This window comes from Ensifer sp. GW821-FHT05G01, from assembly GCF_059419585.1.
This window is the reverse complement of the sequence record NZ_JBWKSC010000016.1, coordinates 50562-105451: the sequence shown is the minus strand read 5'-3', so window position 1 is coordinate 105451 and position 54890 is coordinate 50562. Positions and strand designations below refer to the sequence as shown.

The 54890-nt window shown below is 60.3% G+C and carries 65 protein-coding genes (1 of these 65 only partly in view); 22 read left to right on the top strand and 43 right to left on the bottom strand.

From position 1 onward, the window contains the following. Positions 1 to 146 precede the first annotated feature (146 nt). The gene (locus tag AC07UR_RS30485; protein ID WP_209792843.1) at positions 147 to 563 is read left to right on the top strand and encodes a hypothetical protein; all 417 of its coding nucleotides are present in this window, start codon (positions 147 to 149) and stop codon (positions 561 to 563) included. A 93-nt stretch (positions 564 to 656) separates the two neighbouring features. Here the strand turns inward: AC07UR_RS30485 and AC07UR_RS30480 are convergent, their stop codons facing one another. Beyond that, positions 657 to 1796 carry a DUF2336 domain-containing protein gene (locus AC07UR_RS30480; RefSeq protein ID WP_209792842.1) on the bottom strand — a complete coding sequence of 380 codons (1140 nt, stop codon included), beginning with the start codon at positions 1794 to 1796 and terminating at the stop codon, positions 657 to 659. 73 nt (positions 1797 to 1869) lie between these two features. Here AC07UR_RS30480 and AC07UR_RS30475 point away from each other — a divergent pair, with 73 nt between their 5' ends. Beyond that, positions 1870 to 2574: an aldolase gene (locus tag AC07UR_RS30475; protein ID WP_209792841.1), complete on the top strand. Its 705-nt coding sequence runs from the start codon at positions 1870 to 1872 to the stop codon at positions 2572 to 2574. A 37-nt stretch (positions 2575 to 2611) separates the two neighbouring features. On the opposite strand, the gene AC07UR_RS30470 is transcribed toward AC07UR_RS30475, so the two are convergent. Together AC07UR_RS30470 and AC07UR_RS30465 are read right to left on the bottom strand one after the other, a co-directional pair. Continuing rightward, on the bottom strand, positions 2612 to 3214 hold the full coding sequence (locus tag AC07UR_RS30470; protein WP_209792840.1) for a flavin reductase family protein: 603 nt from the start codon (positions 3212 to 3214) through the stop codon (positions 2612 to 2614). Next, positions 3214 to 3798, bottom strand: a complete 585-nt coding sequence (locus AC07UR_RS30465) for a nitroreductase family protein (RefSeq protein WP_173419779.1) — start codon at positions 3796 to 3798, stop codon at positions 3214 to 3216. The genes AC07UR_RS30470 and AC07UR_RS30465 overlap by 1 nt, the downstream gene beginning before the upstream one ends. A 99-nt stretch (positions 3799 to 3897) precedes the next feature. Between AC07UR_RS30465 and AC07UR_RS30460 the strand changes: the two genes are divergently transcribed. Beyond that, a complete protein-coding gene (locus AC07UR_RS30460; protein ID WP_173419778.1) occupies positions 3898 to 4902 on the top strand; it encodes an RgsD C-terminal domain-containing protein in 1005 nt (334 codons plus the stop codon). A 45-nt stretch (positions 4903 to 4947) separates the two neighbouring features. Here the strand turns inward: AC07UR_RS30460 and AC07UR_RS30455 are convergent, their stop codons facing one another. The 6 genes from AC07UR_RS30455 to AC07UR_RS30430 all read right to left on the bottom strand — a co-directional run bounded on the left by AC07UR_RS30455 (position 4948) and on the right by AC07UR_RS30430 (position 9800). Then, positions 4948 to 5787 carry a lysophospholipid acyltransferase family protein gene (locus tag AC07UR_RS30455; protein ID WP_173419777.1) on the bottom strand — a complete coding sequence of 280 codons (840 nt, stop codon included), beginning with the start codon at positions 5785 to 5787 and terminating at the stop codon, positions 4948 to 4950. A 95-nt stretch (positions 5788 to 5882) separates the two neighbouring features. After that, on the bottom strand, positions 5883 to 7865 hold the full coding sequence (gene thrS, locus AC07UR_RS30450) for a threonine--tRNA ligase (RefSeq protein WP_209792837.1): 1983 nt from the start codon (positions 7863 to 7865) through the stop codon (positions 5883 to 5885). Positions 7866 to 7993: 128 nt separating this feature from the next. After that, a complete protein-coding gene (locus AC07UR_RS30445) occupies positions 7994 to 8533 on the bottom strand; it encodes a DUF1697 domain-containing protein (protein WP_209792835.1) in 540 nt (179 codons plus the stop codon). A 17-nt stretch (positions 8534 to 8550) separates the two neighbouring features. Beyond that, the gene (locus AC07UR_RS30440) at positions 8551 to 8979 is read right to left on the bottom strand and encodes a DUF2267 domain-containing protein (RefSeq protein WP_209792833.1); all 429 of its coding nucleotides are present in this window, start codon (positions 8977 to 8979) and stop codon (positions 8551 to 8553) included. Beyond that, positions 8976 to 9350: a membrane protein insertion efficiency factor YidD gene (gene yidD / locus AC07UR_RS30435; protein WP_209792831.1), complete on the bottom strand. Its 375-nt coding sequence runs from the start codon at positions 9348 to 9350 to the stop codon at positions 8976 to 8978. Before yidD ends, AC07UR_RS30440 begins: the two co-directional genes overlap by 4 nt. 3 nt (positions 9351 to 9353) lie before the next feature. Then, entirely contained in the window at positions 9354 to 9800 is a 447-nt protein-coding gene (locus tag AC07UR_RS30430; RefSeq protein ID WP_209792828.1) for an iron-sulfur cluster assembly scaffold protein, read from the bottom strand. A gap of 342 nt (positions 9801 to 10142) precedes the next feature. Between AC07UR_RS30430 and folE the strand changes: the two genes are divergently transcribed. The 4 genes from folE (at position 10143) to AC07UR_RS30410 (ending at position 12608) form a co-directional block, all read left to right on the top strand. Next, complete coding sequence (gene folE, locus AC07UR_RS30425; RefSeq protein ID WP_173419771.1) at positions 10143 to 10760, top strand: GTP cyclohydrolase I FolE; 618 nt, start codon at positions 10143 to 10145, stop codon at positions 10758 to 10760. Between the two features lie 23 nt (positions 10761 to 10783). After that, positions 10784 to 11236, top strand: a complete 453-nt coding sequence (hisI, locus tag AC07UR_RS30420) for a phosphoribosyl-AMP cyclohydrolase (RefSeq protein WP_209792826.1) — start codon at positions 10784 to 10786, stop codon at positions 11234 to 11236. 134 nt (positions 11237 to 11370) lie between these two features. Further along, entirely contained in the window at positions 11371 to 11649 is a 279-nt protein-coding gene (locus AC07UR_RS30415; RefSeq protein ID WP_209792824.1) for a hypothetical protein, read from the top strand. Then, on the top strand, positions 11643 to 12608 hold the full coding sequence (locus AC07UR_RS30410; protein WP_209792822.1) for a patatin-like phospholipase family protein: 966 nt from the start codon (positions 11643 to 11645) through the stop codon (positions 12606 to 12608). Before AC07UR_RS30415 ends, AC07UR_RS30410 begins: the two co-directional genes overlap by 7 nt. A 158-nt stretch (positions 12609 to 12766) precedes the next feature. On the opposite strand, the gene AC07UR_RS30405 is transcribed toward AC07UR_RS30410, so the two are convergent. Beyond that, a complete protein-coding gene (locus tag AC07UR_RS30405) occupies positions 12767 to 13195 on the bottom strand; it encodes a CBS domain-containing protein (protein WP_077498384.1) in 429 nt (142 codons plus the stop codon). A gap of 265 nt (positions 13196 to 13460) precedes the next feature. Beyond that, on the bottom strand, positions 13461 to 14192 hold the full coding sequence (locus AC07UR_RS30400) for a rhomboid family intramembrane serine protease (RefSeq protein ID WP_209792820.1): 732 nt from the start codon (positions 14190 to 14192) through the stop codon (positions 13461 to 13463). Positions 14193 to 14536: 344 nt separating this feature from the next. Between AC07UR_RS30400 and AC07UR_RS30395 the strand changes: the two genes are divergently transcribed. From AC07UR_RS30395 to AC07UR_RS30365, 7 genes are all read left to right on the top strand, one after another. Further along, positions 14537 to 15145 carry a PAS domain-containing protein gene (locus AC07UR_RS30395; RefSeq protein WP_209792819.1) on the top strand — a complete coding sequence of 203 codons (609 nt, stop codon included), beginning with the start codon at positions 14537 to 14539 and terminating at the stop codon, positions 15143 to 15145. Between the two features lie 111 nt (positions 15146 to 15256). Further along, positions 15257 to 15865 carry a PilZ domain-containing protein gene (locus AC07UR_RS30390; protein ID WP_173419766.1) on the top strand — a complete coding sequence of 203 codons (609 nt, stop codon included), beginning with the start codon at positions 15257 to 15259 and terminating at the stop codon, positions 15863 to 15865. A gap of 276 nt (positions 15866 to 16141) precedes the next feature. Next, positions 16142 to 16513, top strand: a complete 372-nt coding sequence (locus AC07UR_RS30385; protein ID WP_209792818.1) for a hypothetical protein — start codon at positions 16142 to 16144, stop codon at positions 16511 to 16513. 141 nt (positions 16514 to 16654) lie between these two features. Continuing rightward, on the top strand, positions 16655 to 17263 hold the full coding sequence (locus AC07UR_RS30380) for a transglutaminase-like cysteine peptidase (protein WP_173419765.1): 609 nt from the start codon (positions 16655 to 16657) through the stop codon (positions 17261 to 17263). A gap of 328 nt (positions 17264 to 17591) precedes the next feature. Next, positions 17592 to 18326 carry a hypothetical protein gene (locus AC07UR_RS30375; RefSeq protein WP_209792817.1) on the top strand — a complete coding sequence of 245 codons (735 nt, stop codon included), beginning with the start codon at positions 17592 to 17594 and terminating at the stop codon, positions 18324 to 18326. Positions 18327 to 18510: 184 nt separating this feature from the next. Further along, positions 18511 to 20028, top strand: coding sequence for an SPOR domain-containing protein (locus AC07UR_RS30370; protein WP_209792816.1), 1518 nt, complete (start codon positions 18511 to 18513; stop codon positions 20026 to 20028). Between the two features lie 78 nt (positions 20029 to 20106). After that, positions 20107 to 20376 (top strand): hypothetical protein, encoded by a 270-nt coding sequence (locus AC07UR_RS30365; RefSeq protein ID WP_077498392.1) that lies wholly within the window; start codon positions 20107 to 20109, stop codon positions 20374 to 20376. Positions 20377 to 20509: 133 nt separating this feature from the next. Here the strand turns inward: AC07UR_RS30365 and AC07UR_RS30360 are convergent, their stop codons facing one another. Both AC07UR_RS30360 and AC07UR_RS30355 read right to left on the bottom strand, forming a co-directional pair. Further along, positions 20510 to 20947, bottom strand: coding sequence for a DUF1489 family protein (locus AC07UR_RS30360; RefSeq protein WP_209792815.1), 438 nt, complete (start codon positions 20945 to 20947; stop codon positions 20510 to 20512). A gap of 77 nt (positions 20948 to 21024) precedes the next feature. Further along, positions 21025 to 22425, bottom strand: a complete 1401-nt coding sequence (locus AC07UR_RS30355) for an L-serine ammonia-lyase (RefSeq protein ID WP_209792813.1) — start codon at positions 22423 to 22425, stop codon at positions 21025 to 21027. 694 nt (positions 22426 to 23119) lie between these two features. Between AC07UR_RS30355 and AC07UR_RS30350 the strand changes: the two genes are divergently transcribed. The 3 genes from AC07UR_RS30350 (at position 23120) to AC07UR_RS30340 (ending at position 25429) form a co-directional block, all read left to right on the top strand. Next, positions 23120 to 23812 (top strand): DUF599 domain-containing protein, encoded by a 693-nt coding sequence (locus AC07UR_RS30350; protein ID WP_209792811.1) that lies wholly within the window; start codon positions 23120 to 23122, stop codon positions 23810 to 23812. Positions 23813 to 23944: 132 nt separating this feature from the next. Then, entirely contained in the window at positions 23945 to 24952 is a 1008-nt protein-coding gene (locus AC07UR_RS30345; RefSeq protein WP_173419759.1) for an acetyltransferase domain-containing protein, read from the top strand. Between the two features lie 3 nt (positions 24953 to 24955). Then, complete coding sequence (locus AC07UR_RS30340; RefSeq protein WP_173419758.1) at positions 24956 to 25429, top strand: methyltransferase family protein; 474 nt, start codon at positions 24956 to 24958, stop codon at positions 25427 to 25429. A 77-nt stretch (positions 25430 to 25506) separates the two neighbouring features. On the opposite strand, the gene AC07UR_RS30335 is transcribed toward AC07UR_RS30340, so the two are convergent. Both AC07UR_RS30335 and mgtE read right to left on the bottom strand, forming a co-directional pair. After that, positions 25507 to 25893, bottom strand: a complete 387-nt coding sequence (locus tag AC07UR_RS30335) for a MerR family transcriptional regulator (protein WP_025426710.1) — start codon at positions 25891 to 25893, stop codon at positions 25507 to 25509. A 70-nt stretch (positions 25894 to 25963) separates the two neighbouring features. Continuing rightward, complete coding sequence (gene mgtE, locus AC07UR_RS30330; RefSeq protein ID WP_173419756.1) at positions 25964 to 27385, bottom strand: magnesium transporter; 1422 nt, start codon at positions 27383 to 27385, stop codon at positions 25964 to 25966. Positions 27386 to 27671: 286 nt separating this feature from the next. Here mgtE and AC07UR_RS30325 point away from each other — a divergent pair, with 286 nt between their 5' ends. The 5 genes from AC07UR_RS30325 to AC07UR_RS30305 all read left to right on the top strand — a co-directional run bounded on the left by AC07UR_RS30325 (position 27672) and on the right by AC07UR_RS30305 (position 31581). Beyond that, complete coding sequence (locus tag AC07UR_RS30325; protein WP_209792809.1) at positions 27672 to 28181, top strand: peptide deformylase; 510 nt, start codon at positions 27672 to 27674, stop codon at positions 28179 to 28181. A 119-nt stretch (positions 28182 to 28300) separates the two neighbouring features. Further along, the gene (locus tag AC07UR_RS30320; protein ID WP_173419754.1) at positions 28301 to 28561 is read left to right on the top strand and encodes a hypothetical protein; all 261 of its coding nucleotides are present in this window, start codon (positions 28301 to 28303) and stop codon (positions 28559 to 28561) included. Between the two features lie 147 nt (positions 28562 to 28708). Further along, positions 28709 to 29053, top strand: coding sequence for a hypothetical protein (locus AC07UR_RS30315; RefSeq protein WP_209792807.1), 345 nt, complete (start codon positions 28709 to 28711; stop codon positions 29051 to 29053). A 435-nt stretch (positions 29054 to 29488) separates the two neighbouring features. Further along, entirely contained in the window at positions 29489 to 30259 is a 771-nt protein-coding gene (locus AC07UR_RS30310; RefSeq protein WP_209792806.1) for an adenylate/guanylate cyclase domain-containing protein, read from the top strand. Positions 30260 to 30672: 413 nt separating this feature from the next. Beyond that, positions 30673 to 31581 carry an AbiU2 domain-containing protein gene (locus AC07UR_RS30305; protein ID WP_494700291.1) on the top strand — a complete coding sequence of 303 codons (909 nt, stop codon included), beginning with the start codon at positions 30673 to 30675 and terminating at the stop codon, positions 31579 to 31581. 488 nt (positions 31582 to 32069) lie between these two features. On the opposite strand, the gene ligD is transcribed toward AC07UR_RS30305, so the two are convergent. From ligD to AC07UR_RS30165, 28 genes are all read right to left on the bottom strand, one after another. Further along, a complete protein-coding gene (ligD, locus tag AC07UR_RS30300) occupies positions 32070 to 33017 on the bottom strand; it encodes a non-homologous end-joining DNA ligase (RefSeq protein WP_494724411.1) in 948 nt (315 codons plus the stop codon). A 145-nt stretch (positions 33018 to 33162) separates the two neighbouring features. Next, entirely contained in the window at positions 33163 to 33570 is a 408-nt protein-coding gene (locus AC07UR_RS30295) for a hypothetical protein (protein ID WP_494700293.1), read from the bottom strand. A gap of 51 nt (positions 33571 to 33621) precedes the next feature. After that, a complete protein-coding gene (locus AC07UR_RS30290; RefSeq protein ID WP_494700294.1) occupies positions 33622 to 33867 on the bottom strand; it encodes a hypothetical protein in 246 nt (81 codons plus the stop codon). 117 nt (positions 33868 to 33984) lie between these two features. Continuing rightward, on the bottom strand, positions 33985 to 34638 hold the full coding sequence (locus AC07UR_RS30285; RefSeq protein ID WP_494700295.1) for a lysozyme: 654 nt from the start codon (positions 34636 to 34638) through the stop codon (positions 33985 to 33987). Between the two features lie 252 nt (positions 34639 to 34890). Then, positions 34891 to 35952: an alginate O-acetyltransferase AlgX-related protein gene (locus AC07UR_RS30280; protein WP_494700296.1), complete on the bottom strand. Its 1062-nt coding sequence runs from the start codon at positions 35950 to 35952 to the stop codon at positions 34891 to 34893. 279 nt (positions 35953 to 36231) lie between these two features. Then, entirely contained in the window at positions 36232 to 36546 is a 315-nt protein-coding gene (locus tag AC07UR_RS30275) for a hypothetical protein (RefSeq protein WP_494700297.1), read from the bottom strand. Positions 36547 to 36555: 9 nt separating this feature from the next. Then, positions 36556 to 36825, bottom strand: a complete 270-nt coding sequence (locus AC07UR_RS30270) for a hypothetical protein (protein WP_494700298.1) — start codon at positions 36823 to 36825, stop codon at positions 36556 to 36558. A gap of 226 nt (positions 36826 to 37051) precedes the next feature. Then, positions 37052 to 38374 carry a hypothetical protein gene (locus AC07UR_RS30265; RefSeq protein ID WP_494700299.1) on the bottom strand — a complete coding sequence of 441 codons (1323 nt, stop codon included), beginning with the start codon at positions 38372 to 38374 and terminating at the stop codon, positions 37052 to 37054. A 339-nt stretch (positions 38375 to 38713) separates the two neighbouring features. Further along, a complete protein-coding gene (locus tag AC07UR_RS30260; protein WP_494700300.1) occupies positions 38714 to 40069 on the bottom strand; it encodes a glycine-rich domain-containing protein in 1356 nt (451 codons plus the stop codon). A 16-nt stretch (positions 40070 to 40085) separates the two neighbouring features. Continuing rightward, positions 40086 to 40865 (bottom strand): hypothetical protein, encoded by a 780-nt coding sequence (locus AC07UR_RS30255; protein ID WP_494700301.1) that lies wholly within the window; start codon positions 40863 to 40865, stop codon positions 40086 to 40088. Further along, on the bottom strand, positions 40855 to 41937 hold the full coding sequence (locus AC07UR_RS30250) for a baseplate J/gp47 family protein (protein ID WP_494700302.1): 1083 nt from the start codon (positions 41935 to 41937) through the stop codon (positions 40855 to 40857). Before AC07UR_RS30250 ends, AC07UR_RS30255 begins: the two co-directional genes overlap by 11 nt. Positions 41938 to 41965: 28 nt before the next feature. Then, positions 41966 to 42502: a phage GP46 family protein gene (locus AC07UR_RS30245; RefSeq protein ID WP_494700303.1), complete on the bottom strand. Its 537-nt coding sequence runs from the start codon at positions 42500 to 42502 to the stop codon at positions 41966 to 41968. A 3-nt stretch (positions 42503 to 42505) separates the two neighbouring features. After that, positions 42506 to 42865 (bottom strand): hypothetical protein, encoded by a 360-nt coding sequence (locus AC07UR_RS30240; protein WP_494700304.1) that lies wholly within the window; start codon positions 42863 to 42865, stop codon positions 42506 to 42508. A 122-nt stretch (positions 42866 to 42987) separates the two neighbouring features. Further along, a complete protein-coding gene (locus AC07UR_RS30235) occupies positions 42988 to 44052 on the bottom strand; it encodes a phage baseplate assembly protein (RefSeq protein WP_494700305.1) in 1065 nt (354 codons plus the stop codon). A 1-nt stretch (position 44053) separates the two neighbouring features. After that, positions 44054 to 45136: a DNA circularization N-terminal domain-containing protein gene (locus tag AC07UR_RS30230; protein WP_494700306.1), complete on the bottom strand. Its 1083-nt coding sequence runs from the start codon at positions 45134 to 45136 to the stop codon at positions 44054 to 44056. 9 nt (positions 45137 to 45145) lie between these two features. Next, positions 45146 to 46921: a phage tail tape measure protein gene (locus AC07UR_RS30225; protein WP_494700307.1), complete on the bottom strand. Its 1776-nt coding sequence runs from the start codon at positions 46919 to 46921 to the stop codon at positions 45146 to 45148. Between the two features lie 58 nt (positions 46922 to 46979). Then, on the bottom strand, positions 46980 to 47354 hold the full coding sequence (locus tag AC07UR_RS30220) for a hypothetical protein (RefSeq protein WP_494700308.1): 375 nt from the start codon (positions 47352 to 47354) through the stop codon (positions 46980 to 46982). Positions 47355 to 47358: 4 nt separating this feature from the next. Continuing rightward, entirely contained in the window at positions 47359 to 47733 is a 375-nt protein-coding gene (locus AC07UR_RS30215; protein ID WP_494700309.1) for a phage tail tube protein, read from the bottom strand. A 27-nt stretch (positions 47734 to 47760) separates the two neighbouring features. Next, the gene (locus tag AC07UR_RS30210) at positions 47761 to 49239 is read right to left on the bottom strand and encodes a hypothetical protein (protein ID WP_494700310.1); all 1479 of its coding nucleotides are present in this window, start codon (positions 49237 to 49239) and stop codon (positions 47761 to 47763) included. Continuing rightward, entirely contained in the window at positions 49229 to 49396 is a 168-nt protein-coding gene (locus tag AC07UR_RS30205) for a hypothetical protein (protein ID WP_494700311.1), read from the bottom strand. Before AC07UR_RS30205 ends, AC07UR_RS30210 begins: the two co-directional genes overlap by 11 nt. Before the next feature lie 31 nt (positions 49397 to 49427). Continuing rightward, positions 49428 to 50153, bottom strand: coding sequence for a hypothetical protein (locus AC07UR_RS30200; RefSeq protein ID WP_494700312.1), 726 nt, complete (start codon positions 50151 to 50153; stop codon positions 49428 to 49430). A gap of 1 nt (position 50154) precedes the next feature. Further along, a complete protein-coding gene (locus AC07UR_RS30195) occupies positions 50155 to 50574 on the bottom strand; it encodes a hypothetical protein (protein ID WP_494700313.1) in 420 nt (139 codons plus the stop codon). A gap of 2 nt (positions 50575 to 50576) precedes the next feature. Then, on the bottom strand, positions 50577 to 50912 hold the full coding sequence (locus tag AC07UR_RS30190) for a DUF2190 family protein (protein WP_494700314.1): 336 nt from the start codon (positions 50910 to 50912) through the stop codon (positions 50577 to 50579). Between the two features lie 62 nt (positions 50913 to 50974). Then, complete coding sequence (locus AC07UR_RS30185; protein WP_494700315.1) at positions 50975 to 52480, bottom strand: phage major capsid protein; 1506 nt, start codon at positions 52478 to 52480, stop codon at positions 50975 to 50977. Between the two features lie 69 nt (positions 52481 to 52549). Next, positions 52550 to 53179, bottom strand: coding sequence for an HK97 family phage prohead protease (locus tag AC07UR_RS30180; RefSeq protein WP_494700316.1), 630 nt, complete (start codon positions 53177 to 53179; stop codon positions 52550 to 52552). A 10-nt stretch (positions 53180 to 53189) separates the two neighbouring features. Continuing rightward, positions 53190 to 54662, bottom strand: a complete 1473-nt coding sequence (locus AC07UR_RS30175) for a phage portal protein (RefSeq protein ID WP_494700317.1) — start codon at positions 54660 to 54662, stop codon at positions 53190 to 53192. After that, positions 54662 to 54871: a phage head-tail joining protein gene (locus AC07UR_RS30170; protein WP_494700318.1), complete on the bottom strand. Its 210-nt coding sequence runs from the start codon at positions 54869 to 54871 to the stop codon at positions 54662 to 54664. Before AC07UR_RS30170 ends, AC07UR_RS30175 begins: the two co-directional genes overlap by 1 nt. A gap of 9 nt (positions 54872 to 54880) precedes the next feature. Further along, on the bottom strand, positions 54881 to 54890 hold the 3' portion of the coding sequence (locus AC07UR_RS30165; RefSeq protein ID WP_494700319.1) for a phage terminase large subunit family protein. The gene runs 2024 nt beyond the window's last position; the window shows 10 of its 2034 coding nt (coding positions 2025-2034); the start codon falls outside the window, past its right edge — the gene reads right to left on this strand; the stop codon is at positions 54881 to 54883.

The following is a 54890-nucleotide window of genomic DNA, read 5'->3' as shown; positions in this document are numbered from 1 at the left end:
CGGACCTGCCCCATCAAACCGAATGACGCGACGAAACAAATTGTTTCTGCGCATTCAAGCCATCGCCCCATTTCAGGAAGAATCACACAGGCATAAGTTGACGTCGAAAAACGCACAATCATGCACCAGATGGACACAGCTAGACCATGAAAGCCGCCCTGATCGTCATGACCATTCTTGGCTGTGACCACGACGTGAACCAGTGCCAATATATTTCGACCGTGGATGGGGCATGGCCCTCAATCGCGCAGTGCGATACGGATTCGCAGAAGCAGCTGCCACGCTTCTCCAACGCCAACTATCCGGTGGTCGTTGCCGTCTGCGAGAGCTCCGGCCCCGGCCTTGCAACCAACGAACCGCAGCAGGAGGTGGCTGCTCCGCTACCACGGCCCGAGACGCCATCACCTCAGGTGACCGAGCCGCAACCGGGCCTGCCGAAACGGACGTTGGAATTTCTCTCCGGCGCCGTCCCCGACCGCGAGAAGCTGAAAAGCCTCGTCAGCAAGCCGGTTCACTACATCGAGGACGGTTACTCCTGGGTGGCGCGGCGGTTCACCGACTGACGCAGGAAGGCGAGATCAGCATCAACGCGTATGCCGGCGGCGTGACCCCAACGAAGCTGTAGCCCCTTCGGCGTCAACTTCGGTGAGGCAACGTCAGGCGGCTTGGCGCGCGGCCAATTGAGCATAGTCGCGAGCAGACTGCCGCTGCTCGGCAAAGGCCAGTCGCTCAAGAATTTCCGCCATTGCATTGCATGCCGGCGAAGACGCACCTTGGCCGCGCAGGCTTGTAAGCAGCGCCGAGCAGACGGAGGCGCGGCAATCGTCAGCACCCGTATTGCCATCCCTGCGCCAAAGAAGGACCGCTTCGGCAAACGCTTCGCTGACGTCGCGCCCGAGACCGGCGCTCTCGAACAACGCGCGGATCGAATGAATACGGCCGCTCGAAAGGATCGAGCGAACGCGCTTTTCCGCAACGCCGGAGAGGTCGACGATCGCGGCCGAGAAAAACTCCGCCCGGCCCGTGACAAGTGCGTGCAGCAGGAAGGCCGGCGTCAGACGGCCGGTTTCGCGCAGATGGGCGACGAGGTTCGGCAATTCGTTCACTGCCAGGGCACCAGCCATGCCGACCGCTGCGACATCACAGGCCTCGCGCGTGACGCGCTCTACCCGTGACGTGCCTATCGCCATCTGGACCAGGCCGAATGCGGCAAGGGCTGCCCCAACCTCTTCGACAAGCGCGTGCCGCGCGTCACCTGGAAGATCAGCACGATCAAGCAGAAGGTCGCGGACGGATGCGGAATGGCCGAGGCGGTCGGCGATCCGCTTCAACGACCGGCGCGACAGTTGCGCGCCGGCGTTTTCCAGCAGGATCAGCATTTCTTCTTCGCCGCCGATTTCGGCGATAGCGGCTGAGACCGAGCGGGAAACGAACGTACGCGCCGCAATCAGCGCCCGCGTTTCGACCGAGCCGCGGGCAGCAAGATCGACAAGATCATCGTCCGTCAGAACGGGCGAGCGTGAAATGACGATATAGGCGATCTCAGGCTGGTCTTCGGCAAGGCCGAGAACGATGGCGCGCGGAACATCGGACGATACGGCAAGCACGTCCGCCAGAGCGAAACGCACCTTTGGCGAGGGATCGTCGAGCAGAAAGGTCATGGCCATTTCGGCGGCCTGACGATCGATGCCGTTCATCTGCGCGTCGACATACGCCCGGCCGAGGGCTCGTGCAGCGCGAGCCCGATCGCCCGTTCTCGCCGTTTCCACCCAGCGAAGAAATGCTTGTATGATCACCGACGCCCCACTAGACACCCAAAGCCACCTGATGTTGGAAACCTAGCCGGCAAAGGTTTAAGATTGGTTCACCATGTCCGTTAACCGCTTCAAAACCATGAAGCCGCTGCTGTTTCAGGGCGCCGAAGCGCCTGTCCCCCCGTCCTCTATCCTCGGAAGTGTTGATGGCCTCATTGTCGAACTCAGGTTTGGTGGCGACACGCTTGCTCGACCAGCGGGCGTCGCGAGAAGCACCTGTCGCATCTTCGCACGGATCCCTCCGATCAACCGCGTGACGGAGGATGCGCTCTTCGCGCTGCTCCGCAACGATATTGACGGCGTCTTGCTCTCCGAATGCCGGAGCCGTGCGGACGTGCAGAAGCTCGACGTCATGTTGCGTGTCGCAGAGGCAAGCACCGGTTCTCGTCCGCAACAGATCGCTATCCTTGCCGAATATGGTGCCGTCCCGGAAAGCGTGCTTTCACCCTACTCCCTTCACGAAAGCTCACCACGTCTCGAAGGACTTGTGTTCGACGGCCAAAAGCTAGCGGCGGCGACAGGCTGCGAACCACTCCCGGTACGGCAGGACCAGGTCACGGCGGCACCTGTTGCCGCCGGGCGTGCCGCCACCGTTCTTCGCGCCCATGAAGCGGGTCTTGCCTGTTACGACGTGCTGCCGCAGACGGCCATCACTGAGCTTGCTGCCCGGCAGGCATTTGCTGCCAGCCGCGCGGATGGGTTTTCATCCGTGGTCTGCCGCTCCCCGGAGCAGGCGGCATGGCTGAATAGCGACGATTGACGCGATCGGCCGCAGGCATCAGCGAATCGAAAACGGTTCAGCGCGTCGGCCGCACCATCTGGAACACATCGCCACCGTCGCAATAATCCATGTAGCCGAGGCGCGCGAGCGGCCGCACCGTCGCCATATCGAAACGACCGTCGCGGATTGCCTCGTCGCGAATGTGGATGCCGACGACCTGGCCGATGACGACGTAATTGTCCGAGGGCTCGCCATCGAGCCCCTTGGGCTGGAACATTTCGGTCATCCGGCATTCGAGCGCCGCATAGGCCTCGCCGACGAACGGCGCATTGACCAAGGTGCCGTCAACCGGCGTCAATCCGGCAATCTCGAACTCGCTCTCTCCATGGGGGGCCGCGATCGAGGTCTTGTTGACGGCCTCGCTCAGGTTGCGGCTTGCGAAGCTGGCGGTGAATTCGCCCGTTGCCTCGATGTTGCGCACGGAATCCTTGTAGCCGCTGGACGAGAACATCACGAGTTTTGGCCGGTCGCTGATCGCATTGAAAAAAGAATAGGGCGCGACATTCAGCGACCCGTCCGCAGCGCGGGTGCCAATCCAACCGATCGGCCGCGGCGAGACGATGGCCTTGAACGGATCGTGCGGCAGGCCATGCCTGTTTGCGGCCGTATCGTAGAACATCAGGCTTCTTCTCCGACCCAGGTGACGATCTCGGCCAACTCCGGGCGCGGACGCTCGGTCGGCGGAACCATGGCGGTGCCGATGTGAATAAAGCCGGCGACCCTTTCGCCCGGCTCGACACCGAGCAGCGGATACGCCGCTTCGTCAAAAGCGTACCATTCGGTCAGCCAGTTGGAAGCGTAGCCCAGCGCGTTGGCCGCCATCAACAGGTTGAGGCAGACGGCACCGGCCGACATCTGCTGCTCCCATTCGGGGATCTTGAAATGCGGGGCCGCTTTGCTGACCACTGCGACGACCACGGGCGCACGCGACAACCGTGTCTCTTCCACCTTGATCATTTCTTCCGAAAGATCAGGTTTCTTGGCGAGTGCCATTGTCTTCAATTCGGCGCTGATGCGGGCTCTCTCTTCGCCACGGTAAACGATGAACCGCCATGGAGCGAGCTTGCCGTGATCCGGCACGCGCGAGGCGAGCGTCAGCATTTCCTCGACTTCGGCCTTGCCAGGTCCTGGCTCACCCATCTGAAAAGCGGGAATGGATCGCCGGGACGCGAGATAATCAACGAGCTTTATTTCGGTTTTCATATTGGGTGAATTCCACTATTTTGCCGCCGACCGGCAGCCACGAAAATGCCATACCGGCGTCTCAAGTGGAGTCACCCAGTCAGGAAGTCAACTGCTCTCATGCGCACCTGCCCTCGTATTTTCATTAGAACCGGTTTGGCGGTCGCACTCGCAAGCATCACCGCCGGCAGCGCCTTGGCGCAGGATGCGACCGAGGCTTTCGAGAGCTTTCCGTCGATTTCCGGAACGCGCAAGATGCCGAAGCTGACCGGCTTCAGCCCAATGACCACCGACCCGACACAGGAAGGCACGCTGAAGGACGTGAAGCTCGAGGCGCTTCTCACCGGCAAGGGCCACCCGGTCGAGGCGGGCCTGACCTGGCGGGTGTTCAGCCCCATCCCTGGAAGCGATGGCAAGCTGCCGCTGCTGGCAACGTCGGAAGGCGGATCAACGGCCTTCAGCCTGGTACCAGGCGAGTATTTCGTCAACGTCGCATTCGGACGTGCGGCCGCCACGCGCAAGATCCGCATCCCGGAAGACGGCGCACTCGACAAGCAGGTGCTGGTGCTCGATGCCGGCGGCATGACGCTGAACGCTGTCTCCGGCAGCGATGTGCGCATACCTCCGGGCGAACTCAGCTTCTCCATCTACTCCTCCGAAACGCAGGGCGATGGTGAACGGGCGCTGATTGCCGCCGACGTGAAACCCAGCACCGTCATCCGTCTTGGCGCCGGCACCTACCATGTCAGCTCCAACTACGGCACGACAAACGCGGTGATCACCGCCGACATCCAGGTGGAAGCCGGCAAGCTCACCGAGGCGACGATACAGCACAAGGCCGCAAAGCTGACGCTGAAGCTGGTTTCCGAAGCGGGTGGCGAAGCCATCGCCGATACCGGCTGGTCGATCCTCACTTCGGCCGGCGACATCGTCGACCAGGAGGAAGGCGCGTTCCCGACGCTCGTTCTTCTCGAGGGCAACTATACGGCCGTTGCGAGAAACAAGAACAAGATCTACCAGCGCGATTTCACGGTGAAGGCCGGCGTCAACACCGACATCGAAGTGCTGTTGACCAACGGCGGCGCCGCCGCAAGCCCGGAAGCGGCCGCGGAAGCGCAGGATTGATCTTACGGTGGAGGGCTGGCGTTAAGGCAAATGCCTCATGCCGCGTTAGCCGGCGCGCCTGAGAAAGCGACGACGCGGCGGAGCCATCGAAAACACCGCCTCATAGATCCGACCGAGCAGATCCTTGCGGTCGCCATGCGCGCAAAGCTCTTCCCATGTCAGGATATGCCCGATGCGGGCCGCGATCGTAGTACCCGACAATCTCCGGAATTCGCGGATCAGCAGCGAGATCCGGAGCGTGAGCGACACCTTGCTCGCGAGATGGAAGATGCGCCCGTTCTGCCCTTCGAAGTAGATCGGTATGACGCTGGCGCGCGCCGCCTGAATGAGCTTGGCGGGAAAGATCTTCCACGGCAGATCCTCGGCCCTACCCCAGCCCGAACGTGCCGTTGCCACCCCGCCGGCGGGAAAGATCACGATCGTCACGCCCTCTTTCAGCAGCCGCACGGCCTCATGGCGTGTAGCCATGTTCAGCGCCAGCGCTTCCTTCGTTTCCTCGAAAGACACCGGCAGCGAATAGGGCGCCATCTCCGGCACCTTCAATAGCTCGTTGTTGATCAGCACCCGGAACGGCCGGCCGAGTTGCTCGGCGAGTGCCAGAACAGCGATACCGTCGCCGATGCCGAACGGGTGATTTGCGACGATGACCAGCGGCGTGTCCGGCAAGTGGCGCGGAGGCCATTCGCCCTGAAGCCGCAGGCGCACATCGATCAGCTGCAGCATCTCGCCGAAGATACGGTCGCTCTTGCCGACAATGTCGGCCCGCCAGCGGGCATAGAGCTTGGCGTATCGGTTGCGACCCGCCAAGCCTTCCATCGAGCGGATGAACCAGCGCTTCAGGCGCCGGTCATTTTCGTTTGCGTAGGACAGCTCTTTGAACTGCACGGAAGTCTCCGATGGATGGCCCGGTACAAGGCGCTGCAGTATCCGGATATTCCGCTAATATGACAGTTTACTGACAGAGCGAAGGTCCCGGGGTGTTAACCCCGGGCTTTCTTTTCCGCCTTGCGCTTGAGATCGGGCGCCGTCGCTTCGGCAGAGAGCGAAGCGATCGCCTCGTCGAGCGACATCGCCGTCTGCGCCTGTGAGCCGAGACGGCGGATGTTGACCGACCGCTCTTCCGATTCGCGCTTGCCGCAAACGACGATGACCGGAACCTTGGTCACCGAATGCTCGCGGACCTTGTAATTGATCTTCTCATTGCGGAAGTCGGTCTCGACGGTCAGCCCGGCGTCGCGCAGAAGCTCGGCGACCTCGCGACCGTAGTCGTCGGCTTCCGAGGTAATCGTCGCGACGACGACCTGCAGCGGTGAAATCCACAGCGGCATGTGGCCGGCGAAGTTTTCGATCAGAATGCCGAGGAAGCGTTCCATCGAGCCGCAGATCGCGCGGTGGATCATCACCGGCTGACGCTTTTCCGAATCCTTGTCGATATAGAAGGCGCCAAAACGTTCCGGCAGGTTGAAGTCGACCTGCGTCGTGCCACACTGCCATTCGCGGCCGATGGCGTCCTTCAGCGTATATTCGAACTTCGGACCGTAGAACGCGCCCTCACCCGGCAGGATGCCTGTCTTGATCCGGCCCTCGGACTGCGCCTCAATCGTCTTCAGCACGTCGGTCATGACGCTTTCGGCGCGATCCCAGAGCTCGTCGGAACCAACGCGCTTTTCCGGACGGGTCGACAGCTTGACGACGACTTCCTTGAAGCCGAAATCCTCATAGACCGACAGGATGAGATCGTTGATGCGCAGGCACTCGGCCGCCATCTGCTCATCGGTGCAGAAGACGTGCGCATCGTCCTGGGTGAAGCCGCGCACGCGCATCAGCCCGTGCAGCGCGCCCGACGGCTCGTAGCGATGAACGTTCCCGAACTCGGCCAGCCGCACCGGCAGTTCGCGGTAGGACTTCAGGCCGTGCTTGAAGATCTGGATATGACCCGGGCAGTTCATCGGCTTCAACGCGAAGACGCGCTCATCGTCGGTGTCATCGCCGGCAACGGTCACCTTGAACATGTTGTCGCGGTACCAGCCCCAGTGGCCCGAGGTTTCCCACAGCGACTTGTCGAGCACCTGCGGTGCGTTGACTTCCTGGTAGGTATTGGCAAGCCGCCGGCGCATGTAGGCCGTCAGCGTCTGGAACAGACGCCAGCCCTTGCCATGCCAGAACACGACGCCGGGACCTTCTTCCTGGAAATGGAAGAGATCCATCTCGCGGCCGAGGCGACGGTGGTCGCGCTTTTCCGCTTCGGCCAGGATGTGCAGGTACTGGTCGAGCTCTTCCTGCGTATGCCAAGCCGTGCCGTAGATGCGGGTCAGCATCGGGTTGTTGCTGTCACCGCGCCAATAGGCGCCGGCAACCTTCATCAGCTTGAAGGCCGTGCCGATCTGGCCAGTGGACACCAGGTGCGGACCGCGGCAGAGGTCGAACCAATCGCCCTGGTAGTAGATCTTCAGATCCTGGCCTTCCGGGATCGCGTCGACGAGCTCGACCTTATAGGCCTCGCCCTTGTCGGCGAACACCTGGCGGGCCTTGTCGCGCGACCAGACTTCCCGGGTAAACGGCTTGTTGCGGGCGATGATTTCCTTCATCCGCTTCTCGATGACCGGCAGGTCGTCGGGCGTGAACGGCTCGTTCTTGGCAAAGTCGTAGTAGAAGCCGTTGTCGATCACCGGACCGATGGTCACCTGCGTACCGGGCCACAGTTCCTGCACGGCTTCCGCCATCACGTGTGCCGCATCGTGACGGATCAGCTCAAGCGAACGCTTGTCGTCGCGGGTGACGATTTCGATGCGGCCATCGGCGATGGTGTCGGACAGGTCGCGCAGCTCGCCGTCGAGCGCAATGGCGACAGCCTTCTTGGCCAGCGACTTCGAAATCGACTCGGCGACATCGCGCCCGGTCGTGCCCGGGGCGTATTCGCGGACGGAGCCATCAGGAAATGTAAGGGAAACGGGATTCGACATCATGATCTCCTATCCAGTCCCGCCAACGAATGCGGGTGGTATGGTGTGGTATGACTGACCGGCTTGGGCCGGCTATTTGACGCAGGCCTGATAGAGGTTTTTCGAGGCCGAGTAAAGGCAAGGCGAGCCTAGCTGCCGAGCAGCGCGGCCAGGCCCTTCACCGTGTTCCAGTTGCGAAACGTACCGACTCCAAGACGTTTTTTGGTCAAGGCGCCGAGCAGTTTCGATTCGCTCGCCTGGCCGGTGAAATGAACCCAGAGATCACCATCGACGACCGCCAGCCGCTCGCCCGCCGTGCAATAGCGTTCGAAATCAGCAGGCACCGTGCCGGACAATGGCTGGCGCATCACGCGAACATGAACGCGGGTACCGTCCTCCTCGCCTTCGGCATGAAACGGATTGGTCGCGGCGAGCCTCTTCCAATCGACGCCGGGGCGCACGATGATGTCGACATGACGGCCGAACGTTTCGGCAAATGCGTTCTCGAGCGCTGCCTCCAGATCGTTGACGTTGGCGTTATCAGCGTCGAAGAGCAGGTTGCCGGTGGCGACGAGCGTCCGCGGAGACCGGTGGCCAAGTCTCTCAGCCATGGCCCTCAGGTCCGCCATGACGACGCGGCGCCCTTCGCCAAGCACAATGCTGTAGAGCAACGCTATGTAACTGTTCACACGAGGTACTCCCTGGCTCATGCACGCCAGAAGTCGGCGGCGCCGGCCGGGAGACGCGCCAACACGCGATCGAGCTTCGCTTCGTCGATATTCTTCCTTAAGGCAGCCGCCACATCCGCAATCGCCGTATCCGGCGAAATGTTGTGATCGCCGTGGAACGCCTGCACTTCAAGCGTCATCGTCGTACGGCCTGAAAATGGGCTCCTTGGCGCCTCAAGATCCCACGCGGCAACGAAAATCGCTCTTAGAACCGGCGGCAGGACATCAGCAAACAGGATCGCATCCTCGACGTCCAGGCGGCAGCGAAAGGTCTGCAGCACGGCCTGAACCATCGTATAGGCCTGGTTCGTCGTCTGAAGCCCCGCGATGTCGCGGGCATCGACGATAAACCGGTCGAAATCGACCGACGCCTGCCGGTACTCCATCGGGATGGTCATCGCGTTCATCCGCCCTTCGGCCGCGGCTGCCAGTAGCGCCACGGTGCATACCAGAGATGCCTGGCTTTCAGGCGTTCCGACACCGGGTCGAAACCGTGAGTGCCGCCAGGGCCGCAACGCGTCACGCGGAAAAACGTCATCCAGCCGCCTGCCCACAAGCCATGGCGCGCGATTGCTTCATAACCATATTCCGAGCAGGTCGGCAGATGCCGGCAGGCATTGCCGATGAAACTGGAAAGGGTCAGCTGATAGGCACGAATGAGGGCCATGCCGATGAGACGCCCCGGCGTCTTGCGGAACGGACCGGCCCAATTGCGCCCCTTGTACGCAGACACGGGGCCCGCCGCTGTCGAATGTTCACAATGCGGATCCCGGCACATGGCTCAAACGGCCGTTGCCAGACGCCTGGCCTGGATCTGGCCGATCGCATCGACGACAGCATCGAAGGTGAGCATGGTCGATGCGTGGCGGGCCTTGTAGTCCTTCACAGGTCTGAGGAAGCGCATATCCTCGAAACGGCCCGTGGGGCCTTCGCCGTCGGCCTTCAGCATCGCCAGCATCTCGTCGCGCGCCTGGCGGATTTCGCTCGCCTGCGCGCCGACCACATGGCGCGCCATGATCGAAGACGATGCTTGACCGAGCGCGCATGCCTTCACGTCGTGGGCAAAATCGGTGACCACGTCGCCGTCCATCTTCAACCAGATCCGCACTTTCGAGCCACAGAGTTTCGAATGGGCCACCGCTTCGGCATCGGCATTTTCGAGGATCCCGATGCGCGGGATATTGCCGGCGAAGTCGAGAATACGATTGTTGTAGATGTCATCCATCATGTGACGCGTTCCGGCTGATTTTTCGCGGTTTTGGGTGATCGGCGCATGATTTTCTCCTGTAGGCAGGAAAAAAGCACGACGCAGTCCCCTCGGCCTCTTTCATCTCTATGGCACCATACTATATGCTATGTCGTGTTGGGGCGACAGTTCCGCAAGAGGACCAAATGTCGCCTGTTGTTTGGGAAACCGTGCCGGACGGTCCATTGCACTGCTAAGCAAGGACCAGAAAGCCCCGGAGCCCGCCGACGGAACCCAAGCCTGCAGGGTTAGGCGAATGGCCAGTGGCGAGTTGTCCGAAAGATAAAACGTCAAGCAATCCCCGTATTGCGCAAAGAGGCCATTATGGATGCCATAGTGAAGAATTTCCCCGTGCTCGACAATGCGAGCGACCGGCCGACGCAGAAGGAAGCCGAGGACGCCGTGCGCGTGCTGCTTCGCTGGGCCGGCGACGATCCGAGCCGCGAAGGCCTGCTGGATACGCCTGCACGCGTCGCCAAGTCCTACCGCGAGCTTTTCAGCGGCTATGATCTTGCAGCCGAAGACGTGCTCGGCCGGACCTTCGAGGAGGTTGCCGGCTATGACGACATGGTGCTGGTCAAAGACATCCCGTTCTACTCCCATTGCGAACACCATATGGTACCGATCATCGGCAAGGCGCACGTCGCCTATCTGCCCAACGGAAGAGTACTGGGTCTCTCCAAGATCGCCCGCGTGGTCGACATCTATGGACGTCGGCTGCAGACGCAGGAATCGATGACGGCGCAGATCGCCCGGGTGATCGATGAAACGCTGGCCCCACGTGGTGTCGCGGTGATGATCGAGGCCGAGCATATGTGCATGGCGATGCGCGGCGTTCAGAAGCAAGGCTCGACAACACTGACCACCACATTTACGGGTACGTTCCAGACCGAACCGGCCGAACAGGCCCGTTTCATGACGATGCTGCGGGGCTTCAAGTAAGGCTCCAATCAACGGAGCCTTCGATGACGCTGACCTTCGAGACCCCCTCTTCCAACAAGGCCGAACTGGAATCCGGTCCGGCCTTCACACCCCGCTTCGATGACAAGGGCCTGATCACGGCCGTCGTCACCGACGCGCGCGACGGTGAGTTGCTGATGGTCGCGCACATGAACGCCGAAGCGCTGGCGCTGACGATCGAGACCGGTGTCGCCCACTATTACAGTCGCTCCCGCAAGAGCCTGTGGAAGAAGGGCGAAAGCTCCGGCAATCTGCAGACGGTGAAGGAAATCCGCACCGATTGCGACCAGGACGCCATCTGGCTGAAGGTTTCGGTCGCCGGGCACGATGCAACCTGCCACACCGGCCGCCGCTCCTGCTTCTATCGCACGGTCGGCGTCGAGCAGGGTCGTGCGACCGTCACGATCACTGACGATCATCGGCATTTCGACCCGAGCAAGGTTTATGACAAAAATTAAGCATTGCGCACCTTTTTGGCGCGGGTGCATACTGCGTTTATATTTTGGTAACCCAGCGGGCGCCTAATCCTTTGGCAAGGATACAGTTTCGCCGGGAACGTCCGCAAGCCGGGCAGTATTGCAGACTGTAGCGAATGTTTATCGACCCCGCCGCACGCGGCGACAGGATCGATGGTAATCTGAGTAACGGTGCCAGTCTTTCAGCAATGATTAAGGACAAGGCCGGCACCAGCGCCGGCTTGGCAGGGTATCCTCCAGACAAGCGCGCTCAAAAATTATTGCGTGGTTCCAGGATCGAATCGGGTCTTCGGAAGTTTGAGTCAATGCATGGAGCGCCACAACGCCCTTCGCGCATTCTGAAGGACGTGTTGCGCTGCCAGGTGTTCGGCGGTGTTGGAGGTGCCGGATGTTGAACTGGACTTTTACGCGTAGCAGCCAGATTGCCGACCTGACCGACCCGGATGGGTCATCACTCTCGACAACACCATCAGAACCCGCCGTGCCGCCCAAACCGCCGAAGATCGCCATCGCCCTTGGTGGCGGCGCCGCCCGTGGCTGGGCGCATATCGGTGTGCTCCGGGCGCTTGACGAAGAAGGCATCGAAGTCGGCATGATCGCCGGAACTTCGATCGGAGCCCTTGTCGGCGGCTGTTATCTCGCCGGCAAACTTGATGAACTTGAAACGTTCGCCCGCTCCCTCACCGTCAGGCGCATTGCCGGCCTGCTCGATTTCGCAATCGGCGGCGGCGGCCTGTTCGGTGGGCTGCGCTTGACCAAGCGCATGCAGGAGCATCTGCAGGGCTTGAGCATTGAAGGCCTCGACCGACCGTTTATCGCAGTTGCGACCGAAGTGCATAGCGGCCATGAAGTCTGGTTGGAAAAAGGCTCGCTGATCACCGCGATCCGCGCCTCATACGCCCTGCCCGGCATCTTCGAGCCGATCAAGGCCAACGGCCGGATGTTGATGGACGGCGCGCTCGTCAATCCCGTCCCCGTTTCCGTCTGCCGCGCTCACGAACAACAGCTCGTCGTCGCGGTGAACCTCAACTACGACCTCTATGGGCGCTCTGCCGTCGTCAAGCACAACGCCGGCTCCGAGACCCACGATACGCTGCCCGCCAAGGAGCCGACGCACCATTCTGCGCGCATGGGCATGACCAGCGTCATGGTTCAGGCTTTCAACATCATCCAGGATCGGATCTCGCGCGCACGTCTTGCCGGCGACCCGCCGGATCTCGCGCTCCATCCGAAGCTCAACGATATCGGGCTTTCGGAATTCCACCGCGCCGGCGAGGCGATCGATCGCGGTTATCAGGAAGCAAAGGCCAAGCTCGCCGAAATCCGCCGCATGCAGGAAGTTCTGGTCCGCTGACGACAGGCACTACGCCAGGCTTTCGCTTTGCCCCAAGGGATCGCCGTACCGGTCGCATGTTTCGCGAAAGGCCATAACGCGAACAGGCGCTCCGCGCGAATGTTCGAGATCATGCCGCAGACGGGTGACGAAAGGGCGGCGGCAACCGCCCTTTACCACTATCCGGCGATGTAGGCCTTGATGTGCTCGGCCTCTTGCTCCATGGCGCGGATGTGATGCTTGATCACGTCGCCAATCGAAATGATGCCGGCCAGGTGCCCATTGGTTTCAACTGGGAGATGACGGGCCCGCAACTTGCTCATCATCTCCATCAGCGTATCGACTGACATGTCCTCGGTGCAGCAATAGACGTTCTGCCACATGACAGCCGAAACCGGCTTCTCCAGACAGGCTGCCCCGTGTTTGGCGATGGCGGCGACGATATCGCGCTCGGTCAGGATGCCGGCGATCTGATCATCCGCATCGATGATGATCACCGCGCCGATATGATTGTCACGTAGAAGGACTGCAGCCTGTTGAACCGTCATGCGAGGACCGACGGTCACGACGTTCCGGCCTTTTTCATTGAGTATCGCTTTTACTGACATGCGCACTTCTCCCCGTTGCGACGACGCCGGGTCGGCGAGGAAGGTTCCGGCCTGTCGTGTGCGGCACAATCGGGCAATGGAACCTATACCCTTTCCGATGCTGTCAAGGTCAACGCGACGCTCCTCAGGGACGCAATCGACCTGCCGGCACCCGGCCTTCACGGACCGCGTCACCCTTGAATGAAAACGGCCGTTTCAAATGGTGCGCCAGCGTTCCGGGGAAATCAAGCGTTCTGACAATGATCGCAACAGGATCGGTCCGCTATCAATCCCGCGGATCGAACAGGGCGAACAGGAGGAAGCCGAAGAGGAAACCGCCGATATGCGCTTCCCATGCCACGCTGCCGGCACCGCCTGGCGTGAACATGCCAAATCCGACGAGAAAATTCGTCAGGAACCAGATGCCGCTGAAAACGACGACGGAACGATTGGACAGCGCCTCTTTGACGGAAAGCCGGCGGTTAAGATGGGCGAATTGACGACTGATACGGCCGCTGGGTGAGAACACGAATCGCGCTGCGCCCCCCATGAAGCCTGAAACAACCCCCGAGGCACCGACGACGACGATCATTTCGCCCCAGTGAAAAACCGTGTGAAGTGCTACGGCGGCGGCAGCTGAAAGAACCCAGAAAACCGCAAGCCGCATCATGCCGATGCGCCGCACCACCGGCGCGCCGAAGGCAACCATCCAGAAGATGTTGAAGATCAGGTGTTCCCAGCTTCCGTGCAGGAACGAGTAGGTCACCGGGCTCCAGAGCCAGGCGAGGCCCTGCTCGGCAAGCGGATGATCATAGCGTGCCGGAAGGAAGGCAAAGTTCAGGATGATTTCCCGATCGAGACTCTCCGAGAAAACATAGGTGCGCAACGCGTGAATGGCGACGAGGAACAGCAGAATGCACGTCAGCCCCGCCGGCAAATTGAAAGCTGGCTCGCGCGTGCGATTGACGGCCCCTTCCCGTTCCGCCTCCGGTGGCGTTGCCGCCTGATCTCGTTCCATGACTGATGCTCTCTTCCGTCCGCATATCCGTTTCGATCCGACCACGTCGGTCGGGCAATTGCGCATAGCCGGACAGCGCGCCCAGCCATAAGCAAACAAAAAAAGACCGTCCAGTAAAAACTGAACGGTCCGTGAGCCCCCAATACCGCGAGCTCAAGTTGTGTGCCGAAGGCAACCCTTCGTGAAGTGATGTCCAATCAAGTGCCATTCCTGTGCGTCCGCAGCAATCGAAACCGTTTGTTAACCTTAATTTCCGGGTGGCACGAATTTCGCACTGTCATCGGTACGACAGGAATGAACGGTCGATTTTGTGCCGGATCGACACAGGCGACCGCAGAAGTGGAATGAACGACATCATGCGCAACAAGACATCGACGCAGCTGTTTCAGTACTGGAACGTCATCCGAGGCGACCGTGAGCTACCACGTCGCAACGAGATCGATCCGTCAGCAATTCGAACGCTCCTTCCCCAACTCTTCATCCTCGAGCGGGATCATTTCGGTGGCATGAAATTCCGCCTTGCCGGTACGCATGTCTGCGCCCTCTTCGATCACGATTTTCGCGGCCGGCAGTTCGCCACGCTTTGGCTCGGAAGCCAGGCCGGCAAAGTGCTCCAGATCGGCAGGCGGGTCATGACACAACATGTCCCCGTCGTCCTGTCGGCGACAGCAAGAACGGATGACGGAAGAGAGCTGGAGACCGAGACATTGCTCCTCCCCCTTGCGTCCAACGAAGGTCAAAGCGACCGCATTCTCGGCTCGCTCTCACCGCTATCGCGCCCGTACTGGTTGAATGCCACCCCTGTTTCCGGCCTCGACGTCACGGGCCTCAGGGTACTCGATCCGGACCGAACCGCAGCTTTCCTCAACGAACCGGTTGATCGCGATGCCACTCAGCCGGGCATACGCCGGGTTCAACACCTGCGCGTCTTCGAAGGTGGTCGTGACGGGTAACGCTGCAGGTCCGCACCGAGAGCGATGCCGGCACCAACCGCAGGGCGAACCTTCTATTAACCGGATCACACTATGCTTTCGCGTGCCAAGATACGTCGATGCAGAGTGATCATGTTCTCGTTCCAGCAAGCGCAAAATACCGGTCCAAAGCCGCACCAGGAAGGCGCGTTCCAGCGCGTCTCGGTGAATCTCACCGGGCGACTGATGCTTGCCAATCACGACGAATACGACTGCACCGCCGTCGACATGTCACCGGGTGACGTGCTTTTGTTGTCGCCGGCCCGCCCGCGCGCCGGCGAACGCATCATCGCCTACATCGATCATGTCGGTCGGCTCGAAGGCACCGTGTCGCGGCTTGCCGAAAACGCCTTCGTCATCCAGCTCAATGCCACGGAACGCAAGCGCGAGAAGCTTGCGGCACAATTGACGTGGATTGCCAACAAGCACGAACTCGGACTGCCGGAAGACCGTCGCCATGACCGCCTTGCACCGCGCAAGACAGTGACCGAGCTGACGCTCGATACCGGCGCGAAGTATCCCTGCCGCATCATCGACCTTTCGCTGTCCGGCGCCGCCGTCGACATTGAAAACCGCCCGCCAATCGGCACACAGATCAGGCTCGGCAACATGAAGGGCAAGATCGTCCGTCATTTCCAAGAAGGCGTTGCCATCGAATTCTCGGGCGTTCAGTCCCGTGAAGCCTTGACGGAATTCCTGTAGAACACGCCGATACAGCGCGTCTTAGTCGCTGCAGGTCTTTATCCTTGAACCGGATCCGATCTAAGGAAACATTCAGTCAGCCTCGATGACCGCGCATTGAGTGCACGCTCTTGCGCATGGCGCTACCGCAGAACGCTTCTGCGTGTCCTGTACCAGACAGGTTCGGTCGCTAGCTCACCGACATTGCCAGCACTTTTCCTCTGACGCCTCGACCACGGGTGCATCGTATAGCGCAACCGACGACCGGCATGTCCGAGGCGGGACCGCGGCTTCGCCATGGCACCATTCGGGCCGAGTTCCTTCGACAATCGACCGGGAGAGCTTGCGCGCGTGCTTGGATCTGGATGCATTTGCTCCATTTCAGCACATCCCATGTTCTTTCTGCCGATTTTCGGCACAACTTTTTTCGTATATTTTTTCTCGACATTTTCGCTCTCCACATTGATTTCACGCTTTAATCAAGCATTCGAGCGGGATGCAAAGTTGCGAATTTCCTCCTCGCGGACGCCTTCGACCGCCATCGTACGCCTCCAAATCAGCCTAGCTTCCGTCGACACGCCCCCAAAAAACGGTGTTCCCGCAACCATTTGGATGCCTAACAAATTCCACCTTCGCGATCGCTGGAACGTCAAGATCGATAAAAATTGAATCAAATCCGATTTAAATACATCTCAAATTCTATTCTTATTTTATTCTGATACGAATTTCATTTGTACTTTGTTTTACCTCGCATATTCGCGAGCGATAAAAATGTCCGTGCCATTGTCGAACCATAACGGGGAGACAATCATGCTCAAGACAATCACCAAGATGATCGCTGTCGCCGCAATTTTCACCGGCAGCCTGATCGAAGGCGCGCTGGCCCTGCCGGCGAATATGGCTGTGACCGGCTCGACCAATCCGCCGATCGGTCACTACGAGTTTTGCAAGATCAATCCGGGCGAATGCCGCGCGAACGGCGCCGACCGCGGTCCGATGGTCCTGACACGCGAAGGCTGGCAGAAAATTCTCGAGGTCAACTTCGACGTCAACCAGGCGATCACGCCGATGACCGACATGGAAATCCACGGCGTCGAAGAGAAGTGGTCCTACCCGGACAGCGTTGGCGACTGCGAAGACTACGTGCTCTTGAAGCGCCGCAAGCTGATCGAAAGCGGTTTCTCCGCCTCCGATCTTCTGATCACCGTCGTCCTTCAGCCGAATGGTGATGGCCACGCGGTGCTCACCGTCCGCACCGATCGCGGCGACTTCATCCTCGACAACATGCGCAACAAGGTGCTGCTGTGGTCGGATACCGAATACACCTACCTCAAGCGGCAGTCGACGGAACATGCCGGCCGCTGGGTCAAGCTGCAGGATGGCCGCACGGTCGCCGTCGGCAGCGTCCGCACCCAGTAGGCCGCAGTAAAGTGGCTTGTGGCGCGGTTGGGTGATGTCCCGCGCCACACTCATTTTACCGGGCTTCGGTCAGTTCCATCCCCGTTTCAGACCAGGCCCTGGCCGGTTCCGCTGTCCCTCGGAACCGGTCTTTTTCGTTTTTAGGCAGCCCGACCAAAGCATGGTCAGGCAGGCACCAACGGAACCCACGTCGACTTCATCGAAAATTAACCATCTTCGACCAGCGTCGAGCAAGCAAACCCTGCCAGGGTCCGATGCCGCCACCGATCGACGACCGGCAGCTGAACCGCTACATTTCGCGCGGCAACCGCGACGGGACGCCCCATTGATGAACACCTCTTCCAACGGGAATTCGGAGCCGGAACTCAGTCCGCTTCTTTCAGGACGCTTCGTCTGCAAAATTGCCGCGGTCGTTGCGTTGCTTGCCGCGGCAACCGCGGCGCTTTCTTTGACGGGGCGCTGGTTCGGCGAAAACCTCGCGCTTGCCGGCCACACGTCGATCCTCACGCCCTACGATATCTTTATCGGACAAGATCACTTGCGGCTGCCTGCCAACGTCATTCGCTTTGAAAACCAGCGCGCGACCTCGATCGCCGAACGCGTCGATCTCTACCTGGCCTGGCCTTCGCTCGAAGGCTACAGCGATGACAACCGCCACCTCTTCAATGACGTCAACCGTCCCGAAGCCCTGATCTTCCTGCAGATTTCGCAGAGCACCATGTCGCGCGACATGTCCGGCCGACTAGAGCCCATCTACACCCAGGTTTTCGATGGGCCTACGAGCTCCGGCCCCGGCGGGTTGACGCGACACGGTGTCAAAGCGGCATCGAGTTATGCCGGCGAGGCCTTCTTCACTGCAGAGCGAGAGCAGGAGCCACCCTATGTCGTGCGCTGCCTGGAGCCTGGCGCCAACGAAACGTCAACCAGCGCAGACTGCCAGCGCGATATCCATGTCGGCAAGGACCTTGTCGTCCTTTACCGCTTCTCCCGCAATCTGTTGCCGCAGTGGCGCGAAATCGACAATGCTGTTGAAGGCTTCGTCAAAAGCCATCTCGTGCCCTGATTTCGTCCAAGTGCTGTGGTGCTGGCTTCAGCGCCGCACCATTGCGCTACACCGGTATCGCCCCTGTACAAATGCGTCCGATCCCGGAAACCAATCATTCATCATAAACCGATTGGTAACGCTATGCCGATACTGTCTCAGGAACGGTCGTTCCCGGAGGCGGCGTCCGGACAACACCCATGACATGAGAATGAAGAGTAGCGTAGTGTCCCAATCAGGTTTTCTTGATCTCGCGAAACGCCCGTTCGGCGCTTTTTCAAAGATGGTCGGACGGATCGTCCTTGCGGGCACCGTTGCATCGGTTGCCTTCGCAGCGCCCGCTTTGGCCAACCCGAAATATTCGGGCATCGTCGTCGACGCTAAGACCGGCAAGGTGCTTTACGGCGAGGATGCCGACGAATTGCGCTATCCCGCCTCGCTGACCAAGATGATGACGCTTTATCTGGCGTTCGAGGCGCTCGAAGCCGGCCGGATCAGTAAGTCGACGCCCGTTCCCTTCTCCAAGAACGCCTCAGCCGAACCGCCGTCGAAGCTCGGCGTGCGGGCGGGGCAATCGATCACAGTCGAGCAGGCAATCCTGTCGCTCGTCACCCGTTCCGCCAACGACGCCTCGACGGCGCTTGGCGAGTTGCTGGGCGGCTCGGAGCAGCGTTTTGCCCGTATGATGACCAACAAGGCACGGGCGCTCGGCATGACGCGCACCACCTATCGCAACGCCAACGGCTTGCCCAACACGGAGCAACGCACCACCGCGCGCGATCAGGCGCGCCTCGGCCTCGCGCTTCGCCAGCATTTTCCGCAGTATTACGATTATTTCTCCACCCGCAGCTTCCAATTCGGCAAACAGACGATCGGCAATCATAACCGCCTGCTCGGCAATGTGCGCGGTGTCGATGGCATCAAGACCGGTTACACCCGCGCTTCCGGATTCAACCTGGTGACCTCGGCGCAGCTCGAAGGCCGCAGCATCGTCGCCGTCGTCATGGGCGGCACGTCGGGCGCCAGCCGCGACGCCCAGATGCGCCGCCTCGTGGCAAAATACATGCCGGCCGCATCGCGCCGCGGCGGTGGCAACCTGATTGCCGAAACCGCGCCGACGCCGGTCGCACCGGTTGCCGAAGAACCGATCGCTGTGGCGCAGGTCGCGGAAACACCGGTTGCCAGCCCCGTCGCCGCCGCAGCCGGTCTCGATCTGCCGAACACCGGACCGGTTCCGGCCGTTCGCTACAATGGCGAGAATACCAACAGCGTGCAGATGGCCTATGCCGGCACCAAGCGCGCGTCGGACAACCCGGTCCTTTCGCCGAAGATTGTTCCCAATACGCTCGACGCCCAGAGCGTCAAGCTGTCACGCCAGCCGGTATCGGCCGGCATGGTCGACGCTCAGATCACCAACTCCGTTCCCAAGCGCGAGCCGGTTGCGGCCGAAGCCGAACCGCAGCCAGTTCCGCAACCTCAGGGCTGGGTCATCCAGATCGGTGCGACGCCGGACAAGGACCAGGCCATGACGCTGCTTGGCAATGCCAAGGACAAGGGTGGCAAGGCGCTGAGCAAGGCAACACCCTTTACCGTCGCCTTCAGCAATGGCGGCGCACAGGTCTACCGCGCCCGCTTTGGCGGCTTCGATGACCAGAATGCGGCGATCAACGCATGCAAGACGTTGAAGAAGAAAGGCATTTCCTGCTGGGCTGCTCAGCAGTAGACGGATAATTAGTTTCGGCGTCCGGTATGTATTTGTCCGGACGCCCTCCTCGGTTTTGTAAAGCGTACGAGGTTAGTTATGGCAATGAACGAGAATGTTCCGGGTGTTACTCCCTTGCCGGGGCGACGGGCAAAACCGTCGCGCATCAATCTGCATCCGCTGCATGAGGCAGCGATGCGCATTGCCGATCTCGGTCTGAACCGTCCGAAGGCGAAGACCAAGGATCTGGTGGGCATGCTGCTGACACATGGTGCTAGAGCCTGGCGCTCGACGCAGCCACGCGCAGGCATTCATCTTCACGTGACGGCACCGGGCCGTCGCCAGCCACTGAAGATGCGCATTCTCTGAACAGACTGAGATTCAAAGGCGGCTTCGGCCGCCTTTTTCGTTGGGCCCAGCATGCCGCGCGGAAGCGTAGCGGTGGTGACCAACATGGGCGATAAAGGCAAAAGGCGCAGCAAGCGGTGCGAAAGTTCGCCCGTCAGAGCAGACCGAGTTCGGCGAGCTCGCGGCGAAGCTCAAGCGGCATCTCGGCTCCGCCACCGGAAAGCGACGCCAGATCGCGCGGTGCTTCATTGTCCTTGAGATAGCGCCACCCCTGGAAGGCCCGGCGCGGCTGCAGTTCGGTCTCAACGACTTCAGGACCGAGCAGCAGATTGCAGCGCCCGACCCCCTCGCCGTCGGTGAAGGTTTCAATGCCGATCAGCGGCTGGCGCGCCTGCACCTGGCCCTTGATGACCCAATAAAGCGAGCCACCTTCCAGCAGCTCTTCCATGCGTTTCGGGACCATGCGGGTGGTATGGTAGGAGTGCGGTTCAAGGCCGGCGGCAATCGCAGTCAGAGCCTTGCGCGAAACCCATTCGCGCAAATCCTCGATCGATTCCGCCCCGACGCAGAGCTTTATGAGATGCAGAGACATGGCTGTTTTTGAACACCCGTCCGGCCGTCATGGTCAAGCGAATTGCGCAGCCTCATCCACAATCGTCCGCGCGCCACTCAACATTCGACGACATTGACCGCCAGGCCGCCGGTCGAGGTTTCCTTGTATTTCTCGTTCATGTCGACGCCGGTCTGGCGCATGGTTTCGATGCAGGCGTCGAGCGGCACGAAATGCTGGCCATCGCCTTTGAGCGCCAGGGACGCGGCGGTCACTGCCTTGACCGCGCCGAGCGCATTGCGCTCGATGCAGGGCACCTGCACCAGGCCTGCGACCGGATCACAGGTCATGCCGAGGTGGTGCTCGAGCGCGATTTCCGCTGCGTTCTCGATCTGCTCCGGCGTGCCACCCATGACGGCGGCAAGACCCGCCGCCGCCATCGCCGAGGCGGAGCCCACCTCGCCCTGACAGCCGACTTCGGCACCGGAAATCGACGCATTGTGCTTGATGATGCCGCCGATGGCGGCGGCGGTCAGCAGATAGTCGCGAACGCCGTCCTGGTCGGCATCGTCATGGAAATGCATGTAATAGCGGATGGTCGCCGGAACGACGCCTGCAGCACCGTTCGTTGGCGACGTCACCACGCGACCGCCGGCCGCATTCTCTTCATTGACCGCCATGGCGTAGACGCTCAGCCAGTCGTTGGCGAGCAGCGGATTGATCTTGTTAGAGCGCCACTCTTCCTGCAGCTTGTCATGAATGGATCGGGCGCGACGACGCACCTTGAGGCCGCCGGGCATGATACCGTCCTGACTGAGCCCGCGATCGATGCAGTTGCTCATAGCGCCCCAGATGCGATCGAGGCCCTCATTCAACTCCTGAGGCGACATGGTGCATTCTTCGTTTGCCCGCTTCATCTGCGCGATCGTCATGCCGGAGCGGGCCGCCATCTCAAGCATTTCCACGGCGCTGCTGAAGGGGAACGGCACTTTGACGCCGGCGGGCTTGTTCTTCGAGGCGCGCATGGCTTCGAGTTCCGTGTCGGTCACGACAAAACCGCCACCGATCGAATAGTAGATGCGCTTGAGCAGAAGGCGGCCGTCCTTGTCAAAGGCCGAGAAGGACATGCCGTTGGCATGGCCCGGCAAGGGGACCTTCTTGTCGAAGATCAGATCGGTCTTCGGCTGAAATTCATAGGACGGATGGCCCGGCGGCGTGATGCGCCCGGTGCGTTCGACATCGTCGACCAGCGCATTCATGCGGTCGGGGTCGACACGATCGGGACGCTCGCCGACAAGCCCGAGCACAACCGCCCTGCCCGAACCGTGGCCGATGCCGGTATGGGCGAGCGAGCCGTGCAGGCTAACCTTGATGGCAGCGACGGACGCATGCGAAGGCCGCGGCCATTCATCGGACAGGATGAGCTCGAGAAAGCGATTGGCGGCCGACATTGGCCCCATCGTATGCGAACTCGAAGGACCAATGCCGATCTTGAAGACGTCGAAGACGGAAAGAAACATGAATTGCCTGCCCGGAGCCTGAACATATGCCGGCCGGCCGATCGCCGGATGCCGTCATATGCATGATTGCACAGTCGATACAAACCTCGATCTCTCCTCAAGACCGAAGCAGTACCCTCACGCTTAGATATAGGATCAAACCCTAAGCCATCCTATCCCTGTCGATCAGGCGATCAACCGACATTCGATCCCGTTGGTGCGACATTGCGCTGGGGAGTAGGCTTGCGGTCTCTCGGCTTTACGATGCGACAGGCAGGAATCAAAACAGCGCGGCTTCCGGGAAGCCGCGCTGTCAATCAGAGGACTTTTGGGTATCAAAGGCCGCCGAAAAGATAAGCAAGAACAAGAACGCCAGCGAAACCGGCTACGGCGCGAGCAGTCACGCCCCAGCAAGACTTCTGTATTGTATTGTCCATGATGTCTCCGAAAAACTCTCAACGGCTGCGGGCCACACATCAAGGGCCCGCGCATGGCGCAATGCATACTGAAGAAAGTGTAAAGACGCAACGGTGAAATATGGCAGAAAGGTGTCAGGCGCACGCCGGCGTTCGAACCAAGGCACCAAACGCTGGAGTTCGCGCATTTCTGCCGGAAGAAATTCCGCCGCAATTTCATCACACTAGTTGATGCGGCACCGATTCTCCACAGGCGTGCCGGCCTTGCAATTTCCAAAAGCCATGCCAAAAACACGTGTATGACCTTCGAAGATTACATAGCACTTGCCGTGTTCATCCTGCTGTGGGCCGGCTTCAGCTGGGCGACAGACGGCACGCGCGGCTTCAAACGCATCAGCCTCACACGGCTGATGAACGACCATCGTGGCCGGTGGATTCGCAACTCGCTCAACCGCGACCTGAAAATGATCGACACCCAGATCATTGCCGGGCTGCAGGCGGGCACGGCCTTCTTCGCTTCGACGACGATCTTTGCGCTCGGCGGCTGCTTCGCGCTCCTGGGCGCGACCGAGCAGGCTCAGATGATCTTCGCCGACATGCCCTATGTGTTCCATGGCGGGCGGACGGCCTTCGAGCTGAAGGTCGCCGGGCTCACCTGCCTCTTCGGCTATTCCTTCTTCAAGTTCGGCTGGTCCTATCGCCTGTTCAACTACTGCTCGATCCTGATGGGCGGCATACCGATGACAGCGGACATGATCCGCGACCGGCACGCCGCCGAGATTGCGGCCGAACGGGCCGTCCGCATGAACGTACTTGCCGCCAAGCACTTCAATGCCGGCCTCAGGGCGATCTTCCTGTCGATCGGCTATCTTGGCTGGTTTATCAGTCCCTACGCCTTCGTCGGCCTGACAATCTTCGTCATCTTCGTCCTGACACGCCGGCAATTCTTCTCCGAGGCGCGGGCAGCCCTGCTGCAGGACGCCGCCCGCTAACAGCTTGTCCGGTACACCGCGGATATCGCCGAACGGGTTTCTGCCGCATTTTGTCTTTTTCCGAGCAATCAAGGCGGTCTGGCGCAAGCCAGGCCTGCCATTCTCATTCGCGCCAACAGGATGGCGAACACCATGTCCGATACCAACATGACCTCGACCGTTGAACCGCAGCCGACGACCGGCAGCCGAAACCGGCTCGTCTTTATCGATGTGCTGCGCGGCTTGGCGCTGGTGGCCATGGCGCTCTACCATTTCGTCTGGGATCTGGAATTCTTCGGCTATGTCGCCGCCGGGACCGCCGGCACCGGCGGGTGGAAGATGTTTGCACGGCTGATTGCCAGCAGCTTCCTGTTTCTGGCTGGCTACAGCCTCGTGCTCGGGCAGCGGCCGAAGATCCGGTTCGATGCCTTCATGCGCCGGTTCGCCAAGATTGCCGGAGCGGCCGCGATCATCAGTATCGCGACCTGGTTCGCCTTCCCCAACACCTTCATATTCTTCGGCATCCTGCATTCCATTGCCGCGGCAAGCCTCATCGGTCTTCTTTTCCTGCCCCTTCCGGCGATTGTTTCGTTCGCGGCTGCGGCCGCCGCCTTCGCCGCCCCCCTCTATCTCCGCTCCGCGATCTTCGACGCACCCTATCTCTGGTGGGTCGGTCTTTCCGAAACGATCCCACGCTCGAACGACTACGTGCCGCTGCTGCCGTGGCTCGCACCCTTCCTGCTTGGCCTCGGCACCGCAAAACTGGTGCATGCGCGTCTCGTGACAGCCCTTTCAAAGCGCCCGGTCGACGACGAAAAGACGCGCCTGTGGACGAAAGCATTGGTCTTCGGAGGGCGTCACAGTCTGGCCATATACCTCCTCCACCAGCCGCTGCTCATCGGATTGGTCTTCCTCTTCTCGCTGGTCTCGCCACCGACACTGCCGGATCCCAAGCAAGCCTACCGCACCAACTGCGTCGAGGCCTGCAGCCGCGGCAATCCGGCCGTGCCGTGCGACGCCTTCTGTGGATGTACCCTCGACAAGCTGGTGGAGCAGAACCTGTTCGACGACCTGAACAGGGGAAAGATCAACGTCAACACGGATGAACGCATTGCGCGAATCGCCGGTCAATGCACAATGGACGTGCAATCAGGGGACTAGGACATGAATGCCTATCGTGCCAAGCCGCTGAGTTTCCCATGGCCGGCCCTGCTCTACGGGACCGCCACCCTTGCAGCCTTGCTGCTCGCACGATACTCGCCCATCCCGGTCGCCCACGGCCACGGCTGGGTGCCGTGGATTTCCGGTAGCATCCTTGTTGCCGCGGCGATCTGGCTCGACCTGTGGGCCGTCAAGACGCTGCTGGATCGCCATACCGCCGTGCTTCCGCACCGGTGTGCCACGTGCCTCGTCACTTACGGACCGTTTCGCTTCACCCGTAACCCGATCTATCTCGGCTATACGCTGATGATGATCGGCTTCGGTCTGATCACGCTCAATCCATGGTTCTTCGTGATGGCGGTTGCAGCCGTGATGTTGACGACCATTTTTGCCATCCGCAACGAAGAACGGCATCTGCTTTCACGCTTCGGCTTCGAGTTCGAGCGTTATTGCCGGCATACGAGCCGCTGGATCTGATCCGCAGTTCTTTTCAGACAACAAAAAAGGCGGCCAAAGCCACCCTTTTGTTCTTCATGCGTTGACCAGGTTCGCGATCAGGTCCCGACGCCAATCTCGGCGAGACGCGTCAAACACGCCTCCTCAACATTGTCGAGTTCGGTCAGCGTATCCTCGATGTCCTTGCGCTTCTGGCGCAGTTCTTCGCGCTTGGCCTCGACACGGCTCATCAGCAGTTGCAACTGACCAAGCTCACCGGGCGGATCCTTGTAAACCTGAATGATCTCGCGGATTTCGGCGATCGTAAAACCGATACGCCGGCCCCGGAGGATCTCCTGGATCAGCCGACGGTCGGCAGGGCGAAACATGCGGGTTCGACCGCGGCGCTCCGGATGGATGAGGCCCTCGTCCTCATAGAACCGCAGCGTCCGGGTCGAAATGCCGAATTCCCGCGTCAATTCGGTAATGCTATAGTACTTATTCACGCTGCCATTCCATGATTTCCTGACCATCACTATCGTTGACCTTGACGTAAAAGTCAAACAACTGGCGATGTCAGGTGACGTGGAACCACCAGGTGGCAATGCCGAGAAAACTCGAGAAGCCGGTGATATCGGTAATCGCCGTCACAAACACAGCCGAAGACACCGCGGGGTCAGCGCCAAAACGTTCCAGAAGCAGCGGAACCATGATGCCGGCAAGGGCCGCGGCCATCATGTTGATAAGCATCGCGGTGGCGATAATACCGCCGATGTTCGGGTCCTGGAACCACAGACCAGCCAAAAGGCCGATCAGCGAGCCGAAGATCATGCCGTTCAGCAGGCCCACGCCCGCTTCGCGTCGGATGATTCGCGGCGCGTTGTGAATGTCGAGGCCGCGGGTCGCAAGCGCACGCACCGTCACAGTCATCGTCTGCGAACCAGCATTTCCGCCCATGCCGGCGACGATCGGCATCAGAATTGCGAGCGCGACGATCTGCTGGATTGTCGCATCGAAAAGGCCGATGACCGAAGCCGAAATACAAGCTGTCATCGAATTGATGAACAGCCACGGCACGCGTGATCGCGATGCCTCGGCGACAGAGTCCGACAGTTCCTCGTCACCGACGCCGCTCAGACGCAGCAAGTCTTCCTCCGCCTCCTCCTGGATGACGTCGACGACATCGTCGATGGTCAGCACCCCAACGAGCCTGCCGTTGTCGTCGACCACGGCGGCGGAGAGAAGGTCGTATTGCTCGAAGAGCTGCGCCGCCTCTTCCTGGTCCATTTCAGCCGGAATGGCGTGGCTGGTATCTCGCATGATGGCGTCGACCTTGATCGAGCGCTTGGAGCGCAGGACCTTGTCGAGATCGACCGCACCCAGAAGCTTGAAGGTCGGATCGATGACGAAGATCTGCGTAAAACTTTCCGGAAGCTCCGCGTCCTCGCGCATGTAATCGATCGTCTGGCCGATGGTCCAGAACGGCGGCACCGCCACGAACTCCGTCTGCATGCGGCGGCCGGCTGTGCTCTCGGGATAGTCCAGAGAGCGGCGCAAGCGCACACGTTCGGTAAAGGGCAGCTTCGCCAGGATCTCGTCCTGGTCCTCCTGGTCGAGGTCTTCGAGAATGTAGACGGCATCGTCCGAATCCATCTCGCCAAGCGCCTCGGCGATCTGCTCGTTGGGCAGGTGCTCAACGATATCGAGGCGTATGGCTTCGTCGACTTCGGTCAGAGACGAAAGGTCGAAATCCTTGCCAAGCAGGGAGACAAGTGCCAGGCGCTGCTCCGGCTGGATCGCCTCAAGCAGGTCGCCCATTTCGGACGAATGCAGGCCAGCGACATGCTGGCGCAGATAGATCGTGTCACGGTCGGCAATCGCCGCGCCGACATGCATCAGGAAGTCGGAGCGCACCGAACCATCATCGGCATAGATGTCCGCTCCGTCATAGACGGGGATTTCTTCGGAACCGCGGTCGTCGTCGCCGGTATTGCTCATGAGCGCGCCCTCGAAACGATTGCCAACTTCCCGGCCGCCATGTGCCGATCGGGAAAGGGTACATCACTGCCGGTGTTGTCGCCCCATCCTCCTCAAGGACATGGGCCTTAGTGCCCTGCTAGCGCAAAGCCTTGCCAAGGTCCACATCACAACGGCCAACGTCGCGCGTGTGGTAACAGATTTATTCAAGCTGTTGCAAATACATGGGAAACGCGCATGCGCGTGCACAGTCGACATCGAACTGGCGATCGGATAGCACTATGCGGCCGCAGCCCAGGAGCTTTTGATGGCGATCCGCCCCCTTGTTCGTTTTCCCGACCCTATACTGAACCGGGAAGCACAGACAGTCGACCGGTTCGACGACGCCTTGCAGGCTCTTGCCGACGATCTGCTCGACACGATGCGCGCAGCGCCGGGAATTGGCATCACAGCGCCGCATATCGGCATTCTTCAACGCCTGACAGTGATCGAACTGACCCGTGAAAGCGGTGTCCGCATTTTCGTCAATCCCGAGATCGTTTCCCGCTCGCCGCAAATGGTCAGGCATGCCGAAGGAAGCGTTTCGATGCCTGGAATTTCCGAGGACGTCGAGCGCCCCGCGACGGTGCGCGTCCGGTACCAGACGCTCGACGGCAACGCAGTCGAGGAAGATGCGGATGGCCTGATGGCGGTTTGCCTCCAGCACGAAATCGACCAGCTGAACGGCATATTCTGGACGCAGCGCCTGTCGCGGTTGAAGCGGGAGCGAGCCGTCAAGAAGTTCGACAAGGCCACAAGGGAAACGGCGCGAAGCTGAACCGGCGCGCGCCTCGCAAGTTCAAGCTTCCGGCACGCGGCAATCACCAAAGCCTGCTCTTTCCGCCGCAAGTCAGCATGGCTAAGTTCACATTCATGTTTTCAATCAAGGATCAGCCTATGAAATCGACGCATGTCGCTATCGTCACCCTTCTCGCATTGGCGGGATGCAACAGCACAACGCCCAATCTCGAACCGCTGCCAGGCAGCTTGACCTATGGCGAGACGGGCCCCACGCGCAAGACGATCTCCGCGCCAGGCACGATGATCCAGAACCGCTTCATGCATCAAGGCACGATGGTCTTCGAAACCTACGAAGTTCAACCCGACCATACCTATAAGCTCGTGCGGCGCAATGTCGCCGATACCTGGTCGAACTGAAACCTGGCTTTCTCGTCGCCGGATCGCCAACTTGCTTGGCGCTTCGGTGCTCGCATTCTCAGCCCGATGCCCGGATGAATTTGTCTCATAGTGGAACATTTTCGTTCGAATCCCGTTGTTTAGGATGGCAACAATGGAGGTCATCCGATGACAAAATATCTGGATGAACGGGGCGATCCCATCACAGCGGAGCCCGACGCCGACCGGGAAAACTTCACGGCCCGCGAAAGCCGCCAAGGTCCTCTTGGCGTGCGTGTTCTGGCAATCCTCGGAGCCGGCCTGTTTCTGGCGCTGCTGGTCTGGGGTGGCGCAGCGATCTGGGGCGAAAGCAACGACAACGACCGGACGACGGCAGTCGACCAGGTTCAGCCGTCACCGGAACAGACCGGCAGCATCGATAACAAGAAGGATCGCGTGCAGGCACCGACTGCTGCCGCGCCGATTGCCGGCGGTCAAACGCAACAGGCTTCGCCCGATGGCACGACCAAATAGCAGCAGTTCGCCTTTCATGAGTTTCGCTGCCTGACGACGGCGCCTCGCCGAGCGCCGGTCATCGAAACCGAAACGAGATCGGTTGAAGAAAAATAGACCCAACTGTTGGAAGGCTGGATAAGAAGCGGTCCAGCTGAGCGAGAGCGGAGTGCGCCAAACATAGCTATCGTCCGCCGTGGTGTCCGTGCGGAACGCGAAGTGAAGGCCCCGCCGCGACGTTTATTTATCGCTCTTTCGCAACCACCGACGCATCGACAAGGGCGAAGGGTCCGGCCTGCCGCAGTCAGCCGGCCCTTTGCAGTGGCAGACGGACAGCAGGATGTGTCCGTCTTATCGTCGCCTGAGAAAAACTTCGGGTTGCCAAAGGCAATTGAATATTAGAAGTTTTCTTGTGCGCCACCAATAAGTCTGCGCGGCGCGGCGAGACTGCAGCACATGACGACTGCCTCTTCCCTCGCGCCTACCCATAACAGCGCCAGCATCTGCCGGGGCTGCTGGGATCAGATGCGCGTGCCGATCCCGATCCGCGGGGCGTTTGCCCTTCCCTTTCGGGCATTCGGCATCACCCGAAGCAAGATGAACCCGAATATCTGCACGATCTGCGAACGCTCCTTTCGCTACGTCAAGAAGCAGCGCCACATAAGCGCCCACGCGACGATCCTGTTTGCCGATATGCGAGGGTTTACCTCCCTTTCCGAGCGAACAGAGGCGATCGAGCTGAGTGAGATTGTCAGCCTGTTTCATGATCGATGCGCGCAGGCGATCTGGGCGCATGATGGCATCGTCAACAAGCAGATGGGCGACGGCCTGATGGCGATCTTCAATTTCCCGATCGAGATCAAGGACCACGCTCGTGCTGCGGTCAGGGCTGCGGCGGATATACAGCGACATTACACCGATGCACTCGACGGCATGAGTTCCGATCTGAAGGAATCACGCGACCACCGGCTCGGTGTTGGTGTGGGCATACATACGGGCGATGTCGAGATTGGTGAGTTTTCAAGCTTCCGCAGCGATTTCACCGCGATCGGCGGCACCGTCAATCTCGCCGCACGGCTCGAATCCCAAGCTGCCGCCGGTGAGATCCTCGTGTCAGCCGAGACGGCTGCGCAGGTGCCGGATTTCCTGAGCGCGTCCGAGACCAGGCTGCTTTCACTGAAAGGCCTGGAGCACCCCGTTGAGGCGCGTATACTCACGACGAATTGACGCTGGAGGCCACCCTGGAGCAGATAAATCCGATCCCACACCGGGTCCTGATGCTTCACACCGACAAAGCTAAGCATAGGGATAAAAACAAAAAAACCTGCCGAAGCAGGTTTTCTTTGGTGCGGTCGAGATGTTTCGATTTGAAACCGCGCGCTATATATTTCAATTAGTTATCGCCTCATAGGCTAAATCTGTAGTGCAATCTGTGGTGCACTTTCCAGGCCGCATTCTGACCCGGATATGGTGCCCCATGCCGGTGTGAAGCAATAGCCTATAATCAGCTACTTACAGCGTCGCGGGACACCTTCCCCAACCACCATTTTGTTTTGTTTTTTGTTCGGCATGTCCCACCGATTGCAGGCTATTGGCTCTAAATGCAATGGTGGCTTAACGCCTCAAGGACAGGGAACCAAATGCAAAACAGATCGCGCTTTAGCCGACGGATCGAAAACTGGAAGGCGGCTTACGCTGACGAAACCCACGGCGTGTACGCCACCCTGCAAGGCCTCTACTGGCACTATGCGACATTCAGCACCGCCGTGAGCCTGGTACGACAGGCGCAGGCCCATCCCGACAAATTCTCCCCAAACAGACTTCTGTTCGACATGGTCAGGGAGTCTTTCTGGGAGCGGACACTGCTTGGCGTGCGGCGACTGTTGGACCCTGGGGACCTTTCAGGTGAGAAGGGCGTCTACTCTCTGCGGTCAATCATAAAGGACGCGGAAGCGTGCCAGGGTGCGATCAACCGACGTGCATTCGTCGAAGATATAGCAGGTGTGGTCTACGATTTCGAAGAGCTGGAGCGCGCTGAGTACCAGGAGCTTTTGGCGCTACCGCCGGGAACGGCCAGATGGGGCTCCACCGACGCGATGTTCAGCAAGCGAAGGCATCGCGAGTTCGATTTCCTATCGGGAAAAGACCCGTCGAATAGAAGTCCAAAAGACAGAATTCGACCCGATATTTTCAGAAAGCTCGATGCGCGCCTCACCAGTCTCGATACAATCGCGAAACACGTAAGCACACACATTGCTCATTCGGGAAACGCCCAAAGCAGGGAAGGAAGAGACCTTGATGGCTTCGAGATCCGTGATGCGCGACACGCTCTGAAGCAACTGACCGAAGTCGCCCAGATGACTGGCGCCTGGTTCGCCTATGACGGCGGAGCCGGACTAGCGACACCAATCTACGATCAGTTTGACGGCCTTGATCGGCCTCTGACGGACAGCGACGGCGTGAAAAAGCTGCTTGAGAACTGGGGCAATGTCGATCGCGACATCTCAGAATGGCTACAGATCCGCAGCGAAACAATCGAAGAGTGGTAGCCGGAGGCGGGCCACCTCAATTGGGCGAAATCAATGACTTGCCGAAAAGCTGGACACTCAACTGTCCAGCTTTTTCATTATGCTTTCTGAAAAAGTGTCCAGCCATATTTGAGCAATATTGACTCTGGCAGCACGTGAACATAGCTAGAACATGGACGCAGGCGGGCGCCCTTCAGGACATGCGGCGTGTTGAGACCTCCATCGCGGGAGATAGCGCATGCCTAGATATGAAACTCTCCGAGACATCAAAGTGCCCTTTATGGAGATCGAATGCAGGAACTGCCCGCGCAAAGGGCGGTACAAGGTATCTCGACTGATTGAGAAGTGGGGCCCGGATTTGACCATCCACTCCTTCATCGCCAGCTTGGGAATGACCTGTCCAAAGTACGTGCGCAATGGGCGGTACGATCGGTGCGGCATTGGGTGCCCGCAGCTGGCCAACATGTCTACTCCTGCGCCTTTCACGGAAGAGTACGCGCAGAAGCAGATCAACCGCGAAGCTGAGTAGCGGTGCTGAGATCGAACACGTCAACGCTGTCAGCCAGCTCGCGCAGCCCTTTGAACGATGGATGGCGCAGCTTCCCGTCGCCGGTGAATTCCGTGTAGGTGATCTCGGCGACGAATGCGGGCTCGCAGAACACAGCGTTCTTGCGCTTCAATGCGACCGGCGGCACCTTCGCCGGCATAGCTGCCAGTTGCTTGCGGAGGTCGCGTGCCATCTTTTCAGTAAAGCCGGTACCAACGCCGCCGACATAGACCAGTTCGTCGCCTCGCCGAGCCGCCAGCAACAGCCGCGAGATCGCTCCGGTCACTTTCGTTGAAGGCTCGAACCCGACGACTATGAAACCGTCGCTCTGGATGCATTTCAGCTTGAGCCAATCACCGAGCCGGCCGGAACGGTACGGCGCCCGCCTCTCCTTGGCGATGATACCTTCAAGGCCCAACTTGCAGGCATGCTCCAGAATCGCCGCACCCTCGCCTTCGATCTCTTCTGACAATCGAATAACCGTGCCGCCCTCGTTTATCGCATCTTCGAGCATCGTCCGACGCTCGCGCTGTTCCATGCCGCGCAAGTCGTGACCGTCGACGTAGAGGAGATCGAAGGCATAGAACCGCGCCTCATCGGCTTCGCGCTTGCCACCTCGGCCGCCCAATGCCGCCTGAAGCATGCTGAAGTTCGAACGCCCAGCCTCGTCGAGCACGACCGCCTCCCCGTCGAGAATCATGGTCGTCGGCCCTAGAACCTTCGCTGCCGCCTCAATCGCCGGGAAACGATGCGTCCAATCATGGCCACCGCGGGTAATGATGCGCACGCGGCCCGGCTCGATATGGACCGACAGGCGATAGCCGTCCCACTTGATTTCGAATGCCCAATCGCCAGAGGCCGGCACTTTCTTGGCAAGCAGCGCAAGGCATGGCTCGACGCGATCCGGCATGGGATCCGCAATCGGCCTAGGAGTCGGTTTCTTCCTCGGTGTTTTAGCCATTCCGCATTAACGCATGAGATGGCGAAAACGTCTCACCCACTAACAGCTCGCTCGCCCTTGTCCTCTCACAACCCTGATCAACCGCTGGCGCCGGTCAACGCCTAAGCTGCCCACCCTCGATGCGCTGCAGAATCTCTCGCATCACCTTCAAGTCGCCGGACTGCTGGCTGACCAGCGACTGCAGATCCTTGATCGCCGCCGTGGTCGACCCACTGGACTGCTCCATGATCGTCACCCGATAGGTGAGGTTCTCAATTTTCCGCACGTCGGCTTCGAGCGAGCGGAAACGCTCCTCGTTTCTGGCCTCTACGGCCTTCACCTCGACCAGGCGCTCTTTGTGCAGCAGCTCGTGCCCCGAGCGCCAGTTCTGCAACTCTTCTATATCCCGACTCTTCTCGACCCAGATCGCAACGCCACCGACGCACATGCCGAGCAGCGTGACGAGCTGGATGATCGTATTGAGGTTCCATTCGAGTTTTTGAGCACGCCTTGGGAGTTCCATTTGCCCATTCTCCTGCCGCATCATGCCCCTCGTGTCTGCCTGCTGTGATGATCAACGCGCTTCGCCGTGTCGCACGCATTCCGCATTCGTCCAGACGCCGCCGGCGCAAAGGCCGACGACAGTCCTGTCTATCTTTCGCTGATCTGCCGGCGTCGCCCCTCGCGCGCCAACCAGGTCAGTTCCAACTACCTGCCGCAGACCGTCGACACTTGCTGGCGGCAAAGTCCCACACGCCGCCCCTATTGAGGCATAAGTCAAAGTCAGAGCGAGCATCACCCGCCGAAGTAGCCGACGCATTGTTTCGCCTTTCAATCGAGGCCTTGAGCGATTGGGCGCCGTCCTCGCGGATCTCAAGGACGGTCCAGGTGATGGCGGCGAGCACCAGCACGCCGCCGAGGATCTTCGGCCAGGGGATCATGCCGGATCGAGCCGCTTGCGGATGAAGAGAAAAGCGCCGCCAGCAAACGACGCGACAATGATGCCGGCGAGCGCCCACTGCAGCGGACCATTGCCGGTGAATGCAAAGCCAAGGGTCGAGATGATGCCAGCAAGCCAGCTTACGTTTTCCTTCGTCACGACTTCCGGCGCCTTCGGTGCGGCCGGCACAGTGTTGCTAGAAACGAACTCGCCCTTCACCCAAAGCCCGGCCTCGGCCGATCGCCGGTTGACGAGACCCTTCACCCGCTTGCCGCCGGCGTTGACCCACTTCATCAGTTCGGCCGGAACAGCGTCATAGTCACCGGCGTTGAGCTTATTGAGCAGCGTCGACTTGCCGAGCCTGCCGGTGTTGAAGTCGAAGGAGACGAGCACGGCCTGCTGGTTGTCGGTCAACGGCACCTTGACCAGGCGCGAGACCCGTTCCTCGAACTTTGCGAGATCCTCGCGCAGGATGGCCTCCGCCTCTGCCTCGGTGATCACCATGTTCGGCGTCACCAAAGGCGCGCCGGCAGCGCTGGTATGGCCATAGCCGATCGTCCAGACGCCGCCGACGTCGCGATAGGCCTTCGTCTTCAGGCCTTCCCATTGCTTGACGTGCGCAAGGCCCGCCGCGTTGATGCGTCGTGTCATTTGTTTCACCTTGTTGTCGTGTGGAAAGTTGATAGAGCCAGCGACATTCGGACGCGGCGGTCAGCCAACGGAACCGAAAACAACAGTCGCGAGTTGAGAGCTTTGGTGTTAGAAGCGCCGCCGCCCGTTCACATCAGCGAAGTGCGATATGTTGCAATACGACAGAAAACTTGCCGCCATTGTTCTGACGACGTTCGGGACGCTGATCGTTATAGCGACAGGGCTATTGGCCCTATCCATCTGTGCTGGCGTCTAGCGGACCCACTGAGGTGGGATCAGCCCCGATACCTCGCTCGGCGACTGCCTAACAATCTGCTTGATCGCATGAACATCGACAACTCGGTCGCCCACAACAGGGACGGTCATACAGTACCGCCCGTTCGTCTGCATGATGACCCGATCAGGCTTTTCCGCGTCGAGAACTTCTCGGATTGGCATAACGGAAGGCGTAACCACCCGAACCGTCCGCCGGAATATGTTTCTCGCCGCCCGCTGCATTTGACCGCAGAAGCTGTCTCCGAAAATGACGATGCTCTCATCGATGACGGGCGCGGTGTTCGTATAGATCCCGATCGACCCCGTCGTTTGGAAGCGATTGTGGAATTCGACTTTGATCCGGTCTTTGTCCTCTACGAGCGTGCGCGCCGCATCGCTAAGTTCAGGGTGCAGCTTCGATCCAAGATCGCCGATGGACTGGATGTCATTGAATGTCAGCAAGCTTTTCAGATCGAGGTTGAAGCCCCACGCCGATAGCACGTCCTCGAAAGCGACCATCGCGCCGAAGTCGCTCCAGTGGGTGTCCGTCTTGTAGTACGAGCCAGGCTCTTGCCGAAGCTTGGCGATCGGGCAAGAGAATGGCACGCCAGAGCGATCAAGCACTGACAGAAGCCGGTTGAGGGCAGGATAGCGCGCGGGTTTCTGCGGATAGAATTCCGGGTGCACGTCCTCCTTACTCGGTGCCACCACAAAACAGGAGCGCCCGGCCGGGATAATCTTCGAAACGAAGGAAAGGTAACTCGCCCATTTCTCCTCAAGCGCCCGGCTGAACGGCAGAGAGCCAGAGAAGATTTCGACAGATCGGTTTGTGTCGTTCTTCAGGAAAAGCCAGTCGTCAGCGCCGATTAGAACCTGAGAGATTTTCTCAAGCTCGACGGTACAGAGTACCCTTTCCCCGCTTTCGCTGACCAAATGCATGGACTTAAGGCCGTGAAAATCAATATTGGCCTTTATCCCGCTGATCAGATCGCAGACCACTCCCTGCTTGTCGAAGTGACGGACAACGTCTGGCCGCTCAAAATTGAGCGGTACATCCACATTCCTGCCGTCCTCGTACCGCAATCGCAGAGAGGCTTTCTCTCCGGTTGGCACAAAAGCCCATCCTAAGACAGGGGTCGATCCAAGGTCTTTATGCCTGGTTAGAACGCCCGCATTCGGTTGGTCGACGTTAAAGCGGGCTCCTGGCGCACCACGAAAGTGAATTCGGAATTTCGTGCTGTCCTTAGTCTGCTCCCTGGTGTCGCTATCCTGAGATAGCCCGATATCGTGGATGCCCAATTCTATCCCCAACGCTCAATCAGAAGCCGTAGGAGACGCTTATACTCTACCGCCGTCCAACAACTCAAGCGCTGGTGCTGCGATCATTATCGCATCTTTAAAGCGAACCGGAACCATCTCCTTGATCAAGGCGACGTCTTCGACTGAGATATCCATCTCGCCTTTCGACTGCCAGATCTTGCGCGCCAGATCATTGCGGCGGAGGATGTCCGCTGCCTCGAGCGTTCGGCCAGACGATACCATCAGTGCTTCGATGGCAGCAAACTTGAGAGTTGCATACTCTACCGGTTCTTCGCGAATGAGGATGGGGATGCCTCGATAGGCCTGCAGTTCCTGAGTGAAGTCGATTTTCATGATAGCTCCTTAAGGGTAAGTGATCGGCGGATTTTCCGCCAGCCATGACGCGTCGGTTGCCGCGAAAGTGGCGTTATGTGTATCGATCGCGGCTTTTGCTTCGGCCAAGGATTCGAAGACGGTGCGATTGAAGTCATGCGCCGGGACGAGCATCTGGCGCTCTTCATCGAACAGCAACCAGCGCGGCACTCGACTTCCATCGTCGGAGCGAAGCACCGCAAAATCGGCGGCGGCCATCGGCCTAATGATAAAACTCTCAGTCATGGTTGTTCCTGTCACGGTTGAAGATTCCACGTAAGATGAGGAAGCGGGGTCGGGTGGACGGAACCGTTCATGTAACCCGCAGCCACGACGTTAAGCCCGACCATAGCGGAGATGTACAGGCTCAACCCAAACCGCCTGACGGAGGCGTCATCGCGAAAGTCTGTGCGGGGAAAAAAGAAACCGACCGTTACAAGCGGGATCAATAGCGCAAATGCCAGCCAGATCATTTTGGGCCTTCCCGTTAGGAAACAAACTTGGCGAGAAGATCGACGGTTTGTCCTGCCATTCGTATGCGCACCAACCTGTCAGCTGCGACATCAGCCGTGTTCGCAGCCGCATAAGTGAGTTGAAGCACGCCGCCGACGCCCACAGGCTGAAGGACGACGTTCTTGACGGTGTCTCCCCCGACCGCGTTTGCGCGAATGGTAGGACCAGACCCCGCCGCTGTCGCAACGATCTCAAGAAAGTTGACCGCAGACGACGACGTCAGCGCCCGGAAGTAGACGCCATCCCCGCCGTTGCGACGAAACTCAGTGCCATTGTCGATATAATATTGCCGTGTCCCTGCGGCGGCTGTCGCCACCGTGCTGGTCAGCATCGAGGCTTCACCATCGCTGGCGTACCACGAAATCTTATGCTGCGTTGCCATTGCGATCGCACGACCGAAACCGCTGGTCAGAACGAGCGCATCGCTCCTGAATACGATGCCCGTGTTGAAGCGAGCTCCGTTGTTGATGATGGCAAGGGCGTGCGAGACGTCAAGCGCGTCAGGATTTACCGCAGTGTCCCCGCCCGAAGCGATCGACATGCCGTAGGACCAGGCGGCCGGAACCGTACCTATGAAGCCATACGGCAGATAACTGAGATCAGCCACGCCGCTGCAGTTGGCAATGTCCAGCTCCATCCCTGCCACATTGCCGGCCGTTGCCGATCCCCGAACAGCGTCGATGTAGACCGCCCAGCAATCTCGGTCGTTCGTGCTCTCGTTGCGGACATGGAAGATGCCGCCGTAGCCCTCGACCAATGCCGCGCCCGTAATGCGCGTGGCGCCGACGAACTGAGCGCCGTTGGACCCGGTCGACAAGACGCGAGCGTGCGCCTCCATGTATCCGCAGCCATGAGTGGCGCCGGGTTTAACCGTATGCATCCACGCGGCCCCGGTGCTCGGGTCAGGTACTGTCGAGCAGTCAAAACCAGCGCTATCGCCGATCATGACGCGTTCGCGCAGGCGGTGGACATAGGCCGGCGTTGCGCTGTTCGACCAGAAGCCGCGCGCTTCCGCACCCTCACGGATATAGACGACGGTCGGGTCGGCCGTAGAGGGGACGTAGATGTACTGATCCAGATCGACTGCCATTGCGGCAATGGCTGCTGCTGAAAGAGACGCGATCAGGCGTGGGTAAAAAAGCCCTTGCTCAGGGACCTCACGCAAGACCGCGCCGAGATCCTGCGCCGGGTCGATGGCCTTCAGCGCCGACCTGTCGGCCACATAAACGGGCGTGGACAGGTTCGAACGAGCGGCACCCTTATCGGCGAGGTCGGCGAGGTTTTGCGCCTTCTGCATTGCGCCGATGATCCGCGCATCGTCGCCGGCTGCAAACGTACCTGGTTCCGTTCCGACGTCACCAGGTTGAAGCGCCGTCTCGGCCAGATTTCCTTGCTCAAGCGACGCCGCACCGATGTTGGAGCGTATCACGGATTGATCTTCATCCGAAAAATCCTGCGACGCGTCAGAGCGCAGAAGACCCAGCCCGCCAAGCGCCGCGACTAGCGTGTCGCGGTCGCCTCCGGGATATGCAAGATAATTGGTGAGAGGATTTTCTGCCATCAGTTTCCGCCTTGGCGAGCCGTAGGAAGACGCTCGTCTATGTGTTCAACAGAGAATTTGTGTTCGCGCAGAAGTTCAATACTCGATGACGACAAGTCCATTTGCGCCTGGTGCACCGGCATAGTTCCCTGCAGACCCGCCATTGCCACCGCCCCCAGGGAACAGACCGGCGGCGCCGACGCCTCCGATCGAGATCGTCGGCGATCCGGAGCCCATCCCCGCACTTCCACCAATGCCCGCCGCCGGTGTCGCGCCGACGAGGAAGGCGATTCCAGCACTCGCACCCGACACAGCAAAGGGCCCAGAGCCAGCGCCGCCGCCACCCGCCTGGCTCGTCTGGAGAGCATTGTTCCCAGCGTAACCTCGTCCGCCACCCGTCGCGCTGATAAAGCTTCCAAATGACGACGGCCCGCCATCCTGTCCATTCGACGGCGTTGCGGCGCCCCCCGCCCCCCCATTGCCGACTGTGATAGCGATGATCTGACCTGGAGTGACCTCGACGATGCCTTCTGCATAGCCGGCGCCGCCGCCGCCGCTGCCACCTCCCCCGGCGCCGAGTGATCCACCCGCTCCACCGCCGCCGCCCCATACGCGCGCCTTGACACGGTACACGTCGGCGGGAACGGTGAAGCTTCCCGACGCCGTAAACTGCTGAGTATTGCGGGCGGGAATGTTGGCCGGCGAGAAATTGGCGATCTGGAATTTTGTGCCGTCATAGACCAGCAGCGCGTCCTGGCCGGCAACCAGGTCGTTGCTCCGGGTCGGGGCGCCGTTCGCTCTGGTTAGGTTCTTTGCGCCCGCTCCGAAATTCGCGGTTGATGCGCCGGTTACCGCGTTGGCAATCTTGATGCTGAAAACGCTTCCCTGCTTGTACTCGCTGACAGCGGGGACAACGGCGGCAACAATCAAATTGGCACTGCCCGTGTCTGCGCCGACATGAACGAGCGTCTGCTCGGCAGGCAATGCACCGAGCGCCTGGAAGAACTCACCGTCGTACGCGAAGGTGACCAGATCGCCGTCAGACCACTCTCCGCCGGCAAGCGCGCCGCCACCTCGCCGGACAATACCAATGGCAGACAGACCTGTAACCCGCAGCGTTGCGGGTCCAGTTGGCGCCGAGGTCGTCTGTACAATCAGCGGCATGCCGATGATGTCGGAATAAGATGACGGCGCCGGATTGAGGCTTACGACAATCGCGTTCGCAGTACCCGTTGCTTCTGCGAAGTTCATTTTCTGGCTCTGAATAGCCCTCGCCAGCTGCAGGAGATCCGCTGGCGCGAACCCCGATTTGCTGATGACATCGACGATTTCCCGCTGAGGATCTTCGATTGCCGCCGCAGGAGGCACGGACCCCCTGACCGCAGCCGCGGTATTTCGGTCGACGTAGGGGGCGTCGGAATCACTGGAGCCAAAAGGTGCATGATATTTCATTGGTGTTCCTCAAAGCTTAGATTGCCCCGGATATCAGGTAGCGGCCGTCACCATCGGTGAGGCGGTTGCCTTGGCCATCAATCAGGTATGCGAAGAAGGACAACACCGGCGTTGTCCATGCCGGTGCGATGCGATTCAGGATGCAGAGCAAACGCTCCCCATCGCCAATATCAAACAAGGGATCGACGCCAAGTTCGCTTTCCCCGACGTGGAAATAATCAATGGCCAGATCGACAACGCGGGCGATCCAGAAAGTTTCCTGACGGATATCACCGAGGGTGTGCTCTCCGCCGCATTCCGAAAAACCGCATTCAAACATGGCCGGCTCTTCGATCGAGATCGAAAAGCCGTAGGCGCTCGCAATCCTGATGACGTCGCCAGGCGTGATCGTCGCCAGACTGAGGACTTTGGCTTCAAGCGCGCGAAGCCGTTCGGATCGCGTCGACGGCCCTTCAACGCATGTATCCGGAAGTCCGTATTCCGCTTCCCATTCCGGCAAAAGATCGAATACACCACTGACGGTCGCTTCACGCCAAAGCTGAAAAGCCCTGGCGTAGAGCCATTCGAATGGGTCGATCAGCACGCGCGTAAAACGGGCGAGATTACTACTCAGGCTTACCGCCTGACCGTCTGGCGATCCCCAGGCCGCGCCCTGCGGCCAGAGCGATATCGCCGCTGAGACGAGATCATCGTTGCTTGGCATCGACAGGCTGTCTTGTGGAGCAGGGACCGGGAGCGGCTGAAAGCCGATCGAGGCCAGCGTCGTCAGCGTATTAAGAGCCGGGTCACGCGCCATAGGTCACGACCCCCAGGACAGGAAACTGCCCATCGGTCAGGACGATGTCGCCCGATGGGGCAAGCAGCGTATGTCTGTCTTCGCCCGTGGTTTGGGAGATCGTCTCGGAGATCCACGATCGCGACAGGACGAACACGTTTGCCGGAATGCCGGGCCTGCACCGGTCACGAAACATTGCCGTCAGGTTTTCCGAGATACGCGCCCGAAGCTCCTCCGTATCCACAGAAAGACCGGAAATAGTGATATCGACTGGTCGCGCGATCGGGGCTTGCGCAACACTGTCGTCAACCCTGATCAGCCTTTGCGCGTCGATAGCCGCCTGCACGACATCGACGTCGGCAGGCAGCGGGATCAGATTGGGGCGACCTTCGAAGAGAAAGAAGACGACAACAAAACCGGGTGACAGCGTGTCCCGATACGCCCAGGCTTTCGCAACCCCTGACACTGAAAGCGCGATGCGTTCATAATCGCTCAATGTCCCACCACCGGGTGGATTGCGCTTGCGCTGAAGCCCCCGTGTTCGCAGAGACTCATCACTTTCGATATCCGCGCCGCCGCCGATACCGCCACTCGCCACAGCCCATTGTGTGCCGAGATCGGGCCACAAGCCAGGATCGGCAAGCGTCATGGTGCCGTCGGCATCACGATTGGCAGACGCTGCATATTCGACCGACGTCACCGGCAAACTCAACTGACCGCCGGCCGCAGCTGTTGCCGGAGCCGTCGAGATGTAGGTGTTTCGACCGGAAACAAAACGGATACCGGCAGGGTAGACCGTACCGCCGAGCCCCAATCCCTCGATCACACCAGACGCAGATGCGGCCGGGCGGCGATAGATACCGACGTCGGATGCATGGAGAGCAAGATACTGGCCGCTCGCCGTCGACAGAAACAACTGGCGCGCCAGCCAGCCCATCCGCAATTCGAATTCATGGCTGATGCCCGCCAGCACCTTTCCGGTCACCGTCACGAAGTTGTTTGCCAGCGCCGAATCCGTACCCGGCAGGTACTGTCGGAAGGCGCCACGAGCGCGCGCGGAAGTCTCGCTGAGAGAGCGGATCGTCCAAGCCATGAAAATTCCTCGAATGAAGGATTAGGCGTCAGCGCGCCAAGGGACTGACGACGCCGTCGAGCTGCCGCCACATGATGTCGAACTTGCGCTCATAGACCCGCGCGCCGTCCCGCCCGTAAAGCGAGGCGGTGTAATCGACGCGGTTGCCTGCTCTATCAACCGAAACGTCTACCCCGACCGAGGCAACCGCACCCTGGTCGATGAGCGGCTGCAGCGCCTCGCGAACGTAGTCCTCGACCACGGTCTCGATACCGTCGAAGATGCCGCGACGGCGCAGAAGCCACAGGCGGGAGCCAAGCGGCTGCTCGTCATTCATCAGGTCGAAACTGTCACCGATCCAGCCACGGTTATCCTCCCCGTCCCGAAGCTCGCTATCCTCGACGCGCCGATCGGTCTGAAGGTGGATGAGAACCTGCGTCGCCAGCCCTTGTTCGGCCTGCAGATCGCCGGGCGCTTCCGCATGATCGAGAGGGTTGATGGCCAGATCCCCTGCCACGCCATCCCAGAGCAGATCTGGCGAGCGATAAGGCTCTTTCTGTTCTTCTATCGGTACTATTCTGACCATGGGTCACTCGCCCGTCGGGACAGTGGTTGACGCACCGCCTGGGGCTACGCCGCCATGTCTATGCGTTTTATCCACCGCCACACCATCGTTCCAGATTCCGCCGCCGTTCACCTTCAGGCCTTCGGCATCGATGACTACCGAGACGCCACCCTTCCTGATCGTGAAGGCCGGACCCGCAAGATCAAAAATAACCCCGTCACCCATGACAAATTTGAGGATGTTGCCGCTGGAATCGTAAAGAGCCGTGGCGCCCTGCGGCAGATCTGCCGGGCGGCTGCCGGGGTTTTCGCCGCCGAACAGATAGGCCTGGTCCGGATTTTCCGGCAGCGAAAACAACAAGCCCTTCGAGCCCTTGACGGGCATCGAGGCAAAGCCATGCGGCTCGATCCGATGGATAGAGGTCCATGCGTCTCCGAAAGCGCCCCGGCCGGAAGCAAACTGCTGTCCGCCGCGCTCCTCAAGACGGCCATCAAATTCGAACCGCCTCATTCGTCCTCATACTCCGCTTCGATAACGCTCGGCGCTGCATAACCCGCCGAAGTCTTGCCGCGCGGGTTTTCACCACCGAGCGCCCGAGGGTCTGCAAGCGACAACGTCGCCCATGTCCGCTCACCCTGAGAGAAGGTCACGCTCTTGACGATCATCCGCCCCTCGATCCCAAGCCAGTCGTCTTCGATCTGGACTAGCCAGTTCGGCGACCAGAGCCTGCCGCCATCGTCGCGCCAACCGGTTACAAGAAGTGAGGCGGTTACGCTGTTGCCAGCCGCCCGACGCGCCTGCCAGATCGCCCGCTGGCGCATCGCGTCAATGCTGGCTTCGCCCTCATAGGGCAGGATGAGCACACGCTTGCGGGTGACGCCGCTGTCCGTCACCTTCGTTTGCGGGCGCAGCTGCTGCTTGTCGACGCCGCTACTCTGCTGACCGCGAACCTGAATGTCCGAGTAACGCCCTTCTTCCGTCAAGGAAGCACTGGAGCCGGGAAGGATGTTGACACCGCGCTTCAGCGTTCCGGCATGGACACCCTCTGGCTTCGTGGCGATCTTCAGCCGCCCCCTCGCGGTGTCATAGATCAGCGCCCCGCGACCGCGCGCTCTCCGCTCGATCGACGAGAATGCGCTTTCACCAAGCCGCATCTTATGCCGAGGCTCGGGAGGAAAACCCGTCCCATCTGTCTCGATACCAACCCCGTAGCTATCCAGTTCCTTTGCGATTGCCACGAGATCCTTGTTGAGGATCTCTCCGCCATCATGAACCGCAGAGGCTTCGATCAAATCTATGGTCCTGGACACAAACGAGCACGACAGACTGCGATCCACTTCGCTATAGGATGAACCGACGTCGCGGACGAAACCTGTCAACAACAGATCGCCATTGGCGCGAATGGTTGTCGGATGCCCCGGAAAGACAGGAAGCCCGGATCCGACCAGAACAAAATCGCCGCTTGCCGTTCGGGACGCCTCTTCGGCCGAGACGTTGATCTCGATCGACTTCAGTGCAGGCAATCCCTCAACAACGACCGTCTCTAGCGGCCCGGAGCTCGATGGACGCATCTCAGCTCTCCAACGCGTCGAAAGCGATCGGCATAAGAATGGGCGTGCCGGATCTCGCTATATCGACGACCTCGCCTGCACGATCCGCCCTGCCGTAGAGGCGATAGGCCAGAACCGTCGAAGGCATCGAGACACCGGTCTCCACCCGAACGACCGGCACAGCGTTGGCCGCCCGGTCAGAAACGATGCGAACGGCGACTTCGACGAGCTGCGCGACAAACTGGTATAGGTCGACTGCAATGGCACCTTTCACAGACACCACCGCAAGGGCTGCTTCGCCGACAGATCTGATACGGTTACGCGCAGCGCGCGCCTGCGGCCTCGTCATCCAGGCAACCCGTGGTGCCGCGATGCAGAGCCCGTGAGCGAGCAGAATGCTCATGGCATCACGCGTCGTCTGGTCGCCGCCTTCAGGCAAGCGCAGGGTATCGAAACCGGAAGGGTCGACGACGCTCTCGGCAACGATCCGCGTGATATCCATTGCCTCACAGGCAAACCCGAAGGCGTCGAGTTTGACGGACGCCGCAAGCCTTTGACCAAGATACACGCTATCAAGTTCATCCGTGACGAGCACCGAAACCGCCGATGTAAGCCAGCCGGCAACAGTGGGAATGTCGGCATATGCTCGGAAGATCGAGGCAAACACATTCGCCGCCGGCCCGAGACCCGAGGCGACCAGCGCATTCAGGTCACCGACACCAAGCACGCCCCCAGGCTGATTAGAGAGCGGTATGGCCGTGAAGTCGAAAGCGATGTAACCGCGCTGGTCACGGACACGGCTCCTGCGGAAACCCTCGACATAGGCGAGCTGTCCAGCATCGATCGGCAACACGAGACGACCAGGACCGGCAGCCAGACAGGCCGCACTAAGGCTCCGAGACGCGCTGTCGCTGTCATCGCCGATCAGATAGGCCGTGACATCATAGGCTGCCGTCGCAAGCCCCATCTCCTCCAGATAGGTGTATCGACCGCCGGCATACTCGTGTCGTGCGATCCGCTTTCCAGCGGACAAGTCTTCCGCGTCGACCCAGAAGTCGACACCGCGAAAGCTCGCCTTGCGCAACCGCGCCGCCCAATCCTTCATGACACCACCTTATTTGGAACCACCGGCCGGTCGCCCGGCGGAAGGCGGCATGCTGCGCCCTGTATCCGCATTCACTGCCGGCCGTAGACCGGGACTGTTGTAGCTGCCGAGCGCGCTCATCTTTGAGGCCGCACTGGCGAGTTCACGCGCCGCATTGGCGATGGCAGCGCCTACATCGTAGCCGGCAACCTTGAAGAAGGCCGCTGATTCCTCGATCGCCTTACCGGCTTCCTTGCCGCCATCCGCGACGGCTGCGCCCGCCTCCTCCCCTTGACGTTTGAAGCCGAGGTCGATTTTCAGGGCGCTCTTGAAGTCTTCCTTGCTGGGAACCGAGAACAGGCCGGAAAGCCCGAGGTCCGGCGCATTCGTCGGCGCAAACCCAGCGGGGATTGCATTGGCCTTGGCGGCAACGGGATGGCCACTACTGTGACGACCGACTGAAGGCTTGTTGGCCTCGCGCCCGTACCGATCCCGCTGGTGTTCTGCGATGGCGTCCTTGTTGCTGTATCCGCCCTTGATGGCCATCTGCATTTTTTCGTCGTCGGAACTGAAAAGGCCCCACTGTGTCCGGTTCCAGAAACCGTTGACGCCGTTCTTCTCCAGCCCGGCATTCACCGCCGAATGATAGTCCAGACGATCCGATATCCCGTTCATTGCTGCCGTGGCATCTGGCGCAACAGCGCCGCCGAACGAAACCTTCAAACGCTCCCAACTATTCGACATCGTGTCGATGGACGATTGCGTATCCGTCATCACGCGCTGCACGTCTCGCCACACAGCGCCGTTGACTTCCGCTGAATTCATCAGGTTCAAAAACCGCGCAAGGCTTTCCTCACTGGTCATCAGCGATTGCATGCCGAGCCGGAATTCCTGGTCGGAAAACAACAGCGGCAACTTGGAAAGGTCGCCATTGATTGCCTTCTGCGAGATCCGCACGAAGGCCGCCACGGCATCTTCGCCAGCTTTCCGGGCCGCAGTCATTTCCTTGCGAAGATTGATCCCGAAGTCGCTGAACTTTTTCGCAGTCTCTTCGGAATACATCTTGCCGAAGATGTTCTGCGCCTGCGTCGCTGCCGCAGAAGCGTCGCCGGTATCCTCGCGGATGGTTTGCAGCATGGCGACCAGCTTTTTCAGGCCATCCTCGCCAGAATAGCCCAGCGTCGCAAAGCTGTTTGCAAGGCCGGGAATGTATTGGGCCATATCCTTCAGTTCGAACTGACCGGCCTTGCCGCCGACAACCATGATGTCGAAAGCGCGCTGCAGTTGCGCCGTCTCGATCTTCAGAGCGTCGGCGGCCTTCAGACCGGTATTGGCAATATCGGCAGTCGCAGCGCCGGAGGCTTGCGCCGTCGCCAAAACCGAAGGAAGGAAGGCCATCGCTTCTTCCAGAGATTTGCCAGAAGAAACCAACGTGTCCAACGCCTCGATCGCGGGAGCGACACTGTCGAATTTCAGATCCTTCGACACCTTTTGCGCCAGGGCGAAAGCGTCCGCCGTCTGTTTCGATGATGCGTCGGCTGTAATCCCGATCCGCGTCATCTGCCGCTCAAGTGCTGCGAAATCCGTCAGCGCAACCTTCGCCCCATATGCGATCGCCGCCGGCGCAGCATAACGAGCAATGGTCGCGTACATCGCCGAGGTGGATCGGGCAAAGGCCCCCTGCTGTCGGCTGAAGGCGGCAGCACGTTTGTTGATGCCATCCATCTTGTCCGCGACGGACTTGTGGGCACTGCCAGTCTTGTCGACCGCCGTGTACTTCAGTCGTGCTTCGATTTCGCGGTTCATGATCTACTCTTGAAAGCCAGAGCGCGACGGGACCACCAGGCGATCTCGCCGATCGTCATTAGCTGGACGCGGGCAGCGTCCCATCCGAGCCGGAAGACAAGGGTGTCGGCGACGCCGGCGAGGTTGTCGAGGCCGCCCGCTTGGAGAAAAAACCGATGATCTCATTCTGCAGATCGAGAGCGTCGCATGCTTCCAGCTGCGTGATGCAGCTGTAATCCGGGGAACGCAAAAGCCGCCGCGCATACTGATCCACGACCGAATGGTAGACGACAACCATGAAACCGCCGGCCCCGTTTGGCTGCCGTTCGGCAGGCTCTCCGAGGCCGTCGATGAAGATGTCCTGATAGACAGGGGCGCGAAGCACGAGCTTGTCGAACGGCTCATGTCCGGGCACCTCGTACTTCTTCGAGAGAGGAACAGTCTTGTCCGCCATGAGATCAGCCGCCCGTACGACGATAGGTGTCGCCGACGATCGTCAGGCCGCTCACCTCACCATTGATACGGTTGTTCTCCGATTCCCCGGAAAAGAACGCGTCGATGAAGTGGTGCGTCACGCCGGTCATCTCCTCGGTGATGACAATGTTCTGACGCGGCGCCTCCATCAGAGCCGCCAGATCGATGCCACCGTCCTTAAATGTCACGTTCGCACGCGGCGCCGTCGGGGTGCCGACGCGATCGGTCGAGCCATCCTGGTTGGTCACCGCCTCGATCGACTGGCGACCCGCCAGAACGGCGAATGTCCCGCGCAGCGAAAGCGGCACACCGCTCGAAAGACGAACCTGCATGCGGCCGCCAAAGTCCTTGCCTGCCATGGCTTATTTCTCCAGAGGTAAAAAGGGTCAGATTTCCGCGTATACGCGAGCGAGGCCTGCGAAGATGTCGAGCGGGTTGGCCCGATCCATCGGCAGGACGATATCAACCCGGTTGGGATTGTCCGCATTGCGCACGACCGTGATCTGGTCGAGCGCCTCCTGCCCCGCTTCAAGAACGCCGCGCCGCGAAAGCTGGATGGTTGAGTTGACCAGGTTGGCGCGGATGTCGTTCGGCCGAACCAGTGTCGGGAGATTGGCCGGATTGTCGTCGACGATGGCCTTGTTCGAAAACTCATAGGCCAGTTGCGCGCGATAGAACTTCAAGGCGTAGGTCGTCTGGTAGATCGCCTGGATGTCACGCAGCGCCGTATCCGGCACGCCGTTCGTGGTTTGCTGCTGCGTCACCGCCTTGTCGATCGTGACCTTGCCGGACACATCGACCTTCCACGTGGAGACGCCGTTCGTCACCAGGCTGTTGCGCGTCGCGTAATCGGGCCAGTAATCACGGTCGCGCGGGGCGATCATATCGACCAGCACCAGGCCAGACTGGTTTGCCGAGACCCGGCCATCCGAACCGCCATCGAGATACGATGCGATCGCGCCAACATAGGCCGACACGAACTCGTAATCCGGCCGCGCCATGGACGCCAGCACCGGGATCAGCGAAAGATGCCAGCTGTCTTTCGCCAGTGCCGAGGTGACGATCTCGCTCACCGTGCCGCTCTTCGGATAAAACACATGGCCATAGAGCTGCTGCAGGTACGACCAGCGGCCCTGCGCATTGTCGTGATAGGTGTCGAGCCGTGTCCGGTTCGTATCGTCACCGAAGGCAGATACGACAATCTCGAAAGGATTATCGCCCATGGCCGCAAGAACCGCTGAGACATCCGGCGTTCCGGCGCCTGCGGTCGAAGTGGCAAAGGTCAGAACGCCCTTGAAGGCGTTGACGCCCTCAAGCACCGGCAGGTAGATGTCGATACCGGCCGCATAGGCGCCCTTGTGTCGAGCCGTCAGCGTGACGACGTTTGTGGCAACCGTGGCTGTGAAAGCCAGCGAGATCTTCGTAACCGGATTGATGTAGGCGTTGACGGCCGCAGCGATCGCCGACGCAACGGCATTGGCCGTATCGCCTGCCGCGATGTTAATCGAGACATCCTCGCCCGCAATCGTCACCACACCCTGCCCACCCGAGGCGGGAACCACACCGACCGTGATCGTACGCAGTTCGGCGGTCGCACCTTCCTCGACACGACCAAGCCAGATTTCCTGCACATTGGCGTTGCGCCGCATGCGGATGAACATGGCTTCCAGCATGGAACCGCGCCCTGCGAGGTAACGCGCCTGCTCGACACTCGCGCAAAGCGCGACGCCACCGGCAGCCAGAGCACCGGCTGCCAGGCCGAAGCCAAGAAGGATCGCCCGGTTCTCGGAGGAAAACTGCCCGCCGCTTTCGACATCGAAAGCAAGCAGGGGCGCGACAACGCCGCTCGGAATGTTAGTCGTCATTGGCGTCATCCTTTTGTTTGGCCGGCTTGGCGGCTATGAGATCGCCGTCCTTGACCATCCGGCGATGAAACTGGGAAAGTTCGTCGATCACCCGACCGTCTGAGGGCCAGCCGCCGGGGATCGTGCGGCCGGGCGCCGCCACGTATTTCGTCAACATGAATGCCTCGCAACAATGAGGGGTGGAACGATCAGGGGGAGAGCCCTGCAACACCGGTCGTCACATCCACACTATCGGTGACATGGACGGTTCCTGAAATCTGCTGCAGCGCAGACGGGGTTTCCGCCAGAAAATAGGCGCCGAGCTGCTGCAGCTTGCGCTTGGCATAACTGCCGTCTGGCAAGTCGGCCGCGACACTGCGAATGGGTTCCGGCAATCCGCCGCCCTCGTTAAAACGATCAGCGACGACCTCGATCGTGTAGCGCAGCGTCATGCGCTGGAAACGCAATCCGAGATCCGGAACTGAGAACGGCATCTCTTCCAGACTGACAACCCGCCTCACCAGCCGGCGCCAGGCGACGCCCTTCTCGCTGAATTCCAGAAGGTAGCGAATGCGCGAGCAAAGCGCGGCCAGCACCAGGCGCGCGGTCGGGTCGGTGCCTGCCATGGCGTCGGCAAATTCACCTTGATCATCTTCCGCGACCACAGCCAATTCCACGACGATATCGATCACTGCCTGCTGTTCGACATCGGAAAAATCCGTCATCTCGCCACGAAGGGTAATGCGGGCATCATTGCCATGCACCGCGATGACGGGCGTAAAGTCGTGGTCCCTGTTTATGTCCTGCACCGGGATTTCGCGACTGTCATAGACCAGCTTTCCCGCCACAGTCGGAAAGGCTTCGGTCCCCGCGATCGCAGCGGTCGGGCACAGGATCTCGACAATGAGAAGCCGCAGCGCTTCAGGTGCCAGCATGTCAAAGCTCCTCGTCGACCACGATCTGCGGTTTGGCTAAGGCCACCACTGCAAGCACGGTCCCAAGACCATCAGAGTCAAAACTCGAAATCGAATACCACGCATCATCCTCATGGCGACGCATAAGGAAACCGGCCTTCAACGGCCGGCCATCGACGAGACGAATGGAAGCCTGAACCTGCAGCGCGCGATGCATGATCCGCCGACCGTCACCGGAGGGCTGCGCTCGGCGCTCGGATTCCATCATCGTGTTCTCAAAGAACACGGCGGACGTTTCCCAGGCGGCCGGATCGGCAAGCGCCACGGTTGCCGCCGCATTCACGCTGCCGCCCCCGACCGGATACACCGTGACGGCCTTGCCGTGCACCCGCTCGACGGTCTGGCGGCTCACCGCCGCCAGCCGATCAAACACGTTGCCCATCGTCAGACCGTGGTCGGGCCGAGCTTAACAGGCACGAAGTCGGACGGGTTGGCTGCGGCTTCGACGGCAGTACCGAGAAGCGTGTTGCCCGAAGCCGTCTTGTTCACCACCTTGGCCGTGCTATCCCAATAGACCTTGTCGCCGATTGCGATCGCCAGCGCAGAAGTCTTGGGCATACGGAAAACACCGTTGGTCTGAAGCGCGAAGGTCACGCCCTCGGCTGCCGTGGATGAAGCCACACCAACGAGAGAGCCCACGACGACGGCGTTGCCAGAGACGACACCACCGGTCGGCGCGGGGATATCGATAGCATCCCCCGGCTGAATGAAGTTTTTCATAGTCCACATCCTCTTGATTTCAGGAGGGCCTCAAAGAGGCTCCGATGGAGAGTGACCGGGGCTTATGCCCCGGCGTTCTTGTAGCCGCCCCGGAAGTCGGTAGCGCCGCAACCGAAATCGTGCTCGACAGACATGGCGAAGCCCTGCTGTCCGAACGGCTCGTCAAACCGCACGCGCGGCGCCTCGTAACCGTCGAGATAGCCCCAGCGGTAATTCGAGATGCCGGCGGCAGGATCAGCGAACATGTGCCAGGCGTTGCCGGCGATCTGTGCGGTCTCGACCGGCTCCAGGCGACCGGAGAAGATATTGACGTTGGAAGCCGTGGCGGGGGTGATCGATGCCACCAGCTTTTCCGCCTCGGTGATCTTGTCGGGACCGACGAGAAGGATGCGTGCGCGGTTTTCCAGCAGCGGGTTGCCTTCAAGAGACTTCTGTTTTGACATAGCCGCGCGACCCAGGGCGACCGAGTCGACAGAGATTGCGGCAGCCGCGCCCGCCAGATTGGCATGGTCGGCGTGGAACACGTCCTTGCCATCAGCGAGCTTTCCGTTGAAGGCACTGGCGTAGAACGTCGTTTCTTCGAACAGCGCGACGGTCGCACCGTAGCTGCCGAGCAGTTCAGAAATCGCACCGAGATCGTCGTTGATCAGCATCTGCCGCGTGATGCGCAGGGCGATCGCATAGCTGAATACCGAGATCTGTTCCTTACCTTCGGAGAAGGTGCCGTACTTGATCTCGCCGTCTTCGGCGACCTTTTTCAGCATCGGGAAATCGCCGAGCTTGACCGAAGTATGCGGACGGAAATCACGGAAATTCCGCTGGCGCGAGATCCGGCGATAGGTCGGCTGTGCCAGAGCGTAACGCGCTTCGAGGGTGCGATTGACCGAACCTTCGAAGATTGCCGGAAAGTCCGACGTCGTGTGCGAAGCGCGCGTGTAGATCTCGTCGACCTGGCGGGCATTCAGCATCAGACCGCCGCGATAGCCGATGCACTCGGCGGCGATATCGATCAGACCGCGCGACATGTAGCCGCGCGCCGCTTCGCTCGGACCTGCCTGCGGAACAGGAACGCCCATGCGATATGCCAGCGCTTCCGTCATCGCCGAGCGGCGCGTATCCCGCTCGTCGACAATGACGCGTGCCGGAGCCGTCGGATTGGCGCACGACCGTGCCGCGAGGTGTTCGAAAGCACGGACGCGAAAATCCGTCACGCTGGAACCGGTCCGCAGCGCTTCCGAGATGACATCGTCGGCCATGCCGGCCTGACGACCGAGCGCAAGGATTTCGGCGGAGCGCTGACCTTCACCTGCAGCAGGCGGGGTCTGCGTCTCCGAAGATGCAGAGGCGGGCGTCGGCGTCGCGCCGGCGCGCTGGTCGAGACCATCAAGGTCAGCTTCACGCTTGGCGATCTTTTCTTCGGTCTCGCTGATTTCCTTGAGAATGCCCTTGTGTTCATCCTCGATGGAGCGCGCCGCGTCAGGCTCCATACCGTCCTTAACTTCCGCCAGCTTGGCAGCGGCGCGAGCCTTGAGCTTGGCAAGGTGCTCCCGCAATTCTTTGAGGGTCATGATAATATCCTTATTCATGAAGCCGCGCCCCTGACGGCCATTAGTGGGGCAGATGGCGGTGCGGGATCGCTAGCGCGCCAATCGGTTTTGAGCCGCAGCCATGCGCATCCGGATGCGCACAATCTCGCTCACATCAGCCGCGCCACCGATGACGCGGCAGGCAAATGTTTCGGAAGCATCGCCGCCAGCGCGAACCTGCGCGCCTGCGTCAGCAGGGATAGGGACAGCAGAGATTTCCCACGGCTCCCAATCGATCACCCGATGGATCGGGATCTGGCCGGCCCGCTCTTTCTTTTCGACTGCGTGGATGCGGTAGCCGACCGAGATGTTCGACACGACGCCTTCGACGATCTTTGCGACCCGATCCGCAGCGCCCGGCGCCTTGGAAAGCTGCACCTTGGCAGTACCGACACCGTTCTCGATCTTTGCCGAACCTCGGACAACCGAGCCGATCACATCGTCGAGGCTGTACTTAGAGTGTGTGTCGAGAAACGGCGCACCGCTGTTCAGACGACCAAGCCGGACGCTCTTCGAGTTGACGACCAACTCCTCGTCGAATTCGCCCTCGATCCAGGAGACGCGGCGGAAGGTCGCCCCCGTGGTCCACACGACCTCGACCGTGTTCGCAGCTTCGTCGAACGAAGCCGACCGCACTTCCGCATCCCGAATGAGCTTCGGGAGCTGAATAACATTGCTCATGATGTTGACCTCACTCTTGCGGCGGCTGTTCGTTGCGGGGCGCCTGCCCGTTCTGTGGTCGCCGCGGATCGATATCGAGCACGATCCCGTTCTGATCGGCGAAGGCGAAGAACGCCTTGAAGTCGGCAACCACCGTCCGCCAGTCGTTGCCCCAGGCTGACACGAAGTCCTGTGGCGACATCCGTCCCGAGCGCACCGCCAGAATGTCGGCTTCCAGATCCTTCTTCGGATCGATGGGCTCGACCGCCGGCATCACCAGGCGGAACTGGTACCCATCTCTCCGGCGAGGAATACGACCCGAAAGAACGGCTCTGTCGGCAAAGCGACGGGCGACCGGCATACACAAACGCGGCCCGATGATGTGCCACTGGATCTGCTCGACGAGACGCCGGAATTCTATCTTTCCAGCCCGAAGGCTTGAGTAGTTGGCCTGCCGCAGATCGCCGGTCATCTGGTCATAGGTGAGGCCGGCACCTGCGGCCATGGCCTGCATGCCGGCGACATAGGTCTCCGCGAAAGCCGACTGGGATGATGGATTGGCGAAAGTGATATCGGCCTCGCCGATGTCGGCGATCATGCCGGGCTCAATCTTCGTGATCTTCTGCCCTTTTTCGTCCTTGCTCGAAGCAAGGACATTCATCCCGCCGGGCTGGCGATGGATAAACCCCGCAAAGCTGGCTTGCGTGCGAGCCTGCACGATCGCCGCTTCCATGAGATCCTGTATCTCGTTGGCCGTCACCAGGATCGGCGCAAACCAGCTGATACCGCGAACCTGCCCAAAGCGCAGATGACGATAGAGGTGGCAGACATCACCCCATTCGACGAGCGACGACCCTTGAACGGCAGAGGCGTAAGAATCGCCGGGATGCTCCCTGAAAAGCCAGAGACCTTTGCGCCGACCCCAGTCACCCAGCTCGACGCCAAGGCGCACATTGTTTCCTGCGAAACGATCGCGCGAAGCATCGATACTGTCACCCTCAAGACCCAGCAGTCGGAACGGCACTGAGCCGTCCGCCTCGTTCATGGTGAGGTCGATCATTCGGGTGACGCAGTCGCCACCCTCGACCATAGATCGAACTGCGAGCGCCTGGTGCGCGCCGAAATTCATCACCCCTTCGACATCGCAGATTTCCTGCCATTCCCCGAAGGCGGCATTGAAAGCCTTGTCGGCGCGATCACTGCCTGTATCGGCAACGACGAGAATTCCGGTTCCGACGACGTGCGAGGCGAGCACGTCCAGGATACGCGTTCCCATCCACTTGTCGCGGACAAAGGCACGAGCCCGATTGCGAAGGGTAGAGAGCGCACCGCCAACCTCGACATTCGCCGAGGTCGCGCGCGCCCGCCATGAGCGATTGCGGCGCCCAGCCTGCGCGGCGGCGTAGTCGCGCTCGCGATATTGATCAAGAACCGTCCGTGCAGCAGCACGCCGCACGCCCGATTCCGGGCTGAAGACCGAAACGAATTTGTCCAGCAGGTTCATCAGTAGCCACTATCGTATTGGGCAAACATCACGTTGCTGCCGGTTTCGGGCGTATAGAGAGCGTCGCGAATTGCATCGCGTGCGGTCAGAAGTTCCTTGATCGAGTGATACTCGACTTCATGGGTCTGGAAGCGCACCCGCTTCGCACCCGTTGCAATCGCCGCCTCGATGGCGGCGAGATCTGCTGCAGTCCAACTTGTCGTGGTCACGGATGAACCTCAGTAGTGA

Coding starts and splice junctions, on each gene's coding strand:
- AC07UR_RS30485 (WP_209792843.1), top strand. CDS start 147: ATGAAAGCCGCCCTGATCGTCATGACCATTCTTGGCTGTGACCACGAC.
- AC07UR_RS30475 (WP_209792841.1), top strand. CDS start 1,870: ATGTCCGTTAACCGCTTCAAAACCATGAAGCCGCTGCTGTTTCAGGGC.
- AC07UR_RS30470 (WP_209792840.1), bottom strand. CDS start 3,214: ATGTTCTACGATACGGCCGCAAACAGGCATGGCCTGCCGCACGATCCG.
- AC07UR_RS30465 (WP_173419779.1), bottom strand. CDS start 3,798: ATGAAAACCGAAATAAAGCTCGTTGATTATCTCGCGTCCCGGCGATCC.
- AC07UR_RS30460 (WP_173419778.1), top strand. CDS start 3,898: ATGCGCACCTGCCCTCGTATTTTCATTAGAACCGGTTTGGCGGTCGCA.
- thrS (WP_209792837.1), bottom strand. CDS start 7,865: ATGTCGAATCCCGTTTCCCTTACATTTCCTGATGGCTCCGTCCGCGAA.
- AC07UR_RS30440 (WP_209792833.1), bottom strand. CDS start 8,979: ATGAACGCGATGACCATCCCGATGGAGTACCGGCAGGCGTCGGTCGAT.
- yidD (WP_209792831.1), bottom strand. CDS start 9,350: ATGTGCCGGGATCCGCATTGTGAACATTCGACAGCGGCGGGCCCCGTG.
- AC07UR_RS30430 (WP_209792828.1), bottom strand. CDS start 9,800: ATGATGGATGACATCTACAACAATCGTATTCTCGACTTCGCCGGCAAT.
- folE (WP_173419771.1), top strand. CDS start 10,143: ATGGATGCCATAGTGAAGAATTTCCCCGTGCTCGACAATGCGAGCGAC.
- hisI (WP_209792826.1), top strand. CDS start 10,784: ATGACGCTGACCTTCGAGACCCCCTCTTCCAACAAGGCCGAACTGGAA.
- AC07UR_RS30415 (WP_209792824.1), top strand. CDS start 11,371: ATGTTTATCGACCCCGCCGCACGCGGCGACAGGATCGATGGTAATCTG.
- AC07UR_RS30410 (WP_209792822.1), top strand. CDS start 11,643: ATGTTGAACTGGACTTTTACGCGTAGCAGCCAGATTGCCGACCTGACC.
- AC07UR_RS30405 (WP_077498384.1), bottom strand. CDS start 13,195: ATGTCAGTAAAAGCGATACTCAATGAAAAAGGCCGGAACGTCGTGACC.
- AC07UR_RS30400 (WP_209792820.1), bottom strand. CDS start 14,192: ATGGAACGAGATCAGGCGGCAACGCCACCGGAGGCGGAACGGGAAGGG.
- AC07UR_RS30395 (WP_209792819.1), top strand. CDS start 14,537: ATGAACGACATCATGCGCAACAAGACATCGACGCAGCTGTTTCAGTAC.
- AC07UR_RS30390 (WP_173419766.1), top strand. CDS start 15,257: ATGTTCTCGTTCCAGCAAGCGCAAAATACCGGTCCAAAGCCGCACCAG.
- AC07UR_RS30385 (WP_209792818.1), top strand. CDS start 16,142: ATGGCACCATTCGGGCCGAGTTCCTTCGACAATCGACCGGGAGAGCTT.
- AC07UR_RS30380 (WP_173419765.1), top strand. CDS start 16,655: ATGCTCAAGACAATCACCAAGATGATCGCTGTCGCCGCAATTTTCACC.
- AC07UR_RS30375 (WP_209792817.1), top strand. CDS start 17,592: ATGAACACCTCTTCCAACGGGAATTCGGAGCCGGAACTCAGTCCGCTT.
- AC07UR_RS30370 (WP_209792816.1), top strand. CDS start 18,511: ATGAGAATGAAGAGTAGCGTAGTGTCCCAATCAGGTTTTCTTGATCTC.
- AC07UR_RS30365 (WP_077498392.1), top strand. CDS start 20,107: ATGGCAATGAACGAGAATGTTCCGGGTGTTACTCCCTTGCCGGGGCGA.
- AC07UR_RS30360 (WP_209792815.1), bottom strand. CDS start 20,947: ATGTCTCTGCATCTCATAAAGCTCTGCGTCGGGGCGGAATCGATCGAG.
- AC07UR_RS30355 (WP_209792813.1), bottom strand. CDS start 22,425: ATGTTTCTTTCCGTCTTCGACGTCTTCAAGATCGGCATTGGTCCTTCG.
- AC07UR_RS30350 (WP_209792811.1), top strand. CDS start 23,120: ATGACCTTCGAAGATTACATAGCACTTGCCGTGTTCATCCTGCTGTGG.
- AC07UR_RS30345 (WP_173419759.1), top strand. CDS start 23,945: ATGTCCGATACCAACATGACCTCGACCGTTGAACCGCAGCCGACGACC.
- AC07UR_RS30340 (WP_173419758.1), top strand. CDS start 24,956: ATGAATGCCTATCGTGCCAAGCCGCTGAGTTTCCCATGGCCGGCCCTG.
- mgtE (WP_173419756.1), bottom strand. CDS start 27,385: ATGAGCAATACCGGCGACGACGACCGCGGTTCCGAAGAAATCCCCGTC.
- AC07UR_RS30325 (WP_209792809.1), top strand. CDS start 27,672: ATGGCGATCCGCCCCCTTGTTCGTTTTCCCGACCCTATACTGAACCGG.
- AC07UR_RS30320 (WP_173419754.1), top strand. CDS start 28,301: ATGAAATCGACGCATGTCGCTATCGTCACCCTTCTCGCATTGGCGGGA.
- AC07UR_RS30315 (WP_209792807.1), top strand. CDS start 28,709: ATGACAAAATATCTGGATGAACGGGGCGATCCCATCACAGCGGAGCCC.
- AC07UR_RS30310 (WP_209792806.1), top strand. CDS start 29,489: ATGACGACTGCCTCTTCCCTCGCGCCTACCCATAACAGCGCCAGCATC.
- AC07UR_RS30305 (WP_494700291.1), top strand. CDS start 30,673: ATGCAAAACAGATCGCGCTTTAGCCGACGGATCGAAAACTGGAAGGCG.
- ligD (WP_494724411.1), bottom strand. CDS start 33,017: ATGCCGGATCGCGTCGAGCCATGCCTTGCGCTGCTTGCCAAGAAAGTG.
- AC07UR_RS30295 (WP_494700293.1), bottom strand. CDS start 33,570: ATGGAACTCCCAAGGCGTGCTCAAAAACTCGAATGGAACCTCAATACG.
- AC07UR_RS30290 (WP_494700294.1), bottom strand. CDS start 33,867: ATGCGTCGGCTACTTCGGCGGGTGATGCTCGCTCTGACTTTGACTTAT.
- AC07UR_RS30285 (WP_494700295.1), bottom strand. CDS start 34,638: ATGACACGACGCATCAACGCGGCGGGCCTTGCGCACGTCAAGCAATGG.
- AC07UR_RS30275 (WP_494700297.1), bottom strand. CDS start 36,546: ATGAAAATCGACTTCACTCAGGAACTGCAGGCCTATCGAGGCATCCCC.
- AC07UR_RS30265 (WP_494700299.1), bottom strand. CDS start 38,374: ATGCAGAAGGCGCAAAACCTCGCCGACCTCGCCGATAAGGGTGCCGCT.
- AC07UR_RS30260 (WP_494700300.1), bottom strand. CDS start 40,069: ATGAAATATCATGCACCTTTTGGCTCCAGTGATTCCGACGCCCCCTAC.
- AC07UR_RS30255 (WP_494700301.1), bottom strand. CDS start 40,865: ATGGCGCGTGACCCGGCTCTTAATACGCTGACGACGCTGGCCTCGATC.
- AC07UR_RS30250 (WP_494700302.1), bottom strand. CDS start 41,937: ATGGCTTGGACGATCCGCTCTCTCAGCGAGACTTCCGCGCGCGCTCGT.
- AC07UR_RS30245 (WP_494700303.1), bottom strand. CDS start 42,502: ATGGTCAGAATAGTACCGATAGAAGAACAGAAAGAGCCTTATCGCTCG.
- AC07UR_RS30240 (WP_494700304.1), bottom strand. CDS start 42,865: ATGCCCGTCAAGGGCTCGAAGGGCTTGTTGTTTTCGCTGCCGGAAAAT.
- AC07UR_RS30235 (WP_494700305.1), bottom strand. CDS start 44,052: ATGCGTCCATCGAGCTCCGGGCCGCTAGAGACGGTCGTTGTTGAGGGA.
- AC07UR_RS30230 (WP_494700306.1), bottom strand. CDS start 45,136: ATGAAGGATTGGGCGGCGCGGTTGCGCAAGGCGAGCTTTCGCGGTGTC.
- AC07UR_RS30225 (WP_494700307.1), bottom strand. CDS start 46,921: ATGAACCGCGAAATCGAAGCACGACTGAAGTACACGGCGGTCGACAAG.
- AC07UR_RS30220 (WP_494700308.1), bottom strand. CDS start 47,354: ATGGCGGACAAGACTGTTCCTCTCTCGAAGAAGTACGAGGTGCCCGGA.
- AC07UR_RS30215 (WP_494700309.1), bottom strand. CDS start 47,733: ATGGCAGGCAAGGACTTTGGCGGCCGCATGCAGGTTCGTCTTTCGAGC.
- AC07UR_RS30210 (WP_494700310.1), bottom strand. CDS start 49,239: ATGACGACTAACATTCCGAGCGGCGTTGTCGCGCCCCTGCTTGCTTTC.
- AC07UR_RS30205 (WP_494700311.1), bottom strand. CDS start 49,396: ATGTTGACGAAATACGTGGCGGCGCCCGGCCGCACGATCCCCGGCGGC.
- AC07UR_RS30200 (WP_494700312.1), bottom strand. CDS start 50,153: ATGCTGGCACCTGAAGCGCTGCGGCTTCTCATTGTCGAGATCCTGTGC.
- AC07UR_RS30195 (WP_494700313.1), bottom strand. CDS start 50,574: ATGGGCAACGTGTTTGATCGGCTGGCGGCGGTGAGCCGCCAGACCGTC.
- AC07UR_RS30190 (WP_494700314.1), bottom strand. CDS start 50,912: ATGAAAAACTTCATTCAGCCGGGGGATGCTATCGATATCCCCGCGCCG.
- AC07UR_RS30185 (WP_494700315.1), bottom strand. CDS start 52,480: ATGACCCTCAAAGAATTGCGGGAGCACCTTGCCAAGCTCAAGGCTCGC.
- AC07UR_RS30180 (WP_494700316.1), bottom strand. CDS start 53,179: ATGAGCAATGTTATTCAGCTCCCGAAGCTCATTCGGGATGCGGAAGTG.
- AC07UR_RS30175 (WP_494700317.1), bottom strand. CDS start 54,662: ATGAACCTGCTGGACAAATTCGTTTCGGTCTTCAGCCCGGAATCGGGC.